At 67.8% G+C, this 56,750-nt stretch carries 53 protein-coding genes and 1 tRNA gene; 25 read left to right on the top strand and 29 right to left on the bottom strand.

Annotated elements, in window-relative coordinates; translation table 11 throughout:
* Positions 1–69: 69 nt before the first annotated feature.
* The 3 genes from ABIC51_RS34370 to ABIC51_RS34360 all read right to left on the bottom strand — a co-directional run bounded on the left by ABIC51_RS34370 (position 70) and on the right by ABIC51_RS34360 (position 2,504).
* On the bottom strand, positions 70–1,062 hold the full coding sequence (locus ABIC51_RS34370) for a LysR family transcriptional regulator (RefSeq protein WP_226129630.1): 993 nt from the start codon (positions 1,060–1,062) through the stop codon (positions 70–72).
* Positions 1,063–1,161: 99 nt separating this feature from the next.
* Positions 1,162–1,581, bottom strand: coding sequence for an ATP--cob(I)alamin adenosyltransferase (locus tag ABIC51_RS34365; RefSeq protein WP_175899441.1), 420 nt, complete (start codon positions 1,579–1,581; stop codon positions 1,162–1,164).
* Positions 1,582–1,703: 122 nt separating this feature from the next.
* On the bottom strand, positions 1,704–2,504 hold the full coding sequence (locus ABIC51_RS34360; RefSeq protein ID WP_059693851.1) for an AraC family transcriptional regulator: 801 nt from the start codon (positions 2,502–2,504) through the stop codon (positions 1,704–1,706).
* A gap of 193 nt (positions 2,505–2,697) precedes the next feature.
* Here ABIC51_RS34360 and ABIC51_RS34355 point away from each other — a divergent pair, with 193 nt between their 5' ends.
* Both ABIC51_RS34355 and ABIC51_RS34350 read left to right on the top strand, forming a co-directional pair.
* The gene (locus ABIC51_RS34355; RefSeq protein ID WP_027790929.1) at positions 2,698–3,324 is read left to right on the top strand and encodes a LysE family translocator; all 627 of its coding nucleotides are present in this window, start codon (positions 2,698–2,700) and stop codon (positions 3,322–3,324) included.
* Between the two features lie 13 nt (positions 3,325–3,337).
* Complete coding sequence (locus ABIC51_RS34350; protein WP_175899439.1) at positions 3,338–4,102, top strand: class I SAM-dependent methyltransferase; 765 nt, start codon at positions 3,338–3,340, stop codon at positions 4,100–4,102.
* Between the two features lie 19 nt (positions 4,103–4,121).
* Here the strand turns inward: ABIC51_RS34350 and ABIC51_RS34345 are convergent, their stop codons facing one another.
* From ABIC51_RS34345 to ABIC51_RS34330, 4 genes are all read right to left on the bottom strand, one after another.
* Positions 4,122–4,811, bottom strand: coding sequence for a DUF2848 domain-containing protein (locus tag ABIC51_RS34345; protein ID WP_027790927.1), 690 nt, complete (start codon positions 4,809–4,811; stop codon positions 4,122–4,124).
* A gap of 71 nt (positions 4,812–4,882) precedes the next feature.
* Entirely contained in the window at positions 4,883–5,269 is a 387-nt protein-coding gene (locus ABIC51_RS34340; protein ID WP_027790926.1) for a hypothetical protein, read from the bottom strand.
* Positions 5,270–5,317: 48 nt separating this feature from the next.
* Positions 5,318–6,796 carry a 4-hydroxyphenylacetate 3-hydroxylase family protein gene (locus tag ABIC51_RS34335; protein ID WP_060173060.1) on the bottom strand — a complete coding sequence of 493 codons (1,479 nt, stop codon included), beginning with the start codon at positions 6,794–6,796 and terminating at the stop codon, positions 5,318–5,320.
* Positions 6,797–6,832: 36 nt separating this feature from the next.
* Complete coding sequence (locus ABIC51_RS34330) at positions 6,833–7,381, bottom strand: flavin reductase family protein (protein ID WP_091920483.1); 549 nt, start codon at positions 7,379–7,381, stop codon at positions 6,833–6,835.
* 255 nt (positions 7,382–7,636) lie between these two features.
* On the opposite strand from ABIC51_RS34330, the gene ABIC51_RS34325 reads away from it, so the two are divergent.
* Positions 7,637–8,848, top strand: coding sequence for an IscS subfamily cysteine desulfurase (locus ABIC51_RS34325; protein ID WP_060083347.1), 1,212 nt, complete (start codon positions 7,637–7,639; stop codon positions 8,846–8,848).
* Positions 8,849–8,888: 40 nt separating this feature from the next.
* Here the strand turns inward: ABIC51_RS34325 and ABIC51_RS34320 are convergent, their stop codons facing one another.
* Positions 8,889–9,431, bottom strand: a complete 543-nt coding sequence (locus tag ABIC51_RS34320; protein WP_175899437.1) for a MarR family winged helix-turn-helix transcriptional regulator — start codon at positions 9,429–9,431, stop codon at positions 8,889–8,891.
* Between the two features lie 128 nt (positions 9,432–9,559).
* Between ABIC51_RS34320 and ABIC51_RS34315 the strand changes: the two genes are divergently transcribed.
* Positions 9,560–10,150 (top strand): nuclear transport factor 2 family protein, encoded by a 591-nt coding sequence (locus tag ABIC51_RS34315; protein WP_124839103.1) that lies wholly within the window; start codon positions 9,560–9,562, stop codon positions 10,148–10,150.
* 25 nt (positions 10,151–10,175) lie between these two features.
* Here the strand turns inward: ABIC51_RS34315 and ABIC51_RS34310 are convergent, their stop codons facing one another.
* Both ABIC51_RS34310 and rtcR read right to left on the bottom strand, forming a co-directional pair.
* Positions 10,176–10,691, bottom strand: coding sequence for an SUKH-3 domain-containing protein (locus ABIC51_RS34310; protein WP_226257528.1), 516 nt, complete (start codon positions 10,689–10,691; stop codon positions 10,176–10,178).
* A 77-nt stretch (positions 10,692–10,768) separates the two neighbouring features.
* Complete coding sequence (gene rtcR, locus ABIC51_RS34305; RefSeq protein WP_059684636.1) at positions 10,769–12,388, bottom strand: RNA repair transcriptional activator RtcR; 1,620 nt, start codon at positions 12,386–12,388, stop codon at positions 10,769–10,771.
* A 335-nt stretch (positions 12,389–12,723) separates the two neighbouring features.
* Here rtcR and ABIC51_RS34300 point away from each other — a divergent pair.
* From ABIC51_RS34300 to ABIC51_RS34275, 6 genes are all read left to right on the top strand, one after another.
* Positions 12,724–12,796, top strand: a tRNA-Cys gene (locus ABIC51_RS34300).
* Between the two features lie 258 nt (positions 12,797–13,054).
* Complete coding sequence (locus ABIC51_RS34295) at positions 13,055–14,194, top strand: slipin family protein (protein WP_027790918.1); 1,140 nt, start codon at positions 13,055–13,057, stop codon at positions 14,192–14,194.
* 62 nt (positions 14,195–14,256) lie between these two features.
* Positions 14,257–15,480, top strand: coding sequence for an RtcB family protein (locus ABIC51_RS34290; protein WP_060195038.1), 1,224 nt, complete (start codon positions 14,257–14,259; stop codon positions 15,478–15,480).
* A gap of 55 nt (positions 15,481–15,535) precedes the next feature.
* Positions 15,536–16,348, top strand: a complete 813-nt coding sequence (locus tag ABIC51_RS34285) for a nucleotidyltransferase domain-containing protein (protein ID WP_146252552.1) — start codon at positions 15,536–15,538, stop codon at positions 16,346–16,348.
* Between the two features lie 257 nt (positions 16,349–16,605).
* Positions 16,606–17,754 carry a DUF1176 domain-containing protein gene (locus ABIC51_RS34280; protein ID WP_027790915.1) on the top strand — a complete coding sequence of 383 codons (1,149 nt, stop codon included), beginning with the start codon at positions 16,606–16,608 and terminating at the stop codon, positions 17,752–17,754.
* Between the two features lie 61 nt (positions 17,755–17,815).
* Positions 17,816–19,120 carry an XAC2610-related protein gene (locus ABIC51_RS34275; RefSeq protein ID WP_175899435.1) on the top strand — a complete coding sequence of 435 codons (1,305 nt, stop codon included), beginning with the start codon at positions 17,816–17,818 and terminating at the stop codon, positions 19,118–19,120.
* A gap of 36 nt (positions 19,121–19,156) precedes the next feature.
* Here the strand turns inward: ABIC51_RS34275 and ABIC51_RS34270 are convergent, their stop codons facing one another.
* Entirely contained in the window at positions 19,157–19,825 is a 669-nt protein-coding gene (locus tag ABIC51_RS34270; protein ID WP_027790913.1) for an O-methyltransferase, read from the bottom strand.
* Between the two features lie 132 nt (positions 19,826–19,957).
* On the opposite strand from ABIC51_RS34270, the gene ABIC51_RS34265 reads away from it, so the two are divergent.
* Positions 19,958–21,253 carry an O-acetylhomoserine aminocarboxypropyltransferase/cysteine synthase family protein gene (locus tag ABIC51_RS34265; protein WP_021157380.1) on the top strand — a complete coding sequence of 432 codons (1,296 nt, stop codon included), beginning with the start codon at positions 19,958–19,960 and terminating at the stop codon, positions 21,251–21,253.
* Positions 21,254–21,435: 182 nt separating this feature from the next.
* Positions 21,436–22,161, top strand: coding sequence for a ZIP family metal transporter (locus ABIC51_RS34260; RefSeq protein WP_060173050.1), 726 nt, complete (start codon positions 21,436–21,438; stop codon positions 22,159–22,161).
* 16 nt (positions 22,162–22,177) lie between these two features.
* Here the strand turns inward: ABIC51_RS34260 and ABIC51_RS34255 are convergent, their stop codons facing one another.
* Together ABIC51_RS34255 and ABIC51_RS34250 are read right to left on the bottom strand one after the other, a co-directional pair.
* Positions 22,178–22,681: a hypothetical protein gene (locus ABIC51_RS34255; protein ID WP_175852300.1), complete on the bottom strand. Its 504-nt coding sequence runs from the start codon at positions 22,679–22,681 to the stop codon at positions 22,178–22,180.
* A 65-nt stretch (positions 22,682–22,746) separates the two neighbouring features.
* A complete protein-coding gene (locus ABIC51_RS34250) occupies positions 22,747–23,022 on the bottom strand; it encodes a DUF4148 domain-containing protein (RefSeq protein ID WP_060083337.1) in 276 nt (91 codons plus the stop codon).
* Positions 23,023–23,339: 317 nt separating this feature from the next.
* On the opposite strand from ABIC51_RS34250, the gene ABIC51_RS34245 reads away from it, so the two are divergent.
* Positions 23,340–24,500: a porin gene (locus ABIC51_RS34245; RefSeq protein WP_354006920.1), complete on the top strand. Its 1,161-nt coding sequence runs from the start codon at positions 23,340–23,342 to the stop codon at positions 24,498–24,500.
* A 295-nt stretch (positions 24,501–24,795) separates the two neighbouring features.
* On the opposite strand, the gene ABIC51_RS34240 is transcribed toward ABIC51_RS34245, so the two are convergent.
* A complete protein-coding gene (locus tag ABIC51_RS34240; protein ID WP_226129632.1) occupies positions 24,796–25,143 on the bottom strand; it encodes a hypothetical protein in 348 nt (115 codons plus the stop codon).
* 206 nt (positions 25,144–25,349) lie between these two features.
* Between ABIC51_RS34240 and ABIC51_RS34235 the strand changes: the two genes are divergently transcribed.
* On the top strand, positions 25,350–25,637 hold the full coding sequence (locus tag ABIC51_RS34235) for a DUF4148 domain-containing protein (RefSeq protein WP_027790907.1): 288 nt from the start codon (positions 25,350–25,352) through the stop codon (positions 25,635–25,637).
* Positions 25,638–25,716: 79 nt separating this feature from the next.
* Here the strand turns inward: ABIC51_RS34235 and ABIC51_RS34230 are convergent, their stop codons facing one another.
* The 15 genes from ABIC51_RS34230 to ABIC51_RS34160 form a co-directional block, all read right to left on the bottom strand.
* Entirely contained in the window at positions 25,717–27,141 is a 1,425-nt protein-coding gene (locus ABIC51_RS34230) for a heavy metal sensor histidine kinase (protein ID WP_175852297.1), read from the bottom strand.
* On the bottom strand, positions 27,138–27,821 hold the full coding sequence (irlR, locus tag ABIC51_RS34225; RefSeq protein ID WP_021157388.1) for a heavy metal response regulator transcription factor IrlR: 684 nt from the start codon (positions 27,819–27,821) through the stop codon (positions 27,138–27,140). Before irlR ends, ABIC51_RS34230 begins: the two co-directional genes overlap by 4 nt.
* Positions 27,821–31,045, bottom strand: a complete 3,225-nt coding sequence (locus ABIC51_RS34220) for an efflux RND transporter permease subunit (RefSeq protein WP_175899430.1) — start codon at positions 31,043–31,045, stop codon at positions 27,821–27,823. The genes irlR and ABIC51_RS34220 overlap by 1 nt, the downstream gene beginning before the upstream one ends.
* A gap of 137 nt (positions 31,046–31,182) precedes the next feature.
* Positions 31,183–32,655 (bottom strand): efflux RND transporter periplasmic adaptor subunit, encoded by a 1,473-nt coding sequence (locus tag ABIC51_RS34215; protein WP_175899428.1) that lies wholly within the window; start codon positions 32,653–32,655, stop codon positions 31,183–31,185.
* A 34-nt stretch (positions 32,656–32,689) separates the two neighbouring features.
* Positions 32,690–34,006, bottom strand: a complete 1,317-nt coding sequence (locus ABIC51_RS34210; protein ID WP_175899426.1) for a TolC family protein — start codon at positions 34,004–34,006, stop codon at positions 32,690–32,692.
* Positions 34,007–34,376: 370 nt separating this feature from the next.
* On the bottom strand, positions 34,377–35,129 hold the full coding sequence (locus ABIC51_RS34205) for a hypothetical protein (RefSeq protein ID WP_080981933.1): 753 nt from the start codon (positions 35,127–35,129) through the stop codon (positions 34,377–34,379).
* A gap of 13 nt (positions 35,130–35,142) precedes the next feature.
* Positions 35,143–35,697, bottom strand: a complete 555-nt coding sequence (locus ABIC51_RS34200) for a M35 family metalloendopeptidase (RefSeq protein ID WP_226129644.1) — start codon at positions 35,695–35,697, stop codon at positions 35,143–35,145.
* A gap of 137 nt (positions 35,698–35,834) precedes the next feature.
* On the bottom strand, positions 35,835–36,377 hold the full coding sequence (locus ABIC51_RS34195) for a PAAR domain-containing protein (RefSeq protein WP_027790902.1): 543 nt from the start codon (positions 36,375–36,377) through the stop codon (positions 35,835–35,837).
* Positions 36,374–37,057, bottom strand: coding sequence for a PAAR domain-containing protein (locus tag ABIC51_RS34190; protein ID WP_175899424.1), 684 nt, complete (start codon positions 37,055–37,057; stop codon positions 36,374–36,376). The genes ABIC51_RS34195 and ABIC51_RS34190 overlap by 4 nt, the downstream gene beginning before the upstream one ends.
* 577 nt (positions 37,058–37,634) lie before the next feature.
* Positions 37,635–38,825 (bottom strand): phosphotransferase enzyme family protein, encoded by a 1,191-nt coding sequence (locus ABIC51_RS34185; RefSeq protein WP_226129636.1) that lies wholly within the window; start codon positions 38,823–38,825, stop codon positions 37,635–37,637.
* 36 nt (positions 38,826–38,861) lie between these two features.
* Positions 38,862–39,494, bottom strand: coding sequence for a nicotinamide riboside transporter PnuC (pnuC, locus tag ABIC51_RS34180; RefSeq protein ID WP_021157393.1), 633 nt, complete (start codon positions 39,492–39,494; stop codon positions 38,862–38,864).
* Positions 39,495–39,553: 59 nt separating this feature from the next.
* A complete protein-coding gene (locus tag ABIC51_RS34175) occupies positions 39,554–41,785 on the bottom strand; it encodes a TonB-dependent siderophore receptor (RefSeq protein ID WP_175862952.1) in 2,232 nt (743 codons plus the stop codon).
* Positions 41,786–42,399: 614 nt separating this feature from the next.
* Positions 42,400–42,603 (bottom strand): DUF2970 domain-containing protein, encoded by a 204-nt coding sequence (locus tag ABIC51_RS34170; protein ID WP_175899420.1) that lies wholly within the window; start codon positions 42,601–42,603, stop codon positions 42,400–42,402.
* A gap of 123 nt (positions 42,604–42,726) precedes the next feature.
* Positions 42,727–44,886, bottom strand: coding sequence for a pyridoxamine 5'-phosphate oxidase family protein (locus ABIC51_RS34165; RefSeq protein ID WP_354006919.1), 2,160 nt, complete (start codon positions 44,884–44,886; stop codon positions 42,727–42,729).
* Between the two features lie 36 nt (positions 44,887–44,922).
* Complete coding sequence (locus ABIC51_RS34160; RefSeq protein WP_354006918.1) at positions 44,923–45,567, bottom strand: glutathione S-transferase family protein; 645 nt, start codon at positions 45,565–45,567, stop codon at positions 44,923–44,925.
* A gap of 127 nt (positions 45,568–45,694) precedes the next feature.
* On the opposite strand from ABIC51_RS34160, the gene ABIC51_RS34155 reads away from it, so the two are divergent.
* From ABIC51_RS34155 to ABIC51_RS34105, 11 genes are all read left to right on the top strand, one after another.
* Positions 45,695–46,630: a LysR family transcriptional regulator gene (locus tag ABIC51_RS34155; protein ID WP_060195077.1), complete on the top strand. Its 936-nt coding sequence runs from the start codon at positions 45,695–45,697 to the stop codon at positions 46,628–46,630.
* A 230-nt stretch (positions 46,631–46,860) separates the two neighbouring features.
* Positions 46,861–48,555 carry a 5-guanidino-2-oxopentanoate decarboxylase gene (locus tag ABIC51_RS34150; protein ID WP_354006917.1) on the top strand — a complete coding sequence of 565 codons (1,695 nt, stop codon included), beginning with the start codon at positions 46,861–46,863 and terminating at the stop codon, positions 48,553–48,555.
* On the top strand, positions 48,552–50,024 hold the full coding sequence (locus ABIC51_RS34145; protein ID WP_354006916.1) for an aldehyde dehydrogenase family protein: 1,473 nt from the start codon (positions 48,552–48,554) through the stop codon (positions 50,022–50,024). The genes ABIC51_RS34150 and ABIC51_RS34145 overlap by 4 nt, the downstream gene beginning before the upstream one ends.
* A 150-nt stretch (positions 50,025–50,174) precedes the next feature.
* Complete coding sequence (locus tag ABIC51_RS34140) at positions 50,175–51,272, top strand: ABC transporter substrate-binding protein (protein WP_048245295.1); 1,098 nt, start codon at positions 50,175–50,177, stop codon at positions 51,270–51,272.
* A 4-nt stretch (positions 51,273–51,276) separates the two neighbouring features.
* Entirely contained in the window at positions 51,277–52,200 is a 924-nt protein-coding gene (locus tag ABIC51_RS34135; RefSeq protein WP_027790891.1) for an ABC transporter permease, read from the top strand.
* Positions 52,197–53,039: an ABC transporter permease gene (locus ABIC51_RS34130; RefSeq protein WP_354006915.1), complete on the top strand. Its 843-nt coding sequence runs from the start codon at positions 52,197–52,199 to the stop codon at positions 53,037–53,039. Before ABIC51_RS34135 ends, ABIC51_RS34130 begins: the two co-directional genes overlap by 4 nt.
* Before the next feature lie 40 nt (positions 53,040–53,079).
* Positions 53,080–54,153, top strand: a complete 1,074-nt coding sequence (locus ABIC51_RS34125; RefSeq protein ID WP_059693824.1) for an ABC transporter ATP-binding protein — start codon at positions 53,080–53,082, stop codon at positions 54,151–54,153.
* Positions 54,154–54,193: 40 nt separating this feature from the next.
* Positions 54,194–55,012: a transporter substrate-binding domain-containing protein gene (locus ABIC51_RS34120; protein WP_060173037.1), complete on the top strand. Its 819-nt coding sequence runs from the start codon at positions 54,194–54,196 to the stop codon at positions 55,010–55,012.
* A 43-nt stretch (positions 55,013–55,055) separates the two neighbouring features.
* Positions 55,056–55,820 carry an amino acid ABC transporter permease gene (locus ABIC51_RS34115; protein WP_060373428.1) on the top strand — a complete coding sequence of 255 codons (765 nt, stop codon included), beginning with the start codon at positions 55,056–55,058 and terminating at the stop codon, positions 55,818–55,820.
* A complete protein-coding gene (locus tag ABIC51_RS34110) occupies positions 55,817–56,473 on the top strand; it encodes an amino acid ABC transporter permease (RefSeq protein WP_021162904.1) in 657 nt (218 codons plus the stop codon). The genes ABIC51_RS34115 and ABIC51_RS34110 overlap by 4 nt, the downstream gene beginning before the upstream one ends.
* Positions 56,474–56,514: 41 nt before the next feature.
* Positions 56,515–56,750 (top strand): ATP-binding cassette domain-containing protein (locus ABIC51_RS34105; RefSeq protein WP_354006914.1); only part of this gene is annotated, 236 nt, incomplete at its 3' end.

The following is a 56,750-nucleotide window of genomic DNA, read 5'->3' as shown; positions in this document are numbered from 1 at the left end:
AGCAGGCGCACATGGCCGCCGCATTTCGCCTCGCGCACGATTGACCGCCCTTCGTTCAGCGCTCCTCGTTCACGCCACTGCGACCTGACTCCCCTCGCGATCGTTCATCTCGACGACTTCCGGCACCAGTTGTCGCGCCATGGCCCCCGCGACGGCCACGCCCTCCCGATCCCGTTCAAACCGCTCGACGATCCAGTCGACGAACGCGCGCACGCCGGGCGACACATGCGGGCGCTTCACGTACACGGCCGACACCGCGATCGCACCCGGCCGCCAGCGCGGCAGCACTTCCCGCAACCGCCCCGCGTCGATCAGCGGCTGCGCTGCGACGCGCGGCGGCTGGATCAGCCCGAGGCCATGCACGCCGCACGCCAGGTACGCCTGCTCGTCCTCCACACTGACGGTCCCGTCGAGCCGCACCTTGCGCACCGCGCCATCGACGAGGAAATCGAGTTCGGCCGTACGCTGCCCCGGAACCGACGACGTGCCGACCGCACGATGCACGGCCAGATCGTCGAGCGTGCGCGGTGCGCCGTGGCGGTCGAGATACGCGGGGCTCGCGCATGTCACGCGCTCGAGCGTGCCGAGCCGGCGCGCAACGAGCGACGAATCGGGCAGTTCGCCAAGCTGGACGCTGCAGTCGATCGCGTCGCCGATGCGATCGGCCGGGCGCCCGGATACGCCCAGCGTCAGCGCCAGATCGGGGTGCCGTGCATGGAACTCGCCGAGCGCCGGCAGCACGATCGCATCCGCGACCGCCGCCGGCAGCTCGACGCGCAGCGGCCCGCTCGGGTGCAGGGCGGCGCCGCGAATGCTGGCCTCGAGCTCGTCGACGTCGGCCGTGATGCGCACGCAGCGCCGGTAATACGCGTCGCCTTCGGGCGTCGCCCGCAGCGCGCGCGTCGTACGCACCAGCAACGGCATGCCGAGCGCCGTTTCGAGCTCCTGCACGGTCCGCGTCGCGGTGGCGCGCGAAATGCCGAGCGCCTGCGCCGCGCGCGTAAAGCTGTTCATTTCGACGATGCGCGTGAAGATGCGCATCGCGCGGATCGGATTGTCCACCGGACACCCCTGCATGTTTGCCGCATGCCGCGGCGCACGCTTGCGCGCCCGCCGTGCATGCGTATCGAGGAACGCCGCGCCGCCGGCGCGGCAGACGGTTCAGCCGTTCGCCGCCGCGGCGCCGCGCGCCGGGTCGTCGAGCAGCCGTTGCGCCAGCGCGAGTGCGTCGTCGCGGGTGGCGGCCGCGTTCAGCGGATAACCCCAGACCTTCTCGAACGCGCCCGAGAACGCGTCGAGCGCCACGCGCCGCGCGGCGTCGGGCTCGATCGCGATCATCGCTGAGATCCATTCGTGCGACTGCGCGCGGTTGGCCTTGCTCCATTTCGCGAGCTGCTTGCGCAACTCGTGATCGTCGGCGCCGCGTTCATTGCCGGACGGCGCATCGTCGGTCAGAAGAACGAACGGTTCGCGACGCGCGAGCAATGCGTCGAGTTCGGCGATCAGGCGGGCGGGGTCGGTGTGCGTCGATCCGGTGTAACGCAACCAGACAAACGGGAATTCGGTCGTGGTGATGTGCATGTCGGCCTCCAGATGAGAACGATTCTCATTTTATGGATCGAGGCCCGCGGCGTCATTTATCGCCCCGGCCAACCGCTTGCTCGATCCGGCCAATCGCACCCGGATGGCGCGAGTCGCGCGGTTCAGCGTTGCCGGTCGGTCAGGAATTGCGTCGGCGACTTGCCGGTCGCCTTGCGGAACATCGTCACGAAGCTGCTCGCGCTCTCGTAGCCGAGCTCGATCGCGATCTGGTGCACGCGGCGACCGGTCGTCAGCATCCGCAGCGACAGCGCGACGTGCAGCCGCCGGCGCCAGTCGCCGAGGCTCATCCCGAGCTCCTTCGCCGCGAGCCGCGTCAGGCTGCGCTCGCTGATGCCCGCGCGCCGCGCGAGTTCGGCCAGCGGCGACTTGTCGGCCGGATCGGCGAGCAGATGGTCGATCAGCTTGCGCAGCCGGCGATCGGCGGGCATCGGCAGGTACAGGTCCTCGACCGGTGCGGCGACGAGTTCGTCGAGCAGCGTCGCCATCAGCCGCCCCTGCGGCCCGTCGACGTCGTACAGGTTCGGAAAGCTCGCCGCCTTCAGCAGCAGTTCGCGCAGCAGCGGCGACACCGACAGCGTGCAGCAGCGCGCGGGGAGGTCGAGGGCGGCATCCGGTTCAACCAGCACCGCGTAGAACGTCGCGCCGGCCGAGCCGCGCGCCGCGTGCGGAACGTCGCCCGGAATCCATACCGTGCATTGCGGCGGCGCGCTCCACACGCCGCCGTCGATCTCGCAATAGATGACGCCGCTCAACGTGTAGAGCAACTGCGCCTGCGGATGGCTGTGCCACTCGAGCCGCCATTCGGGCTCGACGACCGAGCCGCCGAACACGACGAGCGGACGCGGCACGTGGAAGACTTCGTCATCCGCTGCGGGGTCGGTGGTCGGAGGAAGCTGGCGCATGAAACGGTGGACGATGGAGGAAGCCGGACGCCCTGCCCGCGCGCCCTTTCGTGCTTATACCAGAAAGGCGCCGGCGCGGCCCTGCCGCCCGCGCGGGTGCCCGTGCGGGTGCCCGTGCGGCGTCTGCAGCCGCCTGCCGATGCGAATACAATGCCCCGATCCCCCGCCGCCGCCCCCACCTGCCGGAGCCGTCATGTTCGACCTGACCACGCTGACCACCTTCACGGCCGTCGTCCTGGGCCTGTTCCTGATTCCCGGCCCCGCCGTGCTGCTCGTGCTGAGCCGCACCGTGCAGGGCGGCCGCAAGACCGGCATCCTGACCGGCCTCGGCGTCGCCAGCGGCGACTTCGTGCATACGCTGTTCGCGGCCGTCGGCCTGTCAGCGCTGCTGATGACGTCGGCGCTCGCGTTCAATGTCGTGAAGGTGATCGGCGCCGCGTACCTGATCTATCTCGGCGTGCGCGCGCTGCTGGAGAAGCCGTCCGATCCGTCGCTGCCGAGCGTATCGCCCGTCACCCCGCTCAAGGCGTACCTGCAGGCGATTCCCGCCGAGGTGCTGAATCCGAAGACGGCGCTGTTCTTCCTCGCGTTCATGCCGCAATTCGTGCATCCGGAACGCGGCTCGACGTTCGTGCAGTTCGCGGTGCTCGGGCTGATCTTCGTCGTGCTCAGCTCGCTCTACACGACGCTGATCGCCTGCTCGATCCGTCCGCTCGGCCGCATCGTGAAGCGGCTCACGTGGCTCACGCGCTGGCAGGGGAAGATCATCGGCTCGATCTTCATCGCGCTCGGGCTGCGCGTGGCCGTGCAGCAGCGCTGACACGCACGGCCGCATGACGTCCGCCGCCACGCCCGCCGGCGAAGCGCTCTACACCGACCCGCGCCTCGTCGCGGTCTACGACCTGTTCAACGCGGGCGATCGGGATTTCGCGTTCTACGCGTCCGTGATCGGCGCCGCACGCCGACGCATCCTCGACCTCGGCTGCGGCACCGGCACGTTCGCGCGCCGGCTCGCGGCAGCCGGGCACGACGTCGTGGCGATCGATCCCGCGCCGGCGATGATCGAATACGCCCGACGCCAGCCGGGCGCCGACGCGGTCCACTGGCTTGCGTGCGGGCTCGACGGCCTGCCGCCCGACGCGCCGCCGTTCGATGCGGTCGTGATGACCGGGCATGCGTTCCAGTGCCTGCTGACCGACGCCGAAATCGATACGACGCTGCGCGGCGCGCGGCGCGTGCTCGCCGACGGCGGCCGCTTCCTGTTCGAGACCCGCAATCCGCGCATCGCGCCGTGGCGTGCATGGACGCCGGCACATTCGGCACGCAGCGTCGAATCGCGCGAATCGGGCATCGTCGACCTGCATCATGCGGTGCGCTCCGTGGACGGCGCGATCGTCACGTTCGACACGCATTACCGCTTCCGCCGCGACGACACGGTGCTGACGAACGCGAGCCGGCTGCGCTTCATCACTCAACCCGACTTGCGGCAGCGCGTGATCGCGGCCGGATTCTCGTCGGCCGAGTGGTACGGCGACTGGCAGCACGCGCCGTTCGACGCTGCGACCAGCGCGGAGATCATCGCGATCTGCCGCGCGTGAGTGCGCGTTCCCGACCGCGTCAGCCCGCCACCGGCAGCGTGTCCACCGCATACACATGCCGCAGCGTGCGGCCCAGCACCGGGTCGTCCAGCTCGACCTCGAACCGCTCGGCCGGCCGGATGCCGCCGATCGCCGCCAGCGTGCCGCACAGCATCGCGGTGCCGTCGACGAAGCGGCCGTCGTGGCGCGCGAACTGCGCGAGCAGGTCGTCCGGTGCGCGCATCGTGCTCACCTTGCCTTCCTGGTACAGCACGCGCTCGCCGTCGATCGTCGCGTAGGCGCGCAGCACGAGCTGATCCCAGTGCCCGGCCACGTCGTCGAGCTTCCACAGCGTGTTCGCGCACGGCTTGCCGCACATCTGCTTCGACACCGTGATCCCGTACGTCTCGACCTCGCGGTCGGTGTGATCGGACGCGATGCCGACGAACGTCTCGCCGCCGTCGCGCACCAGCACGAATTCCGCTTCGCCGCTGCTCTGCCCGCCCGACACCTGGATTGCGGGCGACGGATCGAGGCGGTCGGCCGCAACGCGGTAGAACACGGGCGTCGTCGCCGGGCGCTTGACGCCCAGTTCCTCCAGCTCGCGGATGTGCTTCTCCATGGCGACCGTGTCGCGGCCGGTCCAGCCCGCGATCACGAGCGTGTCGATCGCGATCGCACGCTCGGTGCGGCCGTCGCGACCGTCGATCGCAAACGTGATGGTTTTCATCGAATGCTCCTCGTAGCGGGCAGCGCACGCGCGATGCGGCGCCGCCCGCGATGTGTCGTGAATGGCCGGGCTCAGGCCGGGTCGTAGTAGTGAATCTCCAGCAGCACGCAGCCGCCGTTCGACTTGAACGGGCCGTGCCATGCGCCGGGCGGGCGCACCGCATACGTGTAGCCCTTGAACGGCGTGCCGCCGTTGCCGTGTTCGTCGTTGCCGACGGTCAGGTCGCCTTCGACGAGAAACACCTCTTCCCAGTAGTCGTGCACGAACGGCTTCTTCGTATGCAGCCCGGCCGGCAGGCGCAGCAGGCGCGTGCGGCTGCCGCGCTTCCGCTCGGTGTCGAGCGCGCCGGACAGGATCAGTTCCTGCGCGCCGGAGGCCGGGTCATAGCCTTCCGGCAGTTGCCAGTCGCGCTGCGCGTCCAGCGTATGGAATTCGTCGTGAAGCTTATTGATGGCCATCTGTCTCTCCTGTGGCGATAGCGGATGAGTCGAACGCGATGCGGCGCGTCAGGCGGCGCGCGGCGTCGACAGTTCCTGGTTCAGCGAATAGCTGCCGAGCATCGAATCGACGAGATGCGACGCGCGCTGCCAGTCGTACGTGCGATACGCATGCCCCTTCGTGACGAACGACGCGCCGGCGTAGAACAGTTCGTACTGGTTGTGGCGCGACGCGAATTCGGAGCCGACCGCATCCCACGCGAGCTTGAAGAACTTCACGCGCTCCTCGGACGAGCACACCGGCGACTTCTGCGTCTTCTCGATGATGCGCAGCAGGTCGGGGTTCTCGAAATCGCGCACGCTGGACGGCAGCATGATCATTCCGCCGCCGGCGAGCTCGCGCAGCGTGTTGAGCACCTTCGAATAGAGCTGCTGCGTGACGACCTGCGAGCCGTACAGCATGTTGCGGTCGGGTACGTAGAAGCCGTTGACGACGGTGCCCTTCGCTTCCATCCCGTAGACCCACGCCTCGACCATCGACGCTTCGGCCGCGAGCTGGCCCAGCGTTTCGCGCACCTGCGGGAACGCATTCGTGCCGTTGACCTCGGAGATCTTCAGGCCGAGCCCGACGAGGAAGCGCAGCTTCGTCATCAGGCGCACCTGGCATTGGTAGTTCTGGTACACGTGCGCGGGCGTCGCGTGGAACTGCTTCGCGCACATCGCCGTGTTGCCGGCAACGAAGATCCGTTCCCACGGCACTTTCACGTCGTCGAAATACAGCACCGCGTCGTTCTCGTCGAAGCGGCTCGACAGCGGGTTGTCGAACACCGATGTCGCGTTCTCCTCGTACGACTTGCGCGACAGGATCTTCATCCCCTTCGCGTTCATCGGCACCGCGAACGACAGCGCATACATCTCGTCGCCCTCGCGCAGCGGCTGGATACAGCTGCAGAACACCTCGTTCGCCATGATTCCGCTCGTCGCGAGCATCTTCGCGCCGCGCACCGTGATGCCTTCGGCATCCTGATCGACGATGCCGACCGCGAGGTACTTGTCTTCCTGCTCGTGCGCGGCCTTCGACTGGTTCGCCTGCGGATTCACGATCACGTAGGTCAGGAACAGGTCGTTGTCGCGTGCGTAGCGGTAGTAGTCGCGCAGCGCGCCCGCCCGCGCCGGATCGTATTGCTCGAACACGTCGGCGCCCATCACCATGCCGGCAAGACAGGACGCGACGTGATCCGGCGAGCGGCCCATGAAGCCGTAATGCAGCTCCGACCACGCTTCCAGCGCGGCACGGCGTTCGACGAGTTCGTCGTAAGAGGTCGGCAGTTGCCAGATCCGGCTGACGCGGTTGCCCGAGTCGGGCGACACGAACGTCATCTTCTCGACGTTCTCGTCGCGCGCCTGGTAGTCGTACAGGCTCGCGTAGCTGCGGATCGAATTGCGGAATGCCGCATGCGCGGTCACGTCGCCGACCGGCTGGCCGTTCAGGTAGACCTGCCGCCCGTCGCGCAGCGACGCGATGTGCTGGGTTCCGTTCTTGATCATGATGTCCTCCTGGGTGGAATGAAACGTGGATTGCATTCAGGCAGACGGCGCGTGCATGCCGTCGAGCGTGCGATAGCGGCCGCCGAAGAAGATCAGCGGGCGCCCTTCCGAGCGCGCGCGGTGCCGCGTCACGCGGCCGACGAAGATCACGTGATCGCCGCCGTCGTACTGCGCGTAGGGCTCGCATTCGAACGTCGCGAGCGCGTCGGGCAGCAGCACCGCGCCGTCGTCATCGGTCGCGCCGGCACGCCAGCCCCACTTGTCGCCGTTCGCTTTCGCGAAGCAGTTCGACAGGTGCTGTTGCGTCTCGTCGAGCACGTTGACCGCATAGCCGCCCGCGCCGGCCAGGTCGCCGAGGCTCAGGCTCCGACGGTCGACCGAAAACAGGATCAGCGGCGGGTCCAGCGACACCGAATTGAACGACGCGACCGTGATACCGATCGGCGCCCCCTCCTTGCGCGGGGCGGTAATCACCGCGACGCCCGTCGCGAACATCGACAGCGCGGCGCGAAAGCGCCGCTGCGCGTCGGCACCCGCACCGGTTCCGGCATGGTTCTCGCTCATCTCGTCCTCCTTGGGTTGCATCGCCGGATTCCGCAGCGGAATCCGGCCCAACAAAGCACCGTTACTTAGCTTTGTTATTTAGCTTTTATTAAATGTAAACACAAAGGCGGGTTCAAGTTGTCGTAAACCCTGATCTAGAAAGCTTTGTTTGAAAGACAACCCTACTGGCGGGATGGGTGTTGCGCGGCGCCCGCGAATGTCCACGTACACTGCGGCTACCCTGTTCCGCGGTGCTTTCGCGCACCGCGGGAGACACCGCTTTCCGGAGCCGCATCGATGCAATCCCGTCCGATCTACATGGACTACAGCGCCACGACGCCCGTCGATCCGCGCGTGGTCGACAAAATGGTGCCGTTCCTGCACGAGCAGTTCGGCAACCCGGCTTCACGCAGCCACAGCTATGGCTGGGATGCCGAGCAGGCGGTCGAGGAGGCGCGCGCCCACGTCGCCGCGCTGCTCGGCGCCGATCCGCGCGAAATCGTGTGGACCTCCGGCGCGACCGAGGGCAACAACCTCGCGATCAAGGGCGCCGCGCACTTCTACCAGGGCAAGGGCAGGCATCTCGTCACGGTGAAGACCGAGCACAAGGCCGTGCTCGATACGTGCCGCGAGCTCGAACGCCAGGGCTTCGACGTCACGTACCTCGACGTGCGGGAAGACGGCCTGCTCGATCTCGACACCGTGCGGCAGGCGCTGCGCGCCGACACGATCCTGGTGTCGGTGATGCTCGCGAACAATGAAACGGGCGTGATCCAGCCGGTGACGGAGATCGGCGCGCTGTGCCGCGCGCGCGGCATCGTGTTCCACTGCGACGCCGTGCAGGCGGCCGGCAAGATCCCGATCGACGTGAATGCGTTGAACGTCGACCTGCTGACGGTGACCGCGCACAAGGTCTACGGCCCGAAGGGGATCGGCGCGCTGTACGTGCGCCGCAAGCCGCGCGTGCGGATCGAAGCGCAGATGCACGGCGGCGGCCATGAGCGCGGGATGCGCTCGGGCACGCTGCCCACGCACCAGATCGTCGGGATGGGCGAGGCGTTCCGGCTCGCGAAGGAAGAGATGGCGGAGGAAAGCCGCCGCGTCGGCGCATTGCGCGACCGGTTGCTGGCCGGCCTGTCGACGCTCGACGAGGTTTACGTGAACGGCGATCTCGCCCGCCGGATTCCGCACAACCTGAACGTCAGCTTCAATTTCGTCGAAGGCGAATCGCTGATCATGGGGATCAAGGGTGTCGCGGTATCGTCAGGCTCCGCGTGCACGTCGGCATCGCTGGAGCCGTCGTACGTGCTGCGCGCGCTGGGCCGCAGCGACGAGCTCGCGCACAGCTCGATCCGCTTCACGCTCGGCCGCTTCACGACCGAAGCCGAAGTGGACAGCGTGATTGCGCAGGTGCGCGACACGGTCGGCAAGCTGCGCGCGCTGAGCCCGCTGTGGGACATGCATCTCGAAGGGGTCGACCTGAATACGATCGAGTGGGCCGCGCACTGAATGCGGTCGAAGCGTCAGGCGGGCTGGCGGCGCGTGCGCGTCAGCCTTTTTCCTGGCGCGCGATCAGGTGCGCGAGATCGAGCGTCGCGCGGTCGCCGTTGGTGACGAGGCGGTCGATCACCGAGCAGAGCGCCTTGAATTCGGTCTTCGTCACGCCCTCGAACAGCACGTTGTTGATGCGCTGCTGCGTATCGGTGAGCGCCTTCAGCAGCTTCGAGCCGGCCAGCGTGACCGTGAGACGCATCTTGCGCTTGTCGTCGGGGTCCGGGCGTTTGTCGATCAGGCCGAGCTTCTTCAGCTTGCCCGTCTCGATCGTGACGAATGCGCCGCTCAGGTGCAGGTGATCGGCGAGGCGGTTGACGGTCACGATGTCATCGTGCGAAAGATGCGAAACCGATACGAGCAGCGAATACTGGATGCCGGTGAGGCCGATCAGCGAGCCGAAGCCGTCGCGTACCGACAGCAGGCGGGCCGCAAACGGCAGCAGCCCGTTGATCAGGTGGCGAAATTCCGTGTCCGTGCCGTCGATCAGGCAGGCCGGGTTGGTGATGGTCAGAACGGACTCCTCTTGCTGCTTGGCCATGACTTCGACGCTCCGTACGGTCATGCGAATTTAGCTTTGAAACGAAATTATACGGCAAAGGCACATGCGCCCCTGGCCAGGTCGGGCCGGTGCGCGTGGCCCCATTTCCCGCTACAGGAGGCTCGTCCATGCCCTTCCCGCTTCATCCCGCGTCGGTTCGCGCGCTGCTCGAATGCTATCTGCGCGCAAAGGACCTGAACCGGCCCGCGCTGATCGCCGACTGCTTCGCGGCCGATGCCGAGCTGGGCTTTTCGCTCGCGAACGACGACATCGATTTTCCGCCGCGCGTGACGGGCGCGGCCGCGATCGCACGCACCCTGGTCGAGGAATTCGGCGAGCGGTTCGAGCGGTGCCGGACCTATTACGTTTGCACGGAGCCCGAAGTCGACCCACATGGCGTCAGCGAGATGTCGTGGCTCGTCGCGATGCGGCAGAAGGACAACGGCGCGTTGCGGATCGGGCACGGCACGTATCGCTGGCAGTTCACACCCGACAGCGAAGGCGGTGCGCGGATCGCCGCGCTGCACATTCACATCGCGCGCATGGATACGATCGACGATCCGAAGTCGACGAAACTCGACGCGCTGCATGCGGCGTTCGGGTATCCGTGGCTGCCGGCGCACGCGTTCGCGCGCGGGCTGGCGGATGTCGCGGCCGCGCAGCCGGAATGGGCATTCCTGGCGTCGTTTCACGAGGCGGCGGCAGCGGCGGCCGGTTGAAACACGGCCGAAGCGCGTCGCCGCATCACGTGCGGGCAAGGAGCTGACGGACCGTCATCACGCGCGGATCGTCGATCGTCAGAACCTCGCCGTAATGGGCAATCGTTGCACGGCGGTCGAGCAACAGCGGAATCGAGACGCGCCCGAGCAGCGTCCGCTCGACCGCTTCGCCGAACGTGAATCCGCACAGATGCACACCATCGACCACGCAATTGGTCGAGAACACTCGGCCCTGCGCATCGACATAAAACTCGGCGTACCCGAGATCGTCTTCGGCGAAGCCGATCATCGTCGTCCCGAGCGCCTGTTCCCACGCGTCGATCTGGTGATCCTTGCGCGCCAGCGCATGAAAGACGAGCCCCATTCGCGCGCAGGTTTGCCCGCTGGCAGAGGCGCCCACGATCAGCCCGCCGAATTCGCGCAGGATCGCATCTCCCGGATGCTCGCCGTCGCCGGATGACACACGGCAACCGGAATCGCCACGCCACCCCGAATCGGCAAACAGCGCTTTGACCGACGAAGGAATCACGACCACCACCACCCTCCCGACGTTTGCGTGCGCGATACCGCACGCGCTATCCGCCATGCGCGACGCAGGGAATGCATCGCGCATGCCCGTCACCTCGACGCATCGAGCGCGCCCCTCACCCCCTCCCAATCCAGCCCGAACCGCGCGAGATACTTGCGCAGCCTGTCCGCATCGTTCGGCTGCTTCTTGCTCTGCCGCGACACCGCGAACAGCGTGCGCCCCGCTTCCGACAGGCTTGCCGACACGCGGCACACGTCGAGCACGCGTTCGAGCTGCGCACGGTCGAACAGGTCGAGTTCCGCCGCACGCGCGCCGAACACCGCGTCGACGCATGCCTCGGACGATCCCGCGCCGCCCGGCTGCGACCACGTGCGCGTCAGCCGCTCGACTTCCTGTTCGGCAAGCGCTTCGGTAATCCGTCCCGCATCGGCCAGCGTCGCCATCCGCGTGACCGACGCGGACAGCTCGCGGAAGTTGCCGGCCCACGCCGCACGCGGCGACGCGGCGAACGCGAGGTAGCGCCGCTTCGCCTCGACGTTGAAACGCACCTGCTCGCCCTGCTCGCGGCCGAACCGGTCGAGTTCGAATTCGAGGTTCGGCTCGATGTCCTCGCGGCGCTCGGCCAGCCCCGGCAGTTCGTACGTCCACAGGTTGATCCGCGCATAGAGATCCTCGCGGAAGGTGCCGGCCGCCACCATCTGCCGCAGGTCGCGGTGCGTGCCCGCGATCAGTTCGAAATCGCTGGTCGCCTCGACGTCCGCGCCGACCGGCAGGAAACGCTTCTCCTCGATCGCCTTCAGCAGCATCGCCTGTTCGTCGAGCCCGAGTTCGCCGATCTCGTCGAGAAACAGCAGGCCGCCGTCCGCCGCGCGCAGCAGCCCGGCCCGCGCCGACTGCGCGCCCGTGAACGCGCCCTTCACGTGGCCGAACAGCGTCGACATCGCCGCGTCGCCGCGCAGCGTCGCGCAGTTGATCTCGATGAACGGCCCCGCGAGCCGATGGCGGCCGCGCTTCAGCTCGTACACGCGCTTCGCGAGAAACGACTTGCCGGCGCCCGTCGGCCCGACCAGCAGCATCGGCGCGCGCGAACGCACGGCCACGCGCTCCAGTTGCTCGATCAGCGCATTGAAGCGCGCGTTGCGTGTCGCGATGCCCGCCTTCAGGAACGACACCGTCTCGTCGCGCTCGCGCGTGAAACGCTGCGCGATCCGGTTGTAGCGCGACAGGTCGAGATCGATCACCGACATCGTGCCGGGCCCGCTCGGCCCCTCGTCGGTCTTCTGCGGCGGTGCCGTCTGGGCAAGACGCGCCGGCAGGTAGCGCGCCTCCGCCAGCAGGAACCAGCAGATCTGCGCGACGTGCGTGCCGGTGGTGATGTGGATCAGGTAGTCCTCGCGGTCGAGATCGAACGGGTAGGCGCGCGCGAAATCGTGCAGCGTCGCGTAGACCTCCTCGAAATCCCACGGGTCGCGAATCTCCATCGGAACGAGCCGCACGTCGGTGTGCGGCGACACGCGCTCCAGGTCCTGCTTCACGCGGTTCGCGAGACGCGCGTAGTTCGGCGCGTGCAGCAGTTCGAGCCGGTCGACCGGCATGTCGCGCTGCTCGCACAGCGAAATCGTCGGCCGCCAGTTGCGCCAGCGACGCTGCGAGCCGCCGCCCTGGTCGAGCACGGTACCGAGAAAACCGATCGCGACGGTCTTGCGCATGTTTATCCTACAAGATAAGAGGCGATCCGATTGTATCGAATATTCGGATCGTGCCGTGGCCGGATTTTCATGCGCCGTCTGTCACGACAAATAATTTCCCCTTACATTTCAACGACTTGGAATTTATTTCGCGCATCACGCCGGCCGCTGGCACGCTTCTCGCTAAATAGAAAGCGCCGGATGTCCCGCTGGCCCGCGAGCCAGGGTTCACAAAGCCCTGCTGGTGCGCCGCCGCCGAACCTGGTTCGTCGCGGTCGCGCATGCCGCCATGGGCAGACGAAGGCAAACGGGCGCGTACTGGAACTTCGCCCGGGTTCGAATCCCGGGGCGCCCTCCGTTCGGTAGCTCATTCGGGTAGAGCAGCCGGCGCAAGCCGGTGTGTAGCGGGTTCGAATCCCGCTCGAACGCTGTCCGCAAGGACAGCCTTGTAATGAAAGCAGTACCCGCCGGTGCGGGCCGCAAGGCCCGCCGCGCGTCGGACCGGTTGCGGTTCCGCGCGATCGGCCGGACGGCCGCACGGCCCGCGCGAAGGCGCACGACGACGCGAAGCAGGATGCGTCGCCGCGCACTTCGGCGCCGGGCCTGCGCGCCGCCCGCCCGGTTGCGTCGCCCCGCGATCCGCACGACGCGCGTCACCCGGCGGTCATCGAAGAAAAGGACAAGAATATGTGGATGCGACATGTAGTGAAAAAGAACGAACGCGCGCTGCTGATGAACGAGGGCGATTTCGTGAAGGTGCTCGAACCGGGCGTGTTCAAGGCCTTCGATCCGTTCAAGCGCCTGTCGGTGCAAACCGCGCGTCTCGACGCGCCGCTCGCCGACGCGGCACTGGCCGATTACCTGCGTCACGACGCACAGGACGTGCTCGCCCGGCACTTCGTCGCGATGGATCTCGCCGACGACGAAGCCGGCCTGCGCTACGAAGACGACGTGCTCGTCGAGATCCTGGCGCCGGGCACGCGCCGGCTGTACTGGCGCGGCCTGACCGCGCACCGTCTCGAGCGCGTCGATCTCGCGCAGGACAGCATGCTGCCGGCCGCGCTCGTGAAACGCATCGCGCAACCGGCTCTGCGGGCGCGCGGTGTGGCGGGCCTGGCGGGCGTACTGCTGGCGCAGGTGCCGGCGTACCACGTCGGCGTGCTGAAGATCGACGGCAAGATCGAGCGGCTGCTGGACGCGGGCGTCTCGGCGTTCTGGCGCTTCAACCGCGACATCGCGGTCGAACTCGTCGACCTGCGCGTGCAGGCGCTCGAAGTCGGCGGACAGGAAATCCTGACGCGCGACAAGGTCGCGCTGCGGTTGAACCTGTCGGCGACGTGGTGTTATGCGGACGTGCTGCATGCGTTCGGCCAGCTGCAAAAGCCGGTCGAGCACCTGTATCGCGAGCTGCAGTTCGCGCTGCGTTCGGCCGTCGGCACACGCTCGCTCGACGAACTGCTGGAAGACAAGCAGTCGATCGACGACGTCGTGATCACGCAGGTGCGTGCACGCCTGGGCAACTCGGGCGTGGACGTGCGCAGCGTCGGCGTGAAGGATATCGTGCTGCCGGGCGACATGAAGACGATCCTCGCGCAGGTGGTCGAGGCTGAGAAGTCCGCGCAGGCGAACGTGATTCGCCGCCGCGAGGAAACGGCGGCCACGCGTTCGCTGCTGAACACCGCGAAGGTGATGGAAGAAAACCCGACCGCGCTGCGGCTCAAGGAGCTGGAAACGCTCGAGCGCGTCGCGGAACGGATCGACCGCATCTCGGTGTTCGGCGGTCTCGACCAGGTGCTGAACGGACTCGTCAGCATCAAGGGCGCCTGACGGGCGCAACGGCGCGGCGCAAGTGTGCCGCGCCGCATGAATGAAGGAATCAGGTGAAGCAAATGAGTGCAATGGATTACCAGGTGATGGAACTGGCGAACGGCAAGCCGGTGAAGATGTGGACGCAAGGCGTCGCCGTCGAGGACGAAGCGCGCGCGCAGCTGCGCAACACCGCGCAGATGCCGTTCATCTTCCGCCACGTCGCAGTGATGCCGGACGTCCACCTCGGCAAGGGCTCGACGATCGGCAGCGTGATCCCGACGAAGGGCGCGATCATTCCGGCCGCGGTCGGCGTCGACATCGGCTGCGGGATGATGGCCGCGCGCACGACGCTGACGGCAGCCGACCTGCCGGATTCGCTCGCGGGCCTGCGCAGCGCGATCGAACGCGCGGTGCCGCACGGCCGCGCGCCGGGCCGCCGTGATCCGGGCGCGTGGGGCGACCGCACGCCGGCCGCCGTGACCGAATCGTGGAAGTCGCTGCAACCGGGCTTCCAGCGGATCGTCGACAAGTATCCGAAGCTGGAAAAGACGAACCACTACGCGCATCTCGGCACGCTCGGCACCGGCAACCACTTCATCGAAGTGTGCGTCGACGAAGCGGACCACGTGTGGTTCATGCTGCACAGCGGCTCGCGCGGCGTCGGCAATGCGATCGGCAGCCTGTTCATCGAACTCGCGCAGGCCGACATGCGGCAGCACATCGCGAACCTGCCGGATCGCAACCTCGCGTATTTCACCGAGGGCAGCCGCCACTTCGACGACTACGTCGAGGCGGTCGGCTGGGCGCAGGACTACGCGCGGCGCAACCGGCAGGCGATGATGGATGCGGTGATCGGCGCGGCGCGCGGCGTGATCGCGAAGCCGTTCTCGGTCGACGAACACGCGGTGAACTGCCACCACAACTACGTGCAGCGCGAACGCCATTTCGGCGAAGACGTGCTCGTGACGCGCAAGGGTGCGGTGTCCGCGCAGAAGGGGCAGCTCGGCATCATTCCGGGCTCGATGGGGGCGAAGAGCTTCATCGTGCGCGGGCTCGGCAACCCGGAAAGCTTCTGCTCGTGCAGCCACGGCGCGGGCCGGACGATGAGCCGCACCGAAGCGAAGCGCCGCTTCACGGTCGACGACCAGGTGAAGGCGACCCAGGGCGTCGAATGCCGGAAGGACTCGGGCGTCGTCGACGAAATCCCGATGGCCTACAAGGACATCGACGCGGTGATGGCGGCCCAGCGCAGCCTCGTCGAAGTGGTGCATACGCTGCGCCAGGTGGTGTGCGTGAAAGGATAGCGCGGTGCGCGGCCGATGGCCGGCGGCCGCGCGCAACGAGAGAGAAACGACAATCATGAAAACGGAACAACTGACTGCCGTGCGCAGTGCGCACCCGGTCGACCCGGCCGTGCGGGCGCGCGTGATGGCGGAGCTCGCGGAAGTCGAGCGCCGCCACGACGTGAGCGTGCTGTTCGCGTGCGAATCGGGCAGCCGCGGCTGGGGATTCGCCTCGCCGGACAGCGACTACGACGTGCGCTTCGTGTATGCGCACCGGCGCGACTGGTACCTGAGCGTCGAAGCGCAACGCGACGTGATCGAGCGGCCGCTCGACGACGAGCTGGACGTCAGCGGCTGGGAACTGCGCAAGGCGCTGCAACTGCTGCGCCGCTCGAACCCGACGCTGCTCGAATGGCTCGACTCGCCCGTCGTGTATCGCGAAGACGCGCGCTGGGCGCCGCGGCTCAGGTCGCTGGCGTCGGCGTTCTTCTCGCCGGTGCGCGGGCGTCATCACTACCTCGCGATGGCGAAGAAGAACTTTCGCGGCTATCTGCAAGGCGACACGGTGCGCTACAAGAAATACCTGTACGTGCTGCGGCCGCTGCTCGCGGTGCGCTGGATCGACGCGGGGCTCGGGATGCCGCCGATGCGTTTCGCGGCGCTCGTCGACGGCACCGTGCACGAGCCGTCGGTGCGCGCGGAGCTCGACGCGCTGCTCACGCTGAAGATGAGCGCGAACGAAAGCGAATACGGGCCGCGCCGGCCGGCGATCCACGCGCTCGTCGAGACGATGCTCGCCGATGCCGAACACGATCGCGAATACAAGCGGCCGTGGGGCGACGTGGCGATGCTCGACGCGTTCCTGCGCGACGTGGTCGACGCACGATGAAAAGCGAACGGCGCGATGCCTGCGGGCATCGCGCCGTTTGCGCATCCGTGCACGTGCGCCCCGTGCCGGCCAGCAACGTACGTGCCCGCACACGACGCGCCGCCGCCGCGATCGGCGCCCATTGCGGCGGTATACTCGAAACCGTTCCGCAAAGCGCGCCCCTGCATGCGCCGCTGCCTTCGACCGCCCCGCTTGCTGACGATGCGCTTGCAGTCCGACGTCTTGCGCCCGCCCATCCACAGTCGATACGAACCGTCATGTCGCACCGCCTTTCGCTCGCCATCGCCGCCCTCCTCGCCGTTTCCCCGATCGTTGCCCAGGCCCGTCCGCTCACGCGGCCGCCGGTCGAGCGCGACTTCAAGAACTGGTCGGTCGTCTGCGACAACGTCAATCGTTGCATTGCCGAAAGCCATGCCGACGACATCGACGACTCGCGCACCAGCCTCATCCTGCGCGTGACGCGCGATGCCGGCCCGGACGCGCAAGCCTCGCTCGCCCTCTATGCGTCGGCGCCGCTGGACCTGCGCACCGCACGCGCGGACGGCCGCCCGTTCGATGCGATGGCGGCCCAGTGGCATGCGTTCGGCGGCAAACCGGACGACGACGAAGCCCACCCGTTCCGGATCCGCACCGACGATCCGGCAACGGTTGCCGCATGGCTCACCGCCGCGCGCAACGCGCAACTGCTGAGCTTCGGCGATCCGGCGTCGGCGCAAACCGCCCGGACGCCGTTGACGGGGTTGAACGCCGCGCTGCTGCTGATCGACGACACGCAGGGCCGGGTCGGCACGACGACGGCGCTGCTGCGCCCCGGCAACCGGCCCGCGTCGTCGGTGCCGGCCGCGCCGGCACTGCCGCCCGCCGTCGTGCCGGCGCCGGCCGTCGCGGACCTGCCGGCCGGCGGGCAGCGCCCTCTCGTCGACGCGGTGCTCGCGAAGTTCGGCGACGACATCAAGCAATGCGCGGCCGACGTCGAAGACGAAATGTCGGCCAGCGATCGCCGGAAGGCGTCGCGCGCCGTGGCGATCTCCGCCGACGAGGCGCTCGTCGCGATACCGTGCCAGACCAGCAGCATGTATAACCGCACCGACCTGTGGTATCGCGTGCGAAGGACGGCACCATTCACGCCGACGGCGATGAATTTCGGCGAGAACGCGAACGCGGGGCTCGACTCGGCGTCGTTCGCGAACGAACTGACGGAGGCGGGCTACGACCGCACCCGCGCGACGCTGTCGAGCAAGGTCAGGCTGCGCAGTGCCGGCGATTGCGGCTCGACCGCGTCGTGGATCTTCGACGGCCGGCGCTTCCTGCTCAGCGACATCGCCACGCACGGCACGTGCAACGGCCTGTTCGACGATCAATGGCCACGCCTGTATCGACGCGCCGATGCGCCAGGAAACCGCTGACGCGTGCATCGCACCGCAACACGCCGGCAGTCACACCCAAAACAAACCGAGGGGCCGACCCATGCATCACCCGTTCATCGCCACGTCGCGCAACGCGACCGCGACGCGGCGCACGCGCGGCTGGCGCGGCGCAATTGCGTTCGCGCTGCTCGCCGTCACCGCGTTCGCCTTTTCGCCAATGAGTGCGGCACGCGCGGCAAGCACCGACGATACGGTCGAGATCCCGTTCTGGTCGCGCGACTGGGTCGGCACGATCGGCAACCGGCATGTCGAAGTCTCGCTGTCACGCGTGGCGGGCACGGTATCGGGCTCGTACTGCTACGCGCCCTGCACGTCCGACAAACGCTACCGGCTCGCGCTGAAGGGGACGCTCGACGCGCACGGCGCCACGCTGTCGGAACGCGACAGCGGCGCGAAAGCCGACGCCGATCGCGTAACGGGCACGTGGCGCGTTGCATCGCTCGACAATACGGTGGCCGGCACGTGGGCGTCGCCGGACGGCAAACGCACGCTGCCCGTCTCGCTCGCAACGAAACAGGACGGCAGGCCGTTCCCTTACGAGATTCGCCTCGTCGCGGACAAGCTGCCGGACGACGACGGTTCATGCAACGACGCGCCGCACGTCACCGCGATCCGCCTGTACGATCGCGGCCGCCTCGTGCAGACGCTGCAGACCGATTCACGCGGCACCTGCGGCCTGTTCACGCCCGATTTCGCCGACGTGAATTTCGACGGCTGGCCCGACCTGATGCTCGCGCAATCGATGGGCGCGGGCCCGAACATTCCGTACCAGACGTGGATCTTCGACCCGAAGACGCGGCGCTTCGTCGACGCACCGCAGGGGCTGCAAGGCATCACGTCGCCGGAGTTCGATGCCGTGCACCGGATCATCTGGACGAGCTGGCGCGCGAGCTGCTGCGAGCACGGCGTGACGACCTACCGCTGGCAGGGCAACGACGTGAAGGAGGCCGACTCCGCCAGCAGCTACCTGCTGCCGGTGCTCGACGGGAACACGCGCCGCTATTGCTACGTCATGCCCGGCTACGGCGACGGCTACATCGAGTTTCCGCAGCGCATCGAGCAGACCGGCACGGGGCTGCGCTCGACGCTGGGCGCGCTGAAAGACTGCGAGGTGGACGCGTCACCGTGGATGGCGCGCGTGTACATCGACATCTGGAAGCCGGGCGCGCCCGGCCACGCGCCGACGCTCGTCCGCACCGAAAAGGTCGCGTGGAAGCGTACGTCGACCCGCGCCGGCATGAAGTTCTGCCCCGACGTGCCGTTCTACGACAACGGCCGCATCCGCCGCATCGTGCTGCGCGACGATCCCGACCAGTGCAACGACAGGAATCCCGACCAGAACTAGCGCGCGGGTCGACCGCACGCGCGTGCCGCCCTCATGTCACGCGCCGACGATCGAGATCGAGAACCCGTCCCAGCCCTTCTGCCCGACCGTCTGCACGGCCGTCGTGGTGACGTGCGGCGCGGCCGCGAGACGCGCGAACCCGTCGCGCACGCCGGCCACGTCGGGCTCGCGATTGTCGGGATCGGCCACGCGCCCGCCGCGCACGACGTTGTCGACGACGATCACCGTGCCGGGCCGCGACAGCTTCAGCGCCGCGTCGAGATAGACCGGGTTGTTGTCCTTGTCGGCATCGATGAAGATGAAATCGAACGGCGCTTCGCCTGCGTCGACGAGCCGCGCGAGGCTGTCCTTCGCGCTGCCGACCACCACCGTCACGACCTCCGCGAACCCGGCACGCGCGATGTTCCGCGTCGCGACCTTCGCATGTTCGGGGTTCAGCTCGAGCGTCACGAGCGTGCCGCCCGGCGGCAATGCGCGCGCGAGCCAGATCGTGCTGTAGCCGCCGAGCGTGCCGACCTCGAGGATCCGCCGCGCGCCGCGAATCGTCGCGAGCAGTTGCAGCAGCTTGCCCTGGTTCGGCGCGACGTTGATCGCGGGCAGCCCGGCCGCGTGGCTCGCCGCCAGCGCGGCGTCGAGCACGTCGTCGGACGGCACGAGCGTCGCGGAGAAATACGCATCCACCTGGTTCCAGTGATCCTGATTCATCGCGCACCCCTTGTTTGCGGAAAGGGCATTCTATGCGCCGCACCGCCATAAGCAACAAACCATTCGTTCTAAGGGCCGCCGCGCACGTGCTCCTATAATCGCTCGACCACCACAACAACAGACGGAGCACCCATGACCGATCAGGCCTCTTCGAACTGGCGCCTCGAAACCATCGCCGTGCACGGCGGTTATCGTCCCGACCCGACCACGCGCGCGGTCGCCGTACCGATCTACCAGACCGTTGCGTACGCATTCGACGACACGCAGCACGGCGCCGACCTGTTCGACCTGAAGGTGCAGGGCAACATCTACACGCGGATCATGAACCCGACGACGGACGTACTCGAGCAGCGTATCGCCGCGCTCGAGGGCGGCATCGGCGCGCTCGCGCTCGCATCGGGACAATCGGCCGTCACGTACGCGATCCAGACGATCGCCGAGGCCGGCGACAACATCGTGTCCGCGAGTTCGCTGTACGGCGGCACCTACAACCTGTTCGCGCATACGCTGCCGCAATACGGGATCACGACGCGTTTCGCCGATCCGCGCGACCCCGCGTCGTTCGAGCCGCTGATCGATGCGCGCACGAAGGCGATCTTCGCGGAATCGGTCGGCAACCCGCTCGGCAACGTCACCGACATCGCCGCGCTCGCGGAAGTCGCGCATCGCCACGGCATCCCGCTGATCGTCGACAACACGGTGCCGTCGCCGTATCTGCTGCGCCCGTTCGAGCACGGCGCGGACATCGTCGTGCATTCGCTGACGAAGTATCTCGGCGGGCACGGCACGAGCCTGGGCGGCGCGATCGTCGATTCGGGCAAGTTCCCGTGGGCCGAGCATGCGGACCGCTTCAAGCGGCTGAACGAGCCCGACGTCAGCTATCACGGCGTCGTCTACACGGAAGCGTTCGGGCCGGCCGCCTATATCGGCCGCGCGCGCGTGGTGCCGCTGCGCAACATGGGCGCGGCCATCTCGCCGTTCAATGCCTTCCAGATCCTGCAGGGCATCGAAACGCTGGCGCTGCGCGTCGAACGGATCAGCGACAACGCGCTGAAGATCGCGCAGCATCTCGCGCGTCACGAGCAGGTCGAATGGGTGAACTATGCGGGCCTGCCTGACCACCCCGACCATCCGCTCGTCGCGCGCTACCTGTCGGGCCGTGCGCCGGGCATCCTGACGTTCGGCGTGAAGGGCGGCCGCGACGGCGGCGCGAAGTTCCAGGACGCGCTGAAGCTGTTCACGCGGCTCGTCAACATCGGCGACACGAAATCGCTCGCGACGCACCCGGCATCGACGACGCACCGGCAACTGTCGCCGGCCGAACTCGCGAAGGCCGGCGTGAAGGAAGAAACGGTGCGGCTGTCGATCGGCATCGAACATATCGACGACCTGCTCGCCGATCTCGACCAGGCGCTCGCGCAGGTGTGACCGGCACGGGCGCGCCGGCTTGCCGGTGCGCCCTGCATCGAATGTGTTGACCTTGAAGCGGCTTCAGGGTGTTCAATCGCCGGTTGATGCCGGGGCAATGCCCGGCGTGCATGAACCGTACCCTGCGGCCGGGCAGCCGGACGCCGAGCCCGCTGCGGTACGCCAACCGTTCGAGAGGCCTCATGACACCGACCGCGAAGCTTGCGCTACTGACGTTACCGCCCGTGCTGGCGGCCTGTTTCGGCGCACTCGCCGCCGCGTGGCGCGCCCCCGGCCCGACAACGTCGAGCGTCATCCAGCATTTCACCGGCGGCATCGTGTTCGCGGCCGCGGCGCTCGAACTGCTGCCGCAAGATCGCGCGCATGCGCTGTTTCCGGTCGTCGTCGGCTTCGTGCTCGGCATCGCGCTGATGCTCGCGATCCGTGCGCTGTCCGGCGCGATCGAGACGCGCTTCGAGGACGCGCGGCTGCCCGTGAGCCTCGTCATCGTCACCGCGATCGACCTCGTCATCGACGGCCTCGTGCTCGGCATCGCCTTCTCCGCGAGCGACGAAAGCGGCATCATCCTGACCGTCGCGCTGACGCTCGAGGTGCTGTTCCTCGCGCTGTCGGTCAGCGCCGCGCTCGCGGCCGCCGGCATCGGCCGCATGCTGTCGATCGTCGTGCCGGTCGGGCTCGCGGCGCTGCTGAGCATCGCGGCCGTTGCCGGCAACGCGGCGTTCGCAGGGCTTCCCGCCAATATCTACGCGGCGCTGCTCGGGCTCGGCACCGTCGCGCTGCTGTACCTCGTCACCGAGGAACTGCTGGTCGAAGCGCACGAGGTACCCGAAACGCCGTTTGCGACGGCCGCGTTCTTCATCGGCTTCATCGTGTTCTTCCTGATCGAAGGATCGGTGAAGGCCGGATAAGCCGGCCGCGCGCCGGTTACCACGTCGTCGCGCCCGTCGGATACGTATCGACGATGCGCGTGCCGTTGACCGGCGTCACGCCTTCGTTGCGCAGCGCGGCCCACAGGTCGATCGCGTGTTCGCGCGACTTGCGGCTGCCGTCGTCGGTCAGCACGTTCAGCGCGATCACCTCGTCGCGGATCGTCAGTTGCAGTTGCTCCTTCAGCTTGCGTGACTGATGCGACGCGGTGCGGATATCGCCGAGCAGGATCCGCTTCTCCGCAACATCCTGCCCGCCGCCTGCATCGGCCGGCACGAACGTCAGCCGTCCGTTTCCGACCTCGCATTGCCCGCGCGTGAACGTCGCGCTCCACTCGCCGGCCGGCACGGTCGCGAGCTCGCAACGCATCCGCTCGTTCGCGCGGCGGCCGACCTCGTGCGCCGGCGCGTGCGACAGCGCGCGTTCCGGCCAGCCGGCCGCCATCGCAGCCGTCGACATCAGGCACGCCGCGAGCACGATTCCTTTCGCGAAATGGCGCATGGCACTCTCCTCTTCGTGTGGGGTACGGCCGGCGGGCACCGTGCCAGCCGGCCGCGCATGAACGATCAACGAACCGCAAGACGGTTGTCGTGCGCATCGACCAGCGGCGCCGCCTCGCCGCGATGTACCGTCGCGCGATGGATTTCCTGGTTGCGCGCGACGGTGGCCGGGCTCGCCGGGTAGTCGTGGTTCGGGCTCGGGATCACGCCGTCGTGGCGCGCACGCACCAGTTCCTGACGGACTTCCTGACGGGTCTTCTGCTGCGCGGCCGCTGCCTGCGAGATGGCCGCAATCGACAGGACGGCGGCGGCGACGACGATCATCGGTCGCGGAATGTTCATGTGGCTCGCTCCTTGCTGGAAAGATGTGACAGGAGCCTTCACTTTGATCCGGCGGCGGTGCGCAATCGTGATCGCAGCATGACGGTTTCGTCACTGCCCCGGCCTATCCTGCATCGCACTCCCAATGAAAACGGGTCGCAAGTTTCCAGGTCGATGACGCGGCGATGACATTTTTCTCATTTGTCCCTCACCTTCACGATCCGAACGCTTTCCAGAATCGGCAGCGCGATTGCGACATTCCGCGCCTGCCGCACCAACGCGCGGCGCCGGAATCGACCGATGCACGGATCGATCCTCTTGAACCTCAGGGACACACCATGAAAACTCCAGTTCGGCTCGCGATGATGTCGGGTGCGATGCTCACGGCCGCCCACGCGGCGCACGCGTCGGAAGTCACGCTGTACGGCCTGTTCGATACGTCGTTGACCTACGTGTGGAATGCCGACGCGAACGGCAGGAATCTCGTCGGCCTCGGCAACGGCAACCTGCTCGGCAACCGCTTCGGCGTGAAGGGCGCGGAAGATCTCGGCGGCGGGCTGAAAGCGGTCTTTACCCTGGAAAACGGCTTCAACCCGAACACCGGCGCGCTCGGGCAAGGCAACCGGATGTTCGGCCGGCAGGCTTTCGTGGGCCTCGAAAGCGCGCGCTGGGGCACGCTGACGCTCGGCCGCCAGTACGACGCGCTCGCGGATGTCGCGTGGCCGGTCACCGGCGATTTCTACTTCGGCAGCGTCTATGCGACACCCGGCGACGTCGACAACTACGACACGTCGTCGCGTACCGACAACGCGGTGAAATACACGTCGCCGCTGATCAACGGATTCCAGTTCGTCGGCATGTACGCGCTCGGCGGCGTGGCCGGCAAGAGCGGCGCCGGGCAAACCTGGTCGGCCGGCCTGTCGTACAGCAACGGCCCGGTCGACGTGGCCGGCGGCTACTACTACGCCGCCAATCGCTCAGCGCTCGCCAACGGCATCCGCACCGGCTGGAACAGCACCTCCGACGGCACGTTCGACGGGTCGCTGGTCAACGGCGGCTACCTCTCCGCGAAATCGATCGGCATCGCGCGCGGCGCGTTGCGCTACAGCTTCGCGCCGTTCGCGGCCGGCATCGACTACAGCAACGCGCAGTACAAGGCCGATGCGATGTCCGCATTTCGGAGCACGCAGAAGTACGACACCGCACGCGGCTTCTTCAACTACCAGGCGACACCCAGCCTGCTCGTCGGCGTCGGCTACAGCTACACGCGCGCCCGCGGCGATACGGGCGCGACCTATCATCAGGTGTCCGCCGGCGCCGATTACGTGCTGTCGAAGCGCACCGATCTCTACGCGGTCGGTGCATGGCAGCGCGCGAACGGCGAACAGCGCACGCTCGACGGTGGCACGCAAACGGCGCAGGCGTCGATCGGCTCCTATGGTTATGGCGGTACGCGCACGCAGGGCATCGTCAATCTCGGGTTACGCCACCGGTTCTGACCACGGCGGCAATACGCGCGCCGCGTGACGAAAATTTCATGTCCCGATCAGGTTCGCGCAGCGTCGCTTCGCTACGATCGCAAACGTGACGGGCAGCGCCCGTTCCAGACCACGCAAGCGGGTCGCTGCCGCACGGCACGTCACGCGTTAGGCCCGGACTCGTCGAGTGCCGGGCTTCTTTTTTTGCTCGTCGTGAATCGACATCCTGCGTGCTCGGCGACGAACCCGCGACCGACCGCGCGGTATCCCGGACGACTCCCGCCGCATACCCCGCACGCGTGCCGTGCGATCGCGGTCAACGCGTGCCGCTGCGCTGCGGGAACAGGCACACGTGCGTCTTGACGTACAGGTTCGGATTGCCGCAGCGATGCCCGGCATAGTCGATCTGCTCGCCGGGCATGAGGTCGGCCGGTACCGGCTTGCGCGCGGCGGCCGGCGTGGTCGATGTGGCCGACGCAGCGGGCGTTCGGCCGGAACGCGTCGACGTGCAGCCCGCGAACAACGGGACGATCAGGACTGCGATCAAGGCGAGGCGAATGGCGGGACGAGGCACTTTTCGGTCCGGGGTGAAAGTCGGAAAGGGCCGCCCGCATTCCATGCTGCTGTCGCGGACGGCGCGAATGCCGTCGGCCAGGTCGACCATCGGCAGACTTCATGTTCCGCTTCCCGCTCATCGCGCCCATGACGCGAACATGACGATTGCATCATGTCGGCCGCGGTCGAACGGCACATCCCGGCATCACGCAATCTGACGCATTTTTCATCTCGCGATCACGATCACGCACGGCTGCTTTCGCATACTGGGTCCACGGTTCGCCACCCGGCGGCCCTGATCAAGGAGAGCACTCAATGAAAACCGCACAACTCGCAGCACTGTTCGTCACCGCCACGCTGTCGCTCGGCATGGCCACGCAGGCCGCGTTCGCGCAGACGCAAACGCAGGGCAAGACCCGCACGCAGGTCGTCAATGAACTGAAGCAGGCGCAGCATGACGGCGTCGTGCCGACGAGCAAGACGCAGTACCCGCCGAGCAGCGAGCTCATCGCGCGCAACAAGGAGCTTCACGGGATTTCGGTGCATGGCGGCGAGAAGAAGCCGCAGACCGACAACCACGACGAACTGACCGCGCGGCAATGACGCCCGGCCGCACGACCGCGGGCAGCGCGCCACGCGCGGCCGCCTCATGGCGAACGCGCGGGCGTGCCCGCCCGCGGTGTCAGGCGCCGGCAGCCGCCAGCCGCTTCGGCTCGGCCGGCTGGTGCGGAAAGCGCAGCCAGAACGTCGTGCGCCGGCCCGGGTCGCTGTCGACGCCGCATTCGCCGCCGTGATTGTCCATGATCGACCGGACGATCGCGAGGCCCAGCCCGGTACCCGACGCCGAATTGTGCCGCGACGGATCGACGCGATAGAAGCGCTCGAAAATCCGCCCGACATGCTCGGCGGCAATGCCGGGCCCCGTGTCCGACACGGCAATCGTCGTCGCACCGCCCTGCTCCACGCAGTCGATCGTCACGACGCTGCCGCGCGGCGCGTACCTCAGCGCATTGGACAGCAGGTTGCTCAGCGCGCGCTGGTACAGCGTCAGGTCCGCATCGACCCACGCGTGACCGTCGACCTTCACCTGCACGCCCGCATCCTCCGCGAGCGCCTCGTAGTAGCCGGCCACGCGCCCGGCCTCCTCCGCCGCATTCAATCGCCGCACGTCGATCGACGTGCCGGCCTGTTCCGAGCGCGCGAGAAACAGCATGTCCTCGATCATCCGCGACAGCCGCTGGTATTCGTCGATGCTCGACTCGATCACGTTCCGGTATTCATCCGCGCTGCGCGGCTGCGACAGCACGACCTGTGCGGCCGCCTGCAGGTTCGTGAGCGGCGTGCGCATGTCGTGCGCGAGATTCGACGAGAACTGGCTCAGCCGCGTGAACGATTCGTTCAGCCGCCCGAGCATCCCGTTGAACGCGTGCTCGAGTTCCTTCAGCTCGCCCGCGGTATCGAGTTCCGGCAGCGGATGGGCGAGCCGGCTCGTCGACATCTGCTCGGCGCGCGCCGCGAACCGCCTCAGCGGGCTCAAGCCCAGCGCCGCGATGCCGTACGCGATCACGGCCGCGAGCACCACGCCGAACACCTCGATCACGACGATCGTATAAGCGTGCGTGCGCAGCAGCAGCACGTCGGCGCTGCGGTCGTACTGCACCGCCACGCGTACCACCGGTGCGCCCGCGCCGGCGAGCGGCACGGTCGTCACGAGATACTGCTGCCGCGCGCCGGGCGGCGCGACGCCGACCGGCACGCGCCCCGCGTCGAGCGTCAGCAGCGGTGCAACCAGGCGGAATCCGGGCGTGCCGACGAGGCGCGTGCCCGCCGCGTCGTAGATCGCGAGATCCATGTTCGGATGGCCGTGCAACTGGTCGATCCAGATATCGACGTTGCGCGTGACGTCCGCCGTCGAGCGCGCTTCAGCCAGATGCGCGCCCAGCGCGGCGGAAATCCCGGCCATCTGCTCGGCGGCCGTCGTTTCGACGCGATTGCCGAGCGCCTCGTAAAGCGCGACACCGCTCGACGCGAGGATCACCGACGTCGACAGGATGATCAGCGCGGTCAGGCGTCCGCGCAGCGTGCGCGGCAGCAGTCGCGCGATCATGCGGCCGCGCCGCCGCGCGCTTCGAGCACGTAGCCCATCCCGCGCACGGTGTGGATCAGCTTCGGGTCGTACGCATCGTCGATCTTCGAGCGCAGGCGCCGGATCGCCGAATCGACGACGTTCGTGTCGCTGTTGAAATTCATGTCCCACACCTGCGACGCGATCGTCGCGCGCGGCAGGATTTCGCCTTCGCGGCGCATCAGCAGCCACAGCAGCGCGAATTCCTTCGCGGTCAGCAGGATCGTGTCGCCCTGCCGCGTGGCCTTGCGGCGCGTCAGGTCGAGTTCGAGGTCGGCCACGCGCAGCGTGTTCGAATCGCGCGGCTGGCCGCGCCGCAGGATCGACTTGATGCGCGCGGTCAGCTCGACGAAGTCGAACGGCTTCGCGAGATAATCGTCGGCGCCGAGCTCGAGCCCCTTCACGCGGTCGCCGACATCGTCGCGCGCGGTCAGGAACAGCACCGGCGTCGACTTGCTGCGCCGCAGGTTCTGCAGCAGCGTCCAGCCGTCCTGCCCGGGCAGCATCACGTCGAGCACGAGCAGGTCGTATTCCTCGGTCTCGGCCTGGTGCTGGCCCGTGATGCCGTCCTCGACCCAGTCGACGACATAACCTGCCTCGGTCAGGCCCTTGCGCAGATATGCGCCCGTCTTCGGTTCATCTTCGACAATCAGAATTCGCATCACGCATTACCCTTGAAGAAACCCAGCCGGCGCAGCACGCCCGACACGAAGCCGCCGCCGAAGCCGCCCGCCAGCGCGGCACGCCACGACACCGCATGGCTGACGCGGTACAGCACGGGCAGCACCAGCAGCGTCAGCGCCGTGGACGACAGGATACCGCCGATCACGACCGTCGCGAGCGGGCGCTGCACCTCGGCGCCGGTGCCGGTGGCGAACGCCATCGGCAGGAAACCGAGCGACGCGACGAGCGCCGTCATCAGCACCGGCCGCAGCCGCGTGAGCGCGCCTTCGCGCACGGCGGCCTCGAGCGGCGTCCCTTCGTCGCGCAGGTTGCGGATGAACGAGATCATCACGAGCCCGTTGAGCACGGCCACGCCCGACAGCGCGATGAAGCCGACCGCCGCCGTGATCGACAGCGGAATCCCGCGCAGCCACAGCGACACGACGCCGCCGCTCAACGCGAACGGAATGCCGGTGAACACGAGCAGCCCGTCCTTCACGTTGTTGAACATCACGAACAGCAGCACGAACACCATGAACAGCGCGAGCGGCACGACGAGCTTCAGGCGCTCGCTCGCACTCTGCAGCTGCTCGAACTGCCCGCCCCACGACACCCAGTAGCCGGCCGGCACGCGCACGTCCTGCTGAAGCTGCTCGCGCGCGTCGGCGACGAACGAGCCGACGTCGCGCCCGCGCACGTTCGCGCTGACGACCACCCGCCGCTTGCCGTCCTCGCGGCTGATCTGGTTCGGGCCCGGTGCGACGTCGATCGTCGCGAGCTCCGCGAGCGGCACGTACGGCGCCGCCGCAAGCGGCGCGCTGGCGCCGGCCGCCGGCGCGGGCAAGGCGATCGGCAGCCGCTTGATCGCCTCGATGTCCGAGCGCAGCTCGTCGGGCAGCCGCACGACGATGTCGAAACGGCGGTCGCCCTGGAACAGCGTGCCGGCCTTCTGCCCGCCGACGGCCGCGGCCACCGTATCCTGCAGGTCGGCCACGCTCACGCCGTAGCGCGCGAGCTTGTCGCGGTCGAGATTGACGGTCAGCACGGGCAGCCCCGTGGTCTGCTCGACCTTCACCTCGGACGCGCCCGGCACCTTCTGCAATGCCGCCGCGATCTGCTCGCCGGTCTGGTTCAGCACGGCCATGTCGTCGCCGAAGATCTTCACGGCGACGTCGCTGCGCACGCCCGAGATCAGTTCGTTGAAGCGCAGCTGGATCGGCTGCGAGAACTCGTACGCGTTGCCCGGCAGCTCGGCGAGCGCTTCCTCGATCTCCCGCACGAGCCGGTCGCGCGGCTTCTTCGGGTCGGGCCACCGGTCGGCGGGCTTCAGCATGATGTAGCCGTCCGACAGGTTCGGCGGCATCGGGTCGGCCGCGATCTCGGCCGTGCCGGTGCGCGCGAACACGCGCTCGATCTCGGGGAAGCGCGCCTTCAGTGTCTTCTCGATCGACTTCTGCATCTCGACCGACTGCGACAGGCTCGTGCCGGGAATCCGCAGCGCGGCGACCGCCAGGTCGCCTTCGTTCAGGCTCGGGATGAACTCGCTGCCGAGCCTCGTGGCAAGCCCGAGCGTGACGAGCACGATCGCGCCCGCGCCGAGCATCACGCGCACCGGTCGCGTCATGAATGCCGCGAGGACCGGCTCGTATGCGCGCCGCGCCCAGCCCATCAGCCGGTTCTCCTTCTCCTCGACGCGCTCGCCGATGAACAGCGCGACGGCCGCCGGAATGAACGTGACGGTCAGCACCATCGCGGCTGCGAGCGCCATCACGACGGTGATGGCCATCGGATGGAACATCTTGCCTTCGACACCCGTCAGCGCAAAGATCGGCAGGTACACGACCATGATGATCAGTTGCCCGAAGATCAGCGCGCGCCGCGCTTCCTGCGACGCGCCGAACACTTCCGCGAAGCGCTCGTCGCGCGTGAGCGGCCGGCCGGCGGTAGCCTGCGCATGCGCGAGCCGCCGCACGCAGTTCTCGACGATCACCACCGCGCCGTCGACGATGATCCCGAAGTCGAGCGCGCCGAGGCTCATCAGGTTCGCGCTCACCTTCGCGTTGACCATTCCGGTGAAGGTCATCAGCATCGACAGCGGGATCACGAGCGCGGTGATCAGCGCCGCGCGCATGTTGCCGAGGAACAGGAACAGCACGGCGATCACGAGGATCGCGCCTTCGAGCAGGTTCTTCTTCACCGTCGCGACGGCCTTCTCGACGAGCACCGTGCGGTCGTACACGGGAATCGCCTTCACGCCGGACGGCAGCGTGCGGTTCACGTCCGCCATCTTCGCGGCGACGGCCTTCGCGACCGTGCGGCTGTTCTCGCCCATCAGCATGAAGACCGTGCCGAGCACGACTTCCTCGCCGTTCGACGTCGCGGCGCCGGTGCGCAGTTCGCGGCCGATGTCGACCACGCCGACGTCCTTCATCCGCACCGGCACGCCGCCGACGTTGGTCAGCACGATGTTCGCGATGTCGTCGACCGTGCGCGCCTGGCCCGGCACGCGCACGAGATACTGCTCGCCGCGCTTCTCGATGTAGCCGGCGCCGACGTTGTCGTTGTTGCGTTCGAGCGCGCGCACGACGTCGGCGAGCGTCAGCCCGTAAGACATCAGCTTCGCCGGGTTCGGCGCGACACGGTACTCCTTCACGTAGCCGCCGATCGAGTTGACCTCGGTCACGCCGCGCACGTTCCGGAGCTGCGGCCGCACGACCCAGTCCTGCAGTTCGCGCAGGTCGGCCGCCGTATAACGCGTGCCGTCGGGCTTGCGCGCGGCGGCATCGGCCTCGACGGTCCACAGGTAGATCTCGCCGAGGCCCGTCGACGTCGGCCCCATCGCGGGCGCGATGCCGGGCGGCAGCTTGTCCTTCGCTTCCTGGATGCGCTCGTTGACGAGCTGCCGCGCGAAGTAGATGTCGGTGCCGTCCTTGAAGATCACGGTGACCTGCGACAGCCCGTAGCGCGAGATCGAGCGCGTCTGCTCGAGGCCCGGCAGCCCGGCCATCACGGTCTCGACCGGATAGGTGATGCGCTGCTCGGCCTCGAGCGGCGAATAGCCGGGCGCGGCCGTGTTGATCTGGACCTGCACGTTGGTGATGTCGGGCACCGCGTCGATCGGCAGCTTCTGGTAGCTGAACACGCCCAGTGCGGCCACGGCCGCGATCGCCAGCATCACGAGCCAGCGGTGCGCAATCGCAAAGCGGATCAGGCGTTCAAACATGGCGGGGGTCCTTGAAGCGGGGCACGGTCACCCTCGATGGACGGGCTGCCCGGCCGGCCACCCGGCGGGCCGGGAATCTGGCCGCGAACCGGGTCGCAGACCGGGCCGTGATTCGCACAACGGCGCACACTTGACGCTCATTCATGTTCCGCGCTCCCCTTGCCGAGTTCGGCCTTCAGCACGAAGCTGTTCGACGCCGCGTATTCCTGGCCCGGCTTCAGCCCCTTCAGCACTTCGGTCGCACGTTCGTCGCGCCGCCCCGTCTCGACGGCCTGCGCGACGAAGCCCTTCGGTGAACGCACGAAGACGGACGGTGCGCCGTCGACGTCCTGCAGCGCGTCGCTTGCGACCGCGAGCGGCACGCCCTGCCTGCCCGCGTCGACCGACACGTTCACGAACATCCCGGGCCGCCACACGCCGTCCGGGTTCGGCAGCACGACGCGCGCGGGTGCGGTGCGCGTCTGTTCGCCGAGCAGCGAACCCACGTACGCGATCGGGCCGCTCGAACGCGATTCGAACGCGGTCGCGACGACCGTCGCGTCGCGTCCCACCCGCACGTCGTTGAGCCGCTGCGCCGGCACGGCCATCTCGGCCCATACCGTCGACAGGTCGGAGATCACGAACATGCTGGCATCGGCGGCGATCGCTTCGCCGGGCGTCGCATGCTTCTCGACGATCGTGCCCGCGAACGGCGCACGCAGTTCGTAGCGGTTCAGCGCGCCCGCACCGGCGGGCGCATTCAGCGCGGCGAGCTTCTGCCGTGCGTTCTGCACGGCGATCTCGGCTTCGCGCAACTGCACCTGCGCCTGCTGGTAGTCCTGCTCGGCCGAAATGCGCTCCTGCCACAGCGTGCGTTCGCGCTCGTAGGTCGCGCGTGCGCCCGACAACCGGCGTTCGGCCGTCAGCAGCTCGCTGCGCCGGTCGGCGAGATCGGTGCTCGCGATCACGGCCAGCACCTGCCCCTTCGCGACGTTCTGCCCGAGCGACACCGACACCTGCTCGACGATGCCGGCCACGCGCGGCACCACGTGCGCGGTGCGATCCTCGTTGAACTTGATCTCACCAGGGAGCTGGAACGGTGTCGCGATCTGCGCGGGGCCGGCCTTCGCGAGTGCGATCCTCGAGGTCGCCAGCTGCGCGTCGGTCAACACGATCGCGCCGTCGGCGCGTGCGAACGGGAACGAGGCGGCGTCATTGCCCGCCTTCACGTCGATCGTCGCATCGAACACGTGCGGCTTGGCGATCGACTGCGCGGACACGAACTTCCGGCCGGCCGCGTCGAAACGCAGCGGCTCGTGCGTGCGGTCGTAGCGGACCAGCGTGCCGGACACGGTGACGCCGTTGCCGGCCGGCTTGCCGTCGACGAACGGATAGACGACGAGGCGCGCGTCGCCGGGCTTCTCCGTCATCACGATTTCGACGGACAGCTTGCCGCGCCTGAGCACGACACCGCCGCGCTCGCCGGCGGCTTCGGCGGATGAAGCGGCTTCGGGCGCCGCCGACGCGGAGGTGGCGCCGCCGCCATTGCGCGTGACGCCGAGTGCGCCGAGGACGATCCCGGCGCTGCCGAGCACGACCGCCGCGATGATCAGGATTCTGCTGCGTGACATGATGATCCTTCAGGTAATGGAGGCGTCTGTGGCGCTATTGCGTGACAGGTGCGAACGGTGCAAGCGGCGTACCGACGAGCCGGCCGATGTCGGCACGCGCGGTATGGGCGTCGGCGAGCGCGCGCACGTATTGCGACTGGCCCTGGAACAGCGTGCGCTGCGCGTCGAGCACGTCGAGGAAGCTGAACTTCCCGAGTTCGTAGCCGCGCGACATCGCGTCGAGCGCGACGCGCGCGGCCGGCAGGATGTCGTCCTTCAGCCGCTGCGCTTCCTGCGCGGCGGCTTCGAAATTCGCGTAGGCCTGCGTGAGTTCCAGCCGCAGGCGCGTGCGTTCGCGATCGAGATCGGCGTTCGCCCGAGCGGCCTTGTGCGTCGCCTCGAGCAGCGCGCCCTTGTTCGTGTTGAACAGCGGAATCGGGATCGACACGCCGACCACGGCCTGGTTGTCGGGCACGCCGCCCGTGGTCACGCGCTTCACGCCCGCGCTGATCGTCACGTCCGGAATGCGCCGCGCGCGTTCGAGCGATACGGCCGCGTTCGAGCGCAGCATCTCGGCGCGCGCGATCCGCGCGAGCGGCGCGTCGTCGAGTTGCGCGGTGAGCGCGGGCAGCGACTCGACCGGCGGCACGGCTTCGAGATCGCCGAGCACCGCCAGCCGGCCGTCGCGCGCCTCGCCCATCACCGCGTTCAGCTTCTCGCGCGCGACCTCGACGCGGCCGCGCGCCGTCACGACTTCGATCTGCACGCCGGCCGCCGCCACGTGCGCCTTGGTCGCTTCGACTGGCGACACCTTGCCGGCCTGTGCACGGCGGCTCGCGAGATCCGCGGAGCGCGCGGCGATCGCGGCCGATTCCTCGGTGACCTGAAGCTGGCGCTGCGCGGCGAGCAGCCCGTAAAACGCGGCGATCACGTCGGCGCGCACGACGGCGCCCTGTTCGTCGAGAGACGCATTGGCCGCTTCCCTGCCGTACGACGCGACGTCGAGCCGCGCGCCGCGTTTGCCGCCGAGTTCGATCGTCTGGTTGATCAGCGCGGTCGACGTGCGTTCGGCGCGACGGAAGCCTTCCTGCAGGAACGACACTTCCGGATTGGGGCGCGCACCGGCCTGCATCAGCGCGCCGGCCGACGCATCGACGTCCGCGCGTGCGCCGCGCAGCGCCGGATTGTTCCGGGCCGCGGCCGCGAGCGCATCGGCAAGCGTCAACGAGGTGGAAGGGCGTGCGTCGGGTGGCGGTGCGCCGATCGGCGGGGCGCCGCCGGAGATAGCCGGAGCCGGGGACAGCGACGGCTGCGCATGAGCCGTCGCGGCCATCGCGAAGACGACGGTCGCGGCGAGGTTGAGCTTGAGCATGTTCGGTTCTGCGGTAACGGTTCGCGACCGATGCTACGGTTCGGCCGCAGTGCGAACATGAGACGAAGATGACATTTCCGTCATCTTGGGGGCGGCCGCGCGCGAGCGTGCGACGCTTGCCGGCCGCGGCGGTGGGACCGCCACCACGCACGGCGATTGGATGAAGCGGCGTATCGCCTTACCGACTTGCTAGAACAACGTGATCCACTCGCGGATATGTGAGCGGATCACGTCTCACGAATCAAATACAGCAGATCTCCAGAAACGCCGACGAACAAGACGCGGAACCCACTGCGTCGCAAACCTCACGGCGGCACCTCACTGTCCACGGAAGTGACCACCTCCCGACGGACATATCGGCCTTATCCGATCAATTCTTGGACGCGTCGACCTTTACCTCAATCCTCGTATATTCCGGTCCCAGCAATTGCGTTCGCTCAGTTTGTCCTCGCTCGTCCGTCATTCCGACATAGCGGTCCGCGCTCGTGGTGATTCGGTAGCAAACGTGCGCAAGCGGCTTCGAACGAGACCCAAGAAGCAACGCCTTGTCTTCGGTACGCGCCGTCCATCTCTCCGTCGTGACGATACGAGCCGTTGCAGGCTGACGCTCGTCAGCACACGTAAAACGATCAACGTCATGTGTGGGACCCGGCGTAGCCGCCGTAACTGCATAGCTACTAACACCTCGCAAACCCGCGGTATTGCATAGATTCTGACAACCTTCCGATGGGCATTTCGGAACAAACTCAACGCCGACCTGATGCGCGTCGTAGGGGTCGCGTTTGCCGTTCTTGCCCTGAATGATCCGCTCGTGAATCCACACGTCTTGGGGATTCATTCCCAGTTGAACAAGGAAAGATTTCATCGCCTCACCACGCAATTTTGCCAACGCTTTCGGATTGCGTTCCCACGCAAACGCGGCTGCATCTACAGTTGCTGATGCCCCTTCACGTGTCCACTCTCTCGCAGTCAGGAAGTGTCTAACAAGACTCAACCGATCGCTGTTGCCAACCTCGATAGAATTCAACGCCAACTGCATATTGTCTTGTTCCAGAACCTTACATGCATAGGCCTGCGACGAGCAGAGCGCAAACGCCAAGAGAAGCGATATCGATCGTTTCATTCCTTTTGCTCGGTTAACGCGCCAAAACGAACCACGCGATGCTGTCTGCATTTCTAATAGCCTGTTCTGGATGTTCTTTCGCCAATCGTTCGCAGGCCCAACGGCCATACGCGCCCGGGTAGTCCTCGGAACCAAATGTATCTATGAAATGCGAACACTCGTGAACTATCGTAAGTTGCTTCGATGATAAGTTGCTCGCGGATCGGTCAGGTAGCGAGCAGAAATTGATATTGATCGCAATCGTATGCGTCGCAGTATCCGGACGACAAACATGCGCCACTTCTCCGTCAAGCCTCTTCATATTGGGCAAGCAGCCAGTAGCCAAGTCCGCGTCAGAGCCGGGACGTACAAAGTTCTTGGCGGTCAGGTTCGACATGACTGTCACGAGAGCCCCGAGACCCGCAGTCAACCGGGTTCTGACCGTGCTGTCAGACGAACCGAACCACTCGACAACGCGAGCCTGTGTATCGGGCGTCCAACGCGCCAGTCCGGCTATTCTCCGCTTGGTAATAACAACAGCCTCATCTCTCAACCCTAGAACAAGCTTCCTGAATTCTGCGTCAGTCATGTTAGGACAGATAGGCGGACCGTTCAGTGACAACGGAATTATGACTTTCGAACCGCGGACCGTATTCGATTCACCTTTCCCGACCTGAATCCAGTCACCGTTTCCTTGCGTATTTTCATTGCCCGTTACCATATTCTTTAGTCTTCCACATAAATTTCGACCTCCAACGCTTCTCGGCTCGTCGTAACAATTCGTTGGGTATGGCCGATAGCATCCGTAACACCGCTGAACACTTTTCCGGACGCGGTATGGATACGGTATTGCACGCGTGCCAAGGGTCGGCCGGTATCGGCATCGTGCAAAACAAATTGTTCGTCGTGTTTAGCGTGAATCGCCAACGACGAACGAGGAGTGCTCTGCCCCGTCAGCGCCACCACTTCCTCTGCCGTGAAAATCATCCTCATGTTGCGCTCCGCGTAGAACACCGGCGGCGGACTGCAGCCGCACACGTTGATATCACCGCTCAATGCCCATTGCTTGCCGTTCGGGCCCGTGCCGGGCCAGCGCGGCCCCTCCGGCGCAACGAATCCTTCTTGCTTGCAGGCCGTGCAGTAGGTTTTCATGCCGAGCGTGGCGATTTGTACTGCCGGCGGCGGATTAGAACAGGTCACGGAGTCGAGACCTTCGGTGATGATCGCGCTTCCGGCGCGGTCGCCCTGGGCGAGGAAGGACCGGATCATTTCGCTGCCTCTTGATCAGCTACGATCGCCAATTTCACCACCGTGAAGGTATCGGCGAAGCCCCTTCCTTCACATTCCGGGGAGTCCGTGACGAGATCGCCGTTTGAGAGTTCGCTACCAACGAAGGCGAGCGGCGTGAAGTCGGGGTAATTCGCGATGCCAAGGCCACTGATTATTCGAGCGGTTGAACCGTCCACATAGTGGACAATGTTTCCCACGACAGCGGACTTGCCGAGCGATTCGCCAACGTCCCATGTGCCGGTTGCTTCACGCAGCACGCCGCCCCTCGCGGTCGTCGCCCCTTTCACGGCCAGCCGGTAGCGTGGGCGCGCGGGCGGCGGTACGTAAGCAGGATCGAACAAGCCGGGAATCGGCTTGTCATCAGTCACCCGGATACCGGCTCCGTCTTGCAACGTTTGAGTGATGACGTCGCCGTTGCTTAGTCGCGAGCCGACTAGCGCCATTGGCTTGCCGTCGGACGTGGCGGAAAATCCCGCCCCGTCGACGACTACGGCCTCGGTGCCGTCATCGTATTGAACGACGTCACCGACGCGGGCCAGCATCAGCCCGCGATAGCTCGTCTTGCCAGCGACTTCGGCAACCCAACCGCCGCGCTTGGTACGCGAGCCGATGGTCGCGAAAAGATGGGTAAGCGCTTTTGCTTCTTGTTCGTTCGGCATCCTTCATCCCTTTCCGGTTAAGTAGGTGAAATGTGCTCCACGCCAACTTAAAGCCAACCCAACAGGGGGATCAATCGTCCGTGTACGAAAATTCGGCAACGATTATCTGGTATCCGAACGAATTTCATGAAGAATTATCGGATGCAAAGCTTTGAGTATGATTTCCGCGTATCGGGCGGTGCGCTGTCGGGCCGGATGCCCGCACTCTTCGAACTTTTTGTCCGCAATGCCCACACGTCGCCCGCTCGTCTAAAACGACTGAACGCAGGGATTCGCGAATTCAGACGCCGGACGCACGTTTGTAGCGCTCATCTTTATTGATCCGGATTCGCTGGGCGGCGGATTTCGTATTGAAGCTGTAAGGGACCGCGTGGCGCGAGGACAAGGTCCGCCATCCGAGAGTGCGTAGCGCGCCGCCGCAATCGGCCCTCAAGTTGCCGCGACCGTTTGCCACGGCGCGGAAACCAGGGGCGATCTCAGGCTTGTGGGCGGCCACTTCAGGGGCAAGTTCAGGCGCGATGCCGCCGGCCCGATGCGGCAGCACCCACCACACACTTCCCAGTGCCAAACACGTCGCTCACGTTTTCCCGCTTCTCATCATCCGGCGACGCTGCAACCAGTCGAGCAACTGCCGCCCGTCGCGCTCACCGAACCACCGCGCGTGCCCGATCAGATACCCGTCGTATGCGATATCGACAATGGCCGGCGCATCGATGATGCACCCGAAATAAGCCACTTCCGACAGCGCGAACTCCGTATGCACGATCGGCAGCATCGCGACCAGCGCCGCATAGGCTTCGTCGCCCAGCGGTTCGAGTGACTCATACCCGTCGAGCAGCGCGTCGATCTGTGCGTACTCGACGCGGCGCGCCTCGGCCGGCGCCATCCAGTCGACCGTATTGCGCTCGATCGCGAGCGCGAGGTCCATGACGGCGCACGTGCGATCCGACAAGCCGAAATCGAGCACCGTCCGCACCTGCGCGCCGGGCCCCGCCTCGGTCCACAGCAGGTTCGACGCGTGCCAGTCGCCGTGCGTCCATAGCGGCGGCAGCGCCGGCAGCAGCGGCACGAGGCGCGCGTGATACGGGCCGATCGCGTCGGCCACGTCGCCGCGCCAGTCGCGCGCGCCGAGTGCGCGCACGAGCAGCGGCTGCACCTCGACCCAGCGTTCGAGCGCGCCCGCCAGATCGTCGGACGACAGCACGCGGAAGCTCGACAGCAGCGTGCGCACGGGCCGTGCCGGCGCATCGTAGCCGGCCGACGCGCGATGCAGCTCGGCCAGCGCGCGACCGGCCGCGTAAGCGTGCGACGCATGCGTGAACGGCTGCCACGACATCACGCCGCGATACGGGTCGACGCCGGGCGCGAGCACATGCACTTCGTAGGTCCAGTCGCCGGACGCGAATGCGGTCGCACCGTTGCGATCCGCGAGCACGTCGACCACCGGCATGCCGCGTTCGCGCAGGTGCGCGATGAAGCGATGCTCTTCCTCGAGCCCCGCGACATCGCGCAGGCTCGCGTGATGACGCTTGACGAACAGCCCGCGCCCGTCCGCCATCCGCACGAGCACGGCCGCCGCGAACTGTCGCGGGCTGTGCCACGTGAGCCGCTCGGGCTCGCCGGCGCCGTCGATGCGCGCGAGCACCGCCGCCACCTCGTCGTGCGTCATCAGCGGCCAGTCGCGTTCGGCCTGCTCGCCGTCGACACCGAATTGCGGCGGTGCGACGTCACGCGGCAGGGCGCCGTCCGGCTCGAGTGGGAATGACATGAACGACGTTGCTCCGTAGTTGAATCGGCGCGTGAATCAGCGCGCGCCGCCGCCCGTTGCCAGCGCACCGCCGGCCGCCGCGCGCAGCGCCGCGGCCGTGCGGCTCCAGTCGCGCCAGCCGACGACGGCCAGCCCGATGAACAGCGCGTAGAGGCCGGCCGTCAGATACAGTTCCTTGAACACGAACATCCCGACGTACACGACGTTCACGACGATCCACAGCCCCCACGATGCAATGTAGCGCCGCGCGGTCCAGTATTGCGCGACGAGGCTGAACGCGGTCAGCGAGGCATCGACGAACGGCAGCGCCGCATCGGTCCAGCGCGCCATCATGCCGCCGAGCAGCGCGCTGCCGACGACGGCCGCGATCAGGTCGGGCAGCATCTGCATCGGCCGCACGCCCGTGACGGGCGCGACATCGCCTGCCGGCGCCGCATTGCCGTCGGCCTCGCTCGCGCGCTGCGCGAGCCAGCGTTGCCAGCCGTACACCTGCAGCACCGCGAACGCGCCTTGCAGCAGCATGTCCGAATACAGCTTCGCGTCGAAGAAGATCCAGCCGTACAACGCGACCGACACGAGCCCGACCGGCCAGCACAGCATGCGCCGCTTCGCGGTCAGCCAGATCGCGAGCGCGCTGACGATCACGCCGGCGATTTCGAGTGGGGACATCGTCTGTGCTCTCCAGGTTAGCTGCCGGGGCCGCGCGTCACGCGGCCGGTTTCGGACGGTCAGAAATCATAGGTCAACGACACGCGAGCGGTGCGCGGCGCACCCGGGAACAGGTACGCGTCGCCCTGCTGCTCGCCCGCATCGCGCCAGTAGAACTTGTTGAACAGGTTGTCCACCGACACGCGCAACACCGTGCGATGGCCGCCGATCTTCGTCGTATAACGCGCGCCGAGATTGAACACGAACCACGCCGGCACCTGCGCGGTGCCCTCCTCGTTCGCGTTGCGGGCCGCGCTGTACTCGACGCCGCCCAGCACGTTCAGCCCCGCGACGCCCGGCACCGCGTAGTCCGCATACAGCGACGCGCGCAGCGCGGGCACGTTGATGATCTGGTGGCCTTCGTAGGCCGGCGAACCCGAATCGTACGCCCGCGCGCGAATCGCCGCGACGCTGGCCGTCAGCCCCAGACGCTCGGTCACGCGCCCGGCCGCGCCGAGCTCGATCCCCTGGTGCCGCTGTGTGCCGCGCTGCACGAACGTGTAGGTCGTGCCCGATGCGTCCGGATCGGCGAACTGGAACGGCTTGCTGATCGAGAACACGGCGGCCGTGAGGCTCAGCCGGTCGAGCCAGTCGTATTTCGCACCGACCTCGATCTGGTGCGATTCGACCGGCGGCAGGAACGCATACGCGTTGGTCGCACGCACGGGCGCCTGGTCGCCGAGCGACAGCGCCTTGCTGTACGACGCGTACAGCGACAGCACGTTCACCGGCTTGTAGACGAGCGCGACCTGCGGCAGGAACACCGAGCGGTCGGTGTGCGTCGCGTCGCCGTCGAGGCTGCTCCAGCTGCGCTGGCGCAGCAGCACTTCCTTGCCGCCCGCGAGCACCTGCCAGTGTTCGCCGATGCTGATGCGGTCGAGCCCGAACACGCCGTATTGCCACGAATCGAGCTGCGGATACGACGGCCCGGGCGTATTCGGCGACGGTGCAAACGTGACGTCGGGTCCGTAGATGTTCTCGCTGCCGACATAGTCGTACACGGCGGTCGCCATGTGCACGACACGGCGCTGCACGCTCACGCCGAGCGTCAGCTCGTGCCGCAGCGGCCCCGTCGCGAACTTGCCGGTCGTGACCGCCCGCAGGTCGTCGTTGCGCCGGTATTCGCCGGGGCTGCGGAAGTCGTACACGTCGTAGTCGCCGTTCGCGCCGAAGAAGAACGGTGACGTCGCGCCGGCCGTGCAGCTCGCCGCGTAATAGCAACCGTACGCGAACGCGCTGTTGTCGTCGATCATCGTGCGGCTGCGGCCGGCGGCGATGTAGGCCTTCCAGTCGTCGTTGAACTGGTAGTCGAAGCGCGCGTTCAGGTTCAGCGCGTCGGTCGTCACCGGCTTCGCCCACGGCTGCGTGCCGAGCGCCTTCGACGTCGTCTTGACCGACGGAACGACGGTGCCGCCGAGCAGCTGGTAGCCGGGGGCGGAACGCTGAATCCACTGCTGGAATTCGGCGTTGAGCTGCAGGCTCGCGCGCGGGCTGATGTCCCAGTCGGCGGCAATCGAGCCGAACGTGCGCCGTCCGTTCGTGCCGTCGATGTAGGAGTGCATGTTCTCCTTCGCGGCATTGATCCGGAAGCCGAACTGATTGTCAGGGCCGAAGCGGCGGCCGAGATCGACGGCCGCCGACGTCGAGCCGCGGCTGTCGACCCCACCCGTCACGCTCGCGACGTTCGCCGAGCGCTTCGTCACGAAGTTGATCACCCCGCCGGGCGCGACGACACCGCTGTCGATGCCGGCAAGGCCCTTCAGGATCTCGACGCGTTCCTTGTTCTCGAGCGGCACGTTCTGCTCGCCGGACACCGTCAGCCCGTCGATCCGGATCGCGCTCGCAAGATCGACCGGAAAGCCGCGGATCGCAAAGCCTTCGAAATAACCGACCGGCGCATAGTCGTTGACGACCGACGCGTCGTTGCGCACGACGTCGCTCAGCCGCTTCGCCTGCTGGTCGTCGAGCTGCGCGCGCGTGACGACGCTCACCGACGCCGGCGTATCGCGCAGCGGTGCGTCGTCGAGCCCCGCGACGGATGCCGTGCGTGCGCGCAGCGCGTTGCCGCGCTCGCCGCTCACCGTGATCGTCGGCAGCGTCGCGCTGGCGGCCGCGCCGGCGTCCGGCGCCGGCGTGTCGCCCTGCGCCGCGGCGGCCTGGGCCGCGAAAAGCGTGATGCCGAAGCCGACACCAAGCCCGACCTTCGCGCGCCGCCGCCGTGCGGGCGACGCTGTTGTTCTATTCACCGTCATTGCTCTGGATGGAAAACTCGCCACTCGACCCTGTCGAAACCCGTTACGAAGCTGCGAAGCGTGCCCGCGACCGGATCTGCCCCCGCCGGACGCACGCGCCGGCACGACATTCGTCAGACGAACCGGGCGAACCAGACGATCCGGCACGCAAGCGGGCCGCTCGGTCGGGAAGACGCAGGATGGGACATCGGATTCAGGTGACGCACCGGGAACCGACGCTGCCGTCGACCGGTTCGTCGGGGCGTGTCGGGCGGCCGGCTGCATCGCGCGGTCTTGTCATGCGGGGGGACGCTTCGAACGCCCCGGTACGGGCGCGACGGTCTGGCGCGCGCCGTTCGCTGGAACGGCGGCATGCCCGTCGCGCACGACATCGCGGCGCGGCGCGCATTTTACCCCGGGCGGGGCGAGTTGCCCTGGAATCGGGCGAATCGGGCGAATCGGGTGAACGGAAGGCGGGAACGGGAACCGCGCGATTCGCGCGGCACGGCGACGGTGCCGATGTGCGCATGACTGGCGTCGTGCGCGGCCACCTCGATGACCGGCACCGTCACGCGCCGGTCACGCGGCCGGAAACCGGAGCGGGAACGTTCGCCCGCTCGCGATTCGGCGGCCGGTCAGAATCCCTGCATCGTCGCGGTCGGGTCGACGACCAGGTGCACGACGCCGTAGATCACCGCGCCGACGAGCAGCGCGAGCACGATCGCCACGAACGGCAGCAACGTGTAGTTGACGTTCGCGAGATCGGCCGCGTACGCCTTGCTGTTGCGTACGCCGAAGAAACTCCACAGGACCAGCTTGATCATGCCGAGCAGTTTCATGGTTGTGCTCCTTTCATCGAATCGGTTGACGCTATCGTCGATCCGACCGGCATCCGAAAAAAGAAGCAGTTGCGCGCGCTTTTCGCGCAGCAGGCCGTCTGCGGCCGCATGTCGCAGGGCGCGTCAGCGGTCGAGCACGAGCGGCTCCGACCCTTGCGCGGGCCGCGCGACGCACAGCAGCGCGCAGCCGGGTTCGACCGGCGCATCGGGCGCCTGCTCGTAGTCGACCGCGCCTGACAGCACGCGCGTCGCGCACGTGCCGCACGACCCGGAGCGGCATTCGGACGGCACGGCCACGCGCTGCCCTTCCGCGAATTCCAGCAACGTGCCGTCGGCGGGCGTCCACGCGGCATCGCGGCCGGTGCGCCGGAACACCACCGGCACGCTCGCCGCCGGCGCCCCGGTCGTGCGGGTCGCGCTGCGCGCCACGCTCGACGGCCCGAACGCCTCGAAGCGGATGCGTTCGTCCGGCACGTTCAGCGCGCGCAGCCCGTCGTACAGGTCGCGCATGAACGCCGACGGCCCGCACAGGTAGAAGTCGTAATCGTCGAACGTCAGGAGCCGCTTCAGTTGCGCGATGTCGATGCGGCCTGCCTGCGCCGCCGACCCGTCGTGAGGATGGCTGTCGAACCAGTGGAGCGACAGCCGTGCATCTGCGGCCGCGATGCGCGCCAGCTCCGCCGCGAACGGCCGGTCGGCCGCGTCGCGCGCGCCATGCACGAACACCACGCGGCGCGATGGCCGATCGTCCGCCAGCGCGCGGCGCAGCATCGCGGTCATCGGCGTGATGCCGATGCCGGCCGACACGAGCACGGCCGGGCGCGGGCTCGCGAGATCGAACGTGAAGCGCCCGCGCGGCATCTGCGCGTCGAGCGCCATGCCCGCCCGCGCGTGATCGTGCAGCCACGCCGACACGCGCCCTTCGCGCTTCACGGTGATCCGGTAATGCGTGCCGCCCGGCGCATCGGAGAGCGTGTAGCTGCGGATCGACGGCGCGTCGCTTCCCGGCAGCGCGATGCGCAGCGTCAGGTGCTGCCCGGCTTCGTAGGCGGGCAATGCAGCGCCGTCCGCCGGTTCGAAATGGAACGAGCGAATCGCGCGCGCTTCGTCGACGATCTTCGCGATGCGCAGCGGCCGCCATGCGGGTGCCGATGCGGGTGCCGATGCCGATGTCGATGCCGATGCCGATGCCGATGCCGATGCCGATGCCGATGCCGATGCCGATGCCGATGCCGATGCCGATGCCGATGCCGACAGTGATTCTGATGCGGGTGCGGTGACCGACGCGGTTGAAGTCTGCACCAACCCGCCCGCCGCCATCGCCGCGAACTGCGGCGCGCGTTCGACCGCCGACCACTGGAACGGCAGCACCGCGCGCATGCGCCGCACTTCCCGCACATGGAACCGCACGACCCGCTGCGCGCCGTCGAACGATGCGACGAGCGGCCCGTCCCACACGATCTCGGCGCGCGCGGCCACATACAGCAGGTCGCCGTTGTCGAAATCGACGAACAGCAGCCCCGCACGCGGATCGTGCTGCAGGTTGCCGAGCGTGTTGAAGAAGCGGTTGCCGCTGAAATCCGGCGTCGTCAGCGTGTGCGCATCGTCGACGCGCACGAAGCCCGGCATCCCGCCCCGATGCGACACGTCCGCGCCACGCGCAGCGCCCGCGTCGGTCGACGTGTTCGCGCTCGCGACGAAGAACGTATCGGCCTGCGCAAGCAGCGCTCGATCGGCGTCGTTCAACGCGTCCGATACGTCAGGCCCGGCGAACGCGCCGGCTTCCCGGGCGACGAACGTCGGCTTGCGTCCCTGGATGTACTTCGCGCAGTTGCCGAAGCTCTGCTCGACCGCGATCGTCAGCGCATCGCCGTCGAACGCGCGCACGACGCCGTTGACACGATTGCGCCGCCGCGTATCGAATTCGATCCCGAGCCCGCCGAGCGGCGCGCCCGGCTGCCACGCGCCGTCCAGCGGATCGCCCGGCAACGCGCGCCCCGCGATGCGCAGCGTACGCGGATCCGGCGACGTCACGAACCCCGGCACGCCCGCCCGCAGCGTCGCCCACGGCTGGCCGTTCGCATCGACGCCGCCAAGCACGAAGAATGGCAGTTGCGCGAAAAACGTCCGGTGCTGGTCCGGCATGAAACGCCGGATCCCGCGCCGGCCGGCCGAACCCGCGGCCGCCGTCACGCCCGCGCGCTGCTGCACGGCGAGCTCTCCCGCGTGAAACGGCGCGGTATCGAGTTCCCAGCCCGGTACGACGGTGGTCGGGGTGTTCATCGCGTTCTCCGTGGGCAGGCGCGGCGTCGGTGGGCGTTACGCGGCGAGCAGGCCGGCGCGCGTCGTCGGCATCGCAACGAAGCCCGGCAGCGCCTCGACGCGTGCCAGCCACGCACGCACGTTCGGATACGGTTCGAGCGACACGCCGCCTTCCGGCGCGTGCGCGATGTACGAGTAGGCGGCGACGTCCGCAATCGTCGGCTGCGCACCGGCCGCGAACGGCTTGCCGGCCAGCTCGCGATCGATCACGTCGAGCACTTTCGCGGCCGTACGCTTGGCCGCTTCGTGGTCGAGCTTCGCGCCGAACACGGTCACGAGCCGCGCGGCAGCCGGCCCCGATGCGACCGGCCCGGCCGCATACGAGAGCCAGCGCTGCACGACGGCCGCGCTGGCCGGGTCGTCGGGCAGCCAGTGGGCGTCGCCGTAGCGCTTCGCGAGGTACACGAGGATCGCGTTCGAATCGGCGATCACCGTGCCGCCGTCGTCGATCACGGGCACCTGCCCGAGCGGATTGAGCGCGAGGAACGCCGGTTCGCGCTGTGCGCCGGCCGCGAGATCGACGTCGACGGTCTCCGAAGGCAGGCCGAGCAGCGACAGGAACAACCGGACGCGATGCGCATGCCCGGAGAGCAGGAACGAGTAGACGCGAATCGGCGAAGCAGGCTTGCGGACGGCAGACATGGAAAACACTCCGGAATCTCGCGCCGCCGGGAATCGGCGACGAACACCTGCAGCGTAGCGCTCGCCGTTCGTCTCCAGAAGATGGATAATCGCGGAAACATTATCCGCTCCCATAGGACAATCGACGATGGCCGATCTGCGCGACGTGAACCTGAACCGGCTGGCGGTCTTCGTCGCGGTGGTCGACGCCGGCTCGCTGACGGCCGCGGCCGAGCGGCTCGGCCTGGCGAAGACGGTGGTCAGCACGCACATGCAGCGCCTCGAATCCGAGGTCGGCGCGAACCTGCTGGTGCGCACCACGCGGCGGCTGAGCGTGACCGACGCGGGGCGGGCGTTCTACGACGCGTGCCGCGACATCGTGCGCGCCGCGGAAAGCGCGCTCGACGCGGTGTCGTCCGACGCGGGGCCGCTGCGCGGCACGCTGCGCGTGAGCGTGCCGATCGACTACGGCGCGCTGGTCGTCGCGCCTGCCGTCGTCGCGTTGCGCGACCGGCATCCGGGCCTCGACGTCGAACTCGTCGCGAACGACCGCGTCGTCGATCTCGTCGCGGACAACCTCGACGTCGCGATCCGCATCGGCCGCCTCGCCGATTCGAACTATCGCGCGGTGCAGCTCGGCACCTACGAGAAATGGCTGGTCGCGAGCCCCGCGTTCGTCGCGCGCCACGGCCGGCCGCAGGATACCGATGCGCTCGCCGCGCTGCCGTTCGTGATGCTGTCGACGCTGCCGCGCCCGCATACGCTCGAACTCGAAGACGCGAACGGCGGCACCGCTTCGGTGCGCTGTGTCGCGCACGTCGTGTCGAACACCGCCACCGCGTGCCGGGCGATCGTGCTCGCGGGCGGCGGCTTCGGGCTGTTGACGGATTTTTCGACCGCCGACGACCTCACGGCCGGCCGGCTCGTGCGGCTGCTGCCCGCGTGGCGTTCGGCGCCGGCCGGGATTCATGCGGTGTATCCGTCGACGCGGCTGCCTTCGCCGAAGGTGCGGGCGTTTATTGATGCGATGAAGCAGAGGATCGACGACACGCGGCCGGCACGCAAGACGAAACGCGAACGCTAGCGCACGCCGAATTCCGTTGCGGCTGCGCGCCGCGCCGTTGCCGGCCCGCGCATTCCATTCCTCCGATGTATCGCGACATCCTCGCGACCACGCATCGCCATGCAAGGCGCTCATGCGCGGCATGAAAACTAATCGATTGTTGGCGCCCCGGATCGACGCCGACAATCCGCTGCATGCCCCCTCGTTTGCGGTACGGGCCACTCCCCCTCCCAATCGGCACGTCACGATCCATGAACCATCCAGTCCCCCTCTCCTGCATCGCCGAGGCCCGCACGGCCGCGCCGGCACCGTTCCTTGCCCGTCCCCGCACCTGCGGCGAAGCACTCGTCGACCTGCTCGAACGTTATGGCGTCGAATGCGTGTTCGGCATTCCCGGCGTGCATACCGTCGAGCTGTATCGCGGGCTCGCAGAGTCGTCGATCCGCCATGTGACGCCGCGCCACGAACAGGGGGCCGGCTTCATGGCCGACGGCTACGCGCGCGTCACGGGCCGGCCGGGCGTCTGCTTCATCATCACCGGGCCGGGCATGACCAATATCGCGACCGCGATGGCACAGGCCTACGCGGATTCGATCCCGATGCTGGTGATCTCGAGCGTCAACGCACGGCGCGAGCTCGGCAGCGGCGACGGCCGCCTGCACGAGCTGCCGTCGCAGCGTGAAGTCTTCGCGGGACTCACCGCGTTCTCGCACACGCTGCTCGACGCGGCCGACCTGCCGCAGGTGCTCGCGCGCGCGTTCGCGGTCTTCGAAAGCGCACGGCCGCGGCCCGTGCACATCGAGATTCCGCTCGACGTGATCGTGACGCCGGCACCCGCGCTGCCCGCCGCGCCACCCGCGCTGCCCGCCCGCCCCGCACCGGACGCCGGCGCGCTCGCGGCGGCCGCGGACCTGCTCGCCCATGCGCGCCGGCCGCTGATCCTGGCGGGCGGCGGCGCCGTGCATGCGGCGGCCGAATTGCGCGAGCTCGCCGAACGCCTGCACGCGCCGGTCGCGCTGACGATCAACGCGAAGGGTCTGCTGCCGGCCGGCCATCCGTTGCTGATCGGCTCCACGCAATCGCTGCCCGCCACCCGCGCGACGATCCGCGACGCCGACGTGGTGCTCGCCGTCGGCACCGAGCTCGGCGAAACGGATTACGACGTCACGTTCGACGGCGGCTTCGCGATCGATGGCCGGCTGATTCGCATCGACATCGACGCGCAGCAGCTGATGCGCAATGCCCGCGCGGAGATCGCCATCGCCGGCGATTCGCGGCTGGCGCTCGGCGCGCTGTCGACCCGCCTGCACGAAAAACCGACGACGCCTCCCGAAGCCGGCTGGGGCGCGCCGCGCGTGGCCGCCGTGCGCGCCGCGATCGCGTCGGGCCACGACGGCCCGGCGCGCGCGCAGGCGCGGCTGATCGACACGATCGTCGCGGCGCTGCCTGGCGTAATCGTCGCCGGCGATTCGACGAGCCCCGTGTACGTCGGTAATTTCACCCACGACGCGCACGCACCGCGCAGCTGGTTCAACTCGTCTACCGGCTACGGCACGCTCGGCTACGGGCTGCCCGCCGCGATCGGCGCGAAACTCGCCGCGCCCGCACGCCCCGTCGTCTGCCTGATCGGCGACGGCGGCCTGCAGTTCACGTTGCCGGAGCTCGCGAGCGCGGTCGAGGCCCACGTGCCGGTGATCGTGATCGTCTGGAACAACCGCGGCTACGGCGAGATCCGCAAATACATGGTCGCGCGCGAGATCACGCCGATCGGCGTCGATCCGTACACGCCCGATTTCCTGGCGCTCGCGCGCGGCTTCGGCTGCGCGGCGCACGCGGCCGCGACGCCCGATGCACTGGCTGCCACGTTGCGCGACGCCGTCGCGCGCGCGATCCCCACCGTGATCGAGATCGACGAAGCGACATGGTTCGAGCAGGTGCAGCGATGAGTCAGGCCCCCGATTTCCACTTTGATCCGCCGCTGCGTACCGGGCTTTTCATCGCCGGCGCGTGGGGGTCCGGCGCCGACGGCGCCACGTTGCCGATCGTCGATTCGTCGACTGAAGCGGTCCTCGCGCATGTGGCTGCCGGCGGCAGCGCGGACGTCGAGCGCGCCGTCCAGGCCGCGGCCCGCGCGTTTCCCGGCTGGAAACGCACGACGGGTGCCGCGCGCGCGGCCCTGCTCCGCGCGATCGCGCGCGGCGTCGACACGCACCGCACACGGCTCGCGACGCTGCAGTCGTTCAATAACGGCAAGCCGTTCGCCGAAGCGGAGATCGACGTCGCCGACGTGATCGCCACGTTCGACTACTACGCCAGCCTCGCGGAACGCGTCGACACCGACGGCGAAACCGAGGTCGCGCTGCCCGGCGACGACCACCGCGCATGGATCCGGCGCGAACCGGCCGGCGTCGCCGCGCTGATCGTGCCGTGGAATTTCCCGATGGTGACGACCGCATGGAAGCTCGCGCCGGCGCTCGCGGCCGGCTGTACCGTCGTGCTGAAGCCGTCCGAGATCACGCCGCTGCCGGAACTCGAACTCGTCGCGATCGCCGCCGCAGCGGGCCTGCCGCCAGGCGTGCTGAACGTCGTGACGGGTACCGGCCCCGACGTCGGTGCCCCGCTGTGCGCGCATCCGCTCGTCGCAAAGGTGTCGTTTACCGGCAGCACGGCGGTCGGCGCGCAGGTCATGAAAACGGCCGCGGACACGATCAAGGGCGTCGGCCTCGAACTCGGCGGCAAGTCGTCGATCGTCGTGTTCGACGACGCCGATCCCGACCACGCGGTCGAGCTGATCGCGGGCGGCGGCCTGTTCAACGCGGGGCAGATGTGTTCGGCGACCTCGCGCGTGCTCGTCGCCGCGCCGCTCGCCGAGGACCTGATCGCACGCCTCGCGCGGCGGATCGACGCGACCGTCGTCGGCCCGCCGTTCGCGCCCGGCGTGCAGATGGGCCCGCTGACGAACCGCGCGCAATACGAACGCGTGAAGCGCCACATCGCACAAGGCCGCGCCGACGGCGCGCGGCTCGTGACGGGCGGCGACGTGCCCGCCGGCCCCGGTTATTTCATCCGGCCCGCGCTGTTCGCCGACGTGCCGGCCGACAGCCCGCTATGGCGCGACGAAATCTTCGGGCCGGTGCTGTGCGTCCGCACGTTCGATACCGAGTACGACGCGATCGCGGCCGCCAACGATACCGAATACGGGCTCGTCGCGACCGTCGTCACGCGCGACGCGGCACGCGGCAAGCGGGTCGCCGACGCGCTCGAAGCAGGCGTCGTGTGGATCAACACGCCGCAACTGATCTATCCGCAAACCTCATGGGGCGGCTACAAGCGCAGCAGCGTCGGACGCGAGCTCGGCCCGTTCGGGCTGGCCGCATTCCAGGAGATCAAGCAGGTCATGATGCCGGCCCGCTGAGGCCGTCCGGGCCATGCGTTTATCTCATGCCGCGCATGCGGATATTTCGTTTGTTGCGGAAATTTGACGTACCTACAGTGCATCCACACCCCGCGCCGCCATTCGGCGACCGGCATCGAACCACCCGGCATCGTTCATCAGGAGACGGCCATGCAACACTTCAAGGCGGGCAGAAGGCAGGTGATCAAAACCCTCGGCACGGCACTCGCCGCATCCGCCCTTCCGATGCCGTTCATCAGTACTGCGAAGGCACAGACGAGCAGCTTCGCGGGCAAGACGCTGCGCATCCTCACGTGGTCTGACGATACCGGTGCGGCCGCGCTGCGCAATATCGCGGAAACGTTCAGCAAGCAGACCGGCGCACGTGTGATCGCCGACCGCGCGGACGGCACGTCGGGCATGGTCGCGAAGGTCAAGGCCGCCGGCGAGCGGCCGACCTACGACGTGATCACGCTGGCCGGTGTCGGTGCGGCCGGCCTCGCCGATGCGGGCCTGCTCGCGAAGCCTGACCTGAACCGGCTGCCGAACCTGAAGGACGTCGCACCGCAGTACCGCACGGGCGCAAACGGGTTCGGTGTCGGCTACCTGCTGTGGTCGGACGGGCTGATCTACAACACGTCGACCGTCAAGACCGCACCGGCGAGCTACGAAGCGCTGTGGGATCCGAAATATGCGGGGCGCCTGTTTCTTCCGCCGCCGGAGTGGGCCGAGGCGGTCGATCTCGCGATCGTCGCCGCGAAGCTGGCCGGCGGTTCGCAGCAGAACATCGAACCGGGTTTCCGCAAGCTCGCGGCGCTCAAGGATCGTGTGATGACGCTCGGCGAAAACCCGAACCAGGTCGCCGACCTGTTCCGCACCGGCTCGCTCGACATCGGCGGCATCTATTCGCCCGCGTTCTTCCCGGACCAGATCCGCAAGCCCGACTACAAGATGGGCGTGACGTACGGGATGAAGGAAGGCTTCGCGACGCAACTGATGTTCACGGTGATTCCGAAAGCGCACCCGGGCGACCTCGACCTGATCCATGCGTTCATCAACCACACGCTCGACGCGGGCGTGCAGGGCCGGATGGCGGCGGACGTGCTGAACGGGCCGGTGAATTCGAAGGCCGTGATCCCGGCGGAAAGCCGCGCATTCGTGCCGTCGCCGCAGCAGATCGCGGAGAAGGCCATCCTCCACGACGACAAGGCGCTCGCCGCCGTTCAGCCGGCGTGGATCAAGCGCTATACCAGCCTCTTCGCGGCCTGACGACATGGCCTCGCTGCCTTCCTCCCGTCACGCGGAACCCGTCGCCGCCGGCCCGGCCGGCGGCGCCTCGGCCGCCGCTGCCGCACGGCCCGGCGTGCCGCCGTGGCTGCTGCTTGCGCCGATCCTCGCATTCCTCGCGGTGCTCGCGGCGGCGACGCTCACCGTGCTGCGAATGAGCGTCGGTACGCCGGGCGACGAATGGCGCACGTTCACGCTGCAGAACTACGCCGATCTCGCCGACCCGTACTTCATGCACTCGCTGTGGCTCACGCTGCGCCTCGCGTTCCAGAGCATGGTATGCGCGGTGCTGCTCGCGATCCCGGTCGCGCTGGCGATGGCGCGCGCCGAATCGCGGCTCGCGCGGCGGCTCATGCTTGCCGGCGTGCTGCTGCCGCTGCTCGTCAACCTGCTGCTGCAGGGTTACGGCTGGCTCGTGATGCTCGGCCCGGCGGGCCTGCTCAACCGCTCGCTGCTGGCGGCGGGCGTCATCGAACGGCCACTGCAGCTGCTGTACCGCGAACACGGCGTGCTGCTCGGGCTGATCCAGACCGCATTCCCGCTCGCCGTGCTGCCGCTGTCGAGCGCGCTGCGTGCCGTGTCCCGCGCGTACGACGAAGCCGCCGCGACGCTCGGCGCGACGCGCTGGCAGACGCTGCGGCACGTGACGCTGCCGCTCGCGATGCCGGGGCTCGTATCGGGCGCGCTGCTCGTGTTCGCCTACAACGCGAGTGCGTTCGCGGTGCCGCTGCTGCTCGGCGGCCGGCGCGTACCGATGCTCGCGGTGCTCGTGCATGACCAGGTCGCGCCGCTGCTGAACTGGCCGGCCGCGTCGGCCTCGGGTGTCGTGCTGATGGGCGCGACGCTCGTCGTGATGGCGGTTTCCCAGCGCCTCGTGCGCGCCCTGCAACGTGACGAGGTGAACCGATGAATGCCCTTCTGCCGCGAGCACCGCTGCCCGGCCGTCTGAGCCGCGCGACCGGCACCCTCGCGACGCTCGTGCTGTGCCTCGCCGCACTGCCGATCGTGACGATGATCACGATGTCGTTCGGCTCGTCGGGCACGCTCGAATTCCCGCCGCGCGATTTCAGCCTGCACTGGTACCGCGCCGCCTGGCAGACCTTCGTGACCGCCGATGCCGGCAGTGCGCAATCGATGGGTGCCGCGCTGACGACGAGCCTCGTCGTCGCGATCGCGACGATGCTGGTCGCGACTGCGGTTTCGGTACCCGCCGCCTACGCGCTGTCGCGTTATCGCTTCCGCGGCAAGACGTTCGTCGAGCAGCTCGTCGCGCTGCCGATCGTCTATCCGCTCGTCATGCTCGGCCTCGCGCTGCTGCTCGTGTTCAACGCACTGCCGGTCGAACTCGGGCTCGTGCGGCTCGTCGTCACGCACGTGATCCTGACGCTGCCGTTTACCGTGAAGAACTGCGCGGCATCGGTCGCGTCGATCGGCCCGGAATTCGAGGAAGCCGCGTGCCTGATGGGCGCGAGCCCGCGCCGCGCGTTCGTCGATGTCGTCCTGCCGCTGATGCGGCCGGGCGTCCTCGCCGGCATGCTGTTCGCGTTCATCGTGTCGTTCAACGAGTTCACGGTGACGTTCTTCCTGTACAGCGTCGACACGATGACGCTGCCGGTCTGGCTCTACAGCCGCACCGTGTCGTCGCTCGACCCGACCGTGTTCTGTTTCGCGGTGTTCACCGTCGCGATCGATTTCGCGCTGATCTGGATGCTCGAAAAACTCGTCGGCGACAAGGGCGTTGCGCTCTGATACGCGCACGACTCCGCCCTCGCCCATCCAAGGACTCCCCATGACCCAGCTCACCCTTCAGCGCGTGACGAAGCGCTTCCAGCACGCGTATGCCGTGGATCACGTCGACCTGTCCGTGCCGGACGGCAAGCTCGTCTGCTTTCTCGGCCCGTCGGGCTGCGGCAAGACCACGCTGATGCGGATCATCGCCGGCCTCGAGACGCCGACGTCGGGCACGATCACGTTCGCCGGCCGCGACCTCACGCACGTGCCGGCCAACCGGCGCGACTTCGGCATGGTGTTCCAGTCGCTCGCGCTGTTCCCGCACATGACGGTCGCGCAGAACATCGCGTATCCGCTGCGGCTGCGCAAGACGGCCAGGACGGCTCAAACGCAGCGTGTCGCGGAGCTGCTGGAACTCATCCAGCTTCCGCACCTGGCCGACCGGCTCGTCACGCAACTGTCGGGCGGGCAGCGCCAGCGCGTCGCGATCGCACGCGCGATCGCTTCGTCTCCGCGCCTGCTGCTGCTCGACGAGCCGCTGTCGGCGCTCGACGCGAAGCTGCGCGAGGCGATGCAGGTCGAGATCCGGCTGCTCCAGCAACGGCTCGGCATCACGACGATCATGGTCACGCACGACCAGCGCGAAGCGATGACGATGGCCGACGAGATCGTCGTAATGGAGCAAGGCCGCATCCAGCAGGTCGGCCGGCCGCTCGACATCTATCGCGATCCGGTCAACGAATTCGTCGCGGATTTCATCGGCCTCGGCAACATCCTGCCGGTCGCGTGCGACGGCGACGACGCGATCGTGCTGCCGGGCGGACAACGGCTCGCGATCCGGCGCGCGCCCGACGCGCCGCGCGCGGACGACGCCGTGCGCCTGCTGATTCGCCCCGAGGACGTGTGCGTGCGCGCGGCCTCGGTCTCGCCGTCCGCGCCGAACACGCTCGCCGGCACGGTCACGTTCGTGCGCGACGTCGGCGCGTCGATCGAGGCGACGATCGATTGCCGCGGCTTCACGCTGACGGCAGCGACGACGCCGCGCGAAACGCCCGACCTGCACGTCGGCATGCCGGTCGCCGCCGAGCTACCCGCGCATGCATGCAAGCTGATCGCCGCACGCGGCGCCTGATTTCCGGTTCTTTCCCCAGCGCAGCAACAAGGACTCCATCATGAACGCATCGACCCAAGCCCACCGTCTCGTGCGACGCCTGCTCGCCCGCACCGCCCTCGTCTGCACCTGCGCGGCGGGTCTCGCCGCCATCGCGCCGCTCGCACATGCCGACGCACTCGACACGATCGCGAAATCCGGCGTCGTGCGCATCGGCGTGTTCGAGGACTACCCGCCGTTCGGCTCGATCGGCCCCGACATGAAGCCGCAAGGTTACGACATCGACATGGCGACGCTGATCGGCAAGGCGCTCAACGCGAAGGTCGAGCTCGTGCAGGTCACCGGCGACAACCGAATGGCGTATCTCGCCGACCGCAAGACCGACATGCTGCTGTCGGTCGGCCAGACGCCGGAGCGCGCGAAGGTGATCGACTTCTCGAACGCGTATGCGCCGTACTATCTCGCGGTATTCGGCCCGAAATCGCTCGCCGTGAAAGGCACCGCCGATCTCGCCGGCAAGTCGGTCGCGGTCGCGCGCGGCACGCTCGAGGACCTGAGCGTGAGCAAGGTCGCGCCGCCGAACGCGACGATCAAGCGCTTCGACGATCCGAACGGCGCGATCGCGGCGTTCTTGTCGGGGCAGGCGCAACTGCTCGTGATCGGCAACGACGTCGGCGCGACGATCATCGCGCGCCATCCGTCGATCGATCCGGAGCAGAAGTTCTCGCTGTTCAGCTCGCCCGATCACGTCGGCCTGAACAAGAACGAGCCGCGCCTGATGCAGAAGGTCAATGACGCGATCGCCGGCGCGAAGAAAAGCGGCACGCTGAACACCCTGTCGCAGAAGTGGCTGCACGCGGCACTGCCGGCCGACCTGTGATGCGCGTCGCGCCCGCCCCGCATTCACGACGGAAGGTATCGTTATGACCTACGTGTTCGACTTCAGCGATTTCGGCCTCTACGCCGGCATGCTCGCGCGCGGGATCGGCGTGACGCTCGGCCTCACCGCGGCCTCCACCGCGCTCGGCGGCCTGATCGGCACCGCCGGCGCGTGGGCCGCGCTCGCCGGCCCGCGCTGGGCACGCACGCTGGTCGCGGCCTACGTCGAGCTGATCCGCAATACGCCGTTCCTGGTCCAGCTGTTCTTCATCTTCTTCGGGCTGCCCGGGATCGGCGTGCACATCGACGAAGCGCAGGCGGCCGTGCTGGCGATGACGGTCAACCTGGGCGCGTATGCGGTCGAGATCCTGCGGGCCGGCATCGAATCGGTTCCGCACGGGCAAACGCAGGCCGCACGTGCGCTCGGGCTGCACGGCCGGCAGGTGTTCGGTCAGGTCGTGCTGCCGCAGGCGCTCGCGAACGTGTACCCCGCGCTGCTCGGGCAGGTGCTGATCGTGATGCTCGGTTCGGCCGTCGTGTCGCAGATCTCGGTGCCCGACCTGACCTATGCGGCGAACTTCATCCAGTCGCGCAATTTCCGTGCGTTCGAGATCTACATCGTCGTGACTGCGATCTACCTACTGCTGTCGATCGCGCTGCGCATGCTGCTCAATCGCGTCGGCCGCCGTCTGTTCGCGGGCCGCGCGCCGCACGGTGCGGGCAACGCACCGCGCCGCTCGTGCGTTGCCCGCTTTACGTGGCGCGCGCGCTCCCCTGAAACCGGCCTCCCGACGGAGCGTGCCCGATGATCGAATTCACCTTCCAGGATATTGCGTGGAACCTGCTGCTGGCCGCGCGCTGGACCATGCTGCTGTCGCTGATCACGTTCGTCGGCGGCAGCGTCGCCGGGTTTGCGCTGCTCGCGATGCGCATCTCGCCGGTGCCGGCGCTGCGCCGCTTCGTGAGCCTGTACGTCGAGCTGTTTCAGGGCACGCCGTTGCTGATGCAGCTGTTCCTCGGTTTCTTCGGGCTGCCGCTGATCGGCATCGACGTGACGCCGTGGACCGCCGCATCGGTCGTATTGACGTTGAACGCGAGCGCATACCTGGCCGACATCTGGCGCGGCTGCGTCGACGCCGTGCCGCGAGGCCAGTGGAGTGCGGCGGCCAGCCTCGGCATGACGTGGACGCAACAACTCCGTTACGCGGTGTGGCCGCAGGCATGGAAAATCGCGCTGCCGCCGACCGTCGGCTTTCTCGTGCAGGCGGTGAAGAGCACGGCGCTGACGTCGATCATCGGGCTGACCGAACTCACGAAGACCGGCAACATCATCACCAATGCGGTGTTCAAGCCGTTTCCGATCTACGCGATGGTCGCGCTGCTCTACTTCGCGATGTGCTTCCCGTTGACGTGGTACGCCCGCGTGCTCGAACGCCGCTACCGCGTCGCGAAGGCGCGCTGAACCGGCGCCGCGCGCGCCTCATTACGATGCAGGTATCCCCCATGATTTCCATCAGCAACGTTTCGAAGTGGTACGGCCCGTTTCAGGTCCTCACCGACTGCACGACCGAGGTCAGGAAAGGCGAAGTGGTCGTCGTGTGCGGACCGTCGGGCTCGGGCAAGTCGACGCTGATCAAGACCGTCAACGGTCTCGAGCCGTTCCAGCAGGGCGAGATCCTCGTGAACGGCCAGTCGGTCGGCGACAAGAAGACGAACCTGTCGAAGCTGCGCTCGAAGGT

The organism is Burkholderia sp. 572, from assembly GCF_040545135.1.
Classification (GTDB): domain Bacteria; phylum Pseudomonadota; class Gammaproteobacteria; order Burkholderiales; family Burkholderiaceae; genus Burkholderia; species Burkholderia cepacia.
The sequence above is the reverse complement of the archived record's forward strand: the minus strand, read 5'-3'. Positions and strand labels throughout refer to the sequence as shown.

Coding starts and splice junctions, on each gene's coding strand:
- ABIC51_RS34240 (WP_226129632.1), bottom strand. CDS start 25,143: ATGGTCGACCTGGCCGACGGCATTCGCGCCGTCCGCGACAGCAGCATG.
- ABIC51_RS34220 (WP_175899430.1), bottom strand. CDS start 31,045: ATGTTTGAACGCCTGATCCGCTTTGCGATTGCGCACCGCTGGCTCGTG.
- irlR (WP_021157388.1), bottom strand. CDS start 27,821: ATGCGAATTCTGATTGTCGAAGATGAACCGAAGACGGGCGCATATCTG.
- ABIC51_RS34265 (WP_021157380.1), top strand. CDS start 19,958: ATGACCGATCAGGCCTCTTCGAACTGGCGCCTCGAAACCATCGCCGTG.
- ABIC51_RS34140 (WP_048245295.1), top strand. CDS start 50,175: ATGCAACACTTCAAGGCGGGCAGAAGGCAGGTGATCAAAACCCTCGGC.
- ABIC51_RS34130 (WP_354006915.1), top strand. CDS start 52,197: ATGAATGCCCTTCTGCCGCGAGCACCGCTGCCCGGCCGTCTGAGCCGC.
- ABIC51_RS34185 (WP_226129636.1), bottom strand. CDS start 38,825: ATGTCATTCCCACTCGAGCCGGACGGCGCCCTGCCGCGTGACGTCGCA.
- ABIC51_RS34160 (WP_354006918.1), bottom strand. CDS start 45,567: ATGTCTGCCGTCCGCAAGCCTGCTTCGCCGATTCGCGTCTACTCGTTC.
- ABIC51_RS34125 (WP_059693824.1), top strand. CDS start 53,080: ATGACCCAGCTCACCCTTCAGCGCGTGACGAAGCGCTTCCAGCACGCG.
- ABIC51_RS34215 (WP_175899428.1), bottom strand. CDS start 32,655: ATGTCACGCAGCAGAATCCTGATCATCGCGGCGGTCGTGCTCGGCAGC.
- ABIC51_RS34155 (WP_060195077.1), top strand. CDS start 45,695: ATGGCCGATCTGCGCGACGTGAACCTGAACCGGCTGGCGGTCTTCGTC.
- ABIC51_RS34330 (WP_091920483.1), bottom strand. CDS start 7,381: ATGCAACCCAAGGAGGACGAGATGAGCGAGAACCATGCCGGAACCGGT.
- ABIC51_RS34315 (WP_124839103.1), top strand. CDS start 9,560: ATGCCCTTCCCGCTTCATCCCGCGTCGGTTCGCGCGCTGCTCGAATGC.
- ABIC51_RS34145 (WP_354006916.1), top strand. CDS start 48,552: ATGAGTCAGGCCCCCGATTTCCACTTTGATCCGCCGCTGCGTACCGGG.
- ABIC51_RS34260 (WP_060173050.1), top strand. CDS start 21,436: ATGACACCGACCGCGAAGCTTGCGCTACTGACGTTACCGCCCGTGCTG.
- ABIC51_RS34350 (WP_175899439.1), top strand. CDS start 3,338: ATGACGTCCGCCGCCACGCCCGCCGGCGAAGCGCTCTACACCGACCCG.
- ABIC51_RS34275 (WP_175899435.1), top strand. CDS start 17,816: ATGCATCACCCGTTCATCGCCACGTCGCGCAACGCGACCGCGACGCGG.
- ABIC51_RS34340 (WP_027790926.1), bottom strand. CDS start 5,269: ATGGCCATCAATAAGCTTCACGACGAATTCCATACGCTGGACGCGCAG.
- ABIC51_RS34365 (WP_175899441.1), bottom strand. CDS start 1,581: ATGCACATCACCACGACCGAATTCCCGTTTGTCTGGTTGCGTTACACC.
- ABIC51_RS34195 (WP_027790902.1), bottom strand. CDS start 36,377: ATGATCCGGTCCTTCCTCGCCCAGGGCGACCGCGCCGGAAGCGCGATC.
- ABIC51_RS34165 (WP_354006919.1), bottom strand. CDS start 44,886: ATGAACACCCCGACCACCGTCGTACCGGGCTGGGAACTCGATACCGCG.
- ABIC51_RS34190 (WP_175899424.1), bottom strand. CDS start 37,057: ATGCCGAACGAACAAGAAGCAAAAGCGCTTACCCATCTTTTCGCGACC.
- ABIC51_RS34170 (WP_175899420.1), bottom strand. CDS start 42,603: ATGAAACTGCTCGGCATGATCAAGCTGGTCCTGTGGAGTTTCTTCGGC.
- ABIC51_RS34250 (WP_060083337.1), bottom strand. CDS start 23,022: ATGAACATTCCGCGACCGATGATCGTCGTCGCCGCCGCCGTCCTGTCG.
- ABIC51_RS34345 (WP_027790927.1), bottom strand. CDS start 4,811: ATGAAAACCATCACGTTTGCGATCGACGGTCGCGACGGCCGCACCGAG.
- ABIC51_RS34270 (WP_027790913.1), bottom strand. CDS start 19,825: ATGAATCAGGATCACTGGAACCAGGTGGATGCGTATTTCTCCGCGACG.
- ABIC51_RS34285 (WP_146252552.1), top strand. CDS start 15,536: ATGAAAACGGAACAACTGACTGCCGTGCGCAGTGCGCACCCGGTCGAC.
- ABIC51_RS34355 (WP_027790929.1), top strand. CDS start 2,698: ATGTTCGACCTGACCACGCTGACCACCTTCACGGCCGTCGTCCTGGGC.
- ABIC51_RS34325 (WP_060083347.1), top strand. CDS start 7,637: ATGCAATCCCGTCCGATCTACATGGACTACAGCGCCACGACGCCCGTC.
- ABIC51_RS34205 (WP_080981933.1), bottom strand. CDS start 35,129: ATGAAACGATCGATATCGCTTCTCTTGGCGTTTGCGCTCTGCTCGTCG.
- ABIC51_RS34235 (WP_027790907.1), top strand. CDS start 25,350: ATGAAAACCGCACAACTCGCAGCACTGTTCGTCACCGCCACGCTGTCG.
- pnuC (WP_021157393.1), bottom strand. CDS start 39,494: ATGTCCCCACTCGAAATCGCCGGCGTGATCGTCAGCGCGCTCGCGATC.
- ABIC51_RS34295 (WP_027790918.1), top strand. CDS start 13,055: ATGTGGATGCGACATGTAGTGAAAAAGAACGAACGCGCGCTGCTGATG.
- ABIC51_RS34320 (WP_175899437.1), bottom strand. CDS start 9,431: ATGGCCAAGCAGCAAGAGGAGTCCGTTCTGACCATCACCAACCCGGCC.
- ABIC51_RS34210 (WP_175899426.1), bottom strand. CDS start 34,006: ATGCTCAAGCTCAACCTCGCCGCGACCGTCGTCTTCGCGATGGCCGCG.
- ABIC51_RS34120 (WP_060173037.1), top strand. CDS start 54,194: ATGAACGCATCGACCCAAGCCCACCGTCTCGTGCGACGCCTGCTCGCC.
- rtcR (WP_059684636.1), bottom strand. CDS start 12,388: ATGCGCAAGACCGTCGCGATCGGTTTTCTCGGTACCGTGCTCGACCAG.
- ABIC51_RS34175 (WP_175862952.1), bottom strand. CDS start 41,785: ATGACGGTGAATAGAACAACAGCGTCGCCCGCACGGCGGCGGCGCGCG.
- ABIC51_RS34115 (WP_060373428.1), top strand. CDS start 55,056: ATGACCTACGTGTTCGACTTCAGCGATTTCGGCCTCTACGCCGGCATG.
- ABIC51_RS34290 (WP_060195038.1), top strand. CDS start 14,257: ATGAGTGCAATGGATTACCAGGTGATGGAACTGGCGAACGGCAAGCCG.
- ABIC51_RS34280 (WP_027790915.1), top strand. CDS start 16,606: ATGTCGCACCGCCTTTCGCTCGCCATCGCCGCCCTCCTCGCCGTTTCC.
- ABIC51_RS34335 (WP_060173060.1), bottom strand. CDS start 6,796: ATGATCAAGAACGGAACCCAGCACATCGCGTCGCTGCGCGACGGGCGG.
- ABIC51_RS34150 (WP_354006917.1), top strand. CDS start 46,861: ATGAACCATCCAGTCCCCCTCTCCTGCATCGCCGAGGCCCGCACGGCC.
- ABIC51_RS34110 (WP_021162904.1), top strand. CDS start 55,817: ATGATCGAATTCACCTTCCAGGATATTGCGTGGAACCTGCTGCTGGCC.
- ABIC51_RS34245 (WP_354006920.1), top strand. CDS start 23,340: ATGAAAACTCCAGTTCGGCTCGCGATGATGTCGGGTGCGATGCTCACG.
- ABIC51_RS34200 (WP_226129644.1), bottom strand. CDS start 35,697: ATGACTGACGCAGAATTCAGGAAGCTTGTTCTAGGGTTGAGAGATGAG.
- ABIC51_RS34360 (WP_059693851.1), bottom strand. CDS start 2,504: ATGCGCCAGCTTCCTCCGACCACCGACCCCGCAGCGGATGACGAAGTC.
- ABIC51_RS34230 (WP_175852297.1), bottom strand. CDS start 27,141: ATGATCGCGCGACTGCTGCCGCGCACGCTGCGCGGACGCCTGACCGCG.
- ABIC51_RS34255 (WP_175852300.1), bottom strand. CDS start 22,681: ATGCGCCATTTCGCGAAAGGAATCGTGCTCGCGGCGTGCCTGATGTCG.
- ABIC51_RS34135 (WP_027790891.1), top strand. CDS start 51,277: ATGGCCTCGCTGCCTTCCTCCCGTCACGCGGAACCCGTCGCCGCCGGC.